Consider the following 56,096-nt stretch of genomic DNA (forward strand, 5'->3'; position numbering starts at 1 on the left):
TGATGATCAGGCCGGAGAATCGAATGAGGTCGCCCTCGCAAACGGCATAGCCGCCGATCGGCGTGCGGCAGGAGCCGTCGAGAGCAGCGAGGAAGGCGCGTTCGCAGGAGACGGTGTCGAAGGTCGCGGCATCGTTGACCGCCGCCAAGAGGTCATCGATTTTTGTGTCGCCGACGCGGCTTTCGATGCAGATCGCCCCCTGCGCCGGCGCCGGTGGGAAGCTATCGGGGTCGAGGATATCGGTGATCACCTCGACCTTGCCGAGTCGTTTGAGGCCGGCTAGCGCCAGCAAGGTTGCATCCGCTTGCCCCTCTTCGAGCTTGCGCAGGCGGGTTTCGACGAGACCGCGGAAGGTGATGACGTTGATGTCGGGCCGCATGCGGCGGATCAGCGCCTGGCGGCGCAGCGACGCAGAGCCGACGGTGGCGCCATGCGGCAGGTCGATCAGTCTGGGTGCGGTGCGGCCGACGACGGCGTCGCGGATATCCTCGCGCGGCAGATAGGCAGAGAGGTGAAGGCCGTCCGGCAGGTGCGTCGGCATGTCCTTGGCGGAGTGCACGGCGAAATCCAGCTCGCCCGACACAAGCTTCTGTTCGAGCTCTTCGGTGAAGAGGCCCTTGCCGCCGATCTCGGCCAGCGATCGGTCGGTGATGCGGTCGCCCTTGGTGGTCAGTACGACGATTTCGAACATCTCTTCAGGCAGATGATGCGCCGCCATCAGCCTGTCGCGGGCCTCATGCGCCTGGGCAAGCGCCAGCGGGCTGCCCCGCGTGCCGATCCGGAAAGGTTTTGTTTGCATCCGCTCTGTTCCGTTGTTACCGGAATTCTCGTAAACGGGTTTCCGTTCCATCGCAATCAACGAACAGGCCAATGGTTCCCTTTCTGCGCATCCTCGGCATCGAAACAAGCTGCGACGAGACCGCCGCCGCCGTCGTCGAGCGTGATGCGGAGGGGCATTGCAACGTCCTGTCGGACGTCGTGCTTTCCCAGCTCGACGAGCACAGCGCCTATGGCGGCGTGGTGCCGGAGATCGCCGCGCGCGCCCATGTCGAGGCGTTGGACGAACTGATCGAACAGGCGCTGAAACGCGCCAATGTGTCGCTTGATGATGTCGACGCCATCGCCGCCACGTCAGGCCCGGGTCTGATCGGCGGATTGCTTGTCGGATTGATGACCGGCAAGGCAATCGCCAAGGCCGCCGGCAAACCGCTCTATGCTGTCAACCATCTCGAGGGCCATGCGCTGACGGCGCGGCTGACCGACGGGCTCTCCTTTCCCTATCTGGTGCTGCTCGTCTCCGGCGGCCATACCCAGCTGATCCTGGTGCGTGGCGTCGGAGAGTATGAACGTTGGGGCACGACGATCGACGATGCACTCGGCGAAGCTTTCGACAAGACGGCAAAACTGCTCGGCCTGCCCTATCCCGGCGGTCCGGCGGTGGAGCGGATGGCGCGCGACGGCAATGCCGATCGTTTCGATTTTCCGCGCCCGCTCGTCGGCGAGGCGCGGCTCGACTTCTCGTTTTCCGGCCTGAAGACGGCGGTGCGGCAGGCGGCGCAAGAGATCGCGCCGCTCAGCGATCAGGATGTGGCTGATATCTGCGCTTCGTTCCAGAAGGCGATTTCGCGCACACTGAAGGACCGCATCGGCCGCGGCCTGCAACGGTTCAAGACGGAGTTCCCGAGCAGCGACGAGAAACCGGCGCTGGTCGTTGCCGGCGGCGTCGCTGCCAATCTCGAGCTGCGCGGCACGCTCCAGGCGCTCTGCGACAAGAACGGTTTCCGCTTCATTGCGCCGCCGCTCAGCCTTTGCACCGACAATGCGGTGATGATCGCCTGGGCGGGGCTCGAGCGCATGGCTACGGGCGTAGCGCCTGATACACTCGACGTGCAGCCGCGTTCGCGCTGGCCCCTCGATGCCAATGCCGAAACGCTGATCGGCTTTGGAAAGAGAGGAGCCAAGGCATGAGTGAAAAGATCGCCGTCATCGGATCGGGCGCATTCGGCACGGCGCTTGCCGCTGTGATCGCCCTTGCCGGCCGCAGCGCCGTGACGCTCGTCGGACGCGATCCGTCCCTGATCGAGGATCTGAAAGAAGAACGGCTGCATGATGCTGTGCTGCCCGGCATCCCGCTGCCCGAAGCTCTGGAATTTTCCGCCGAGGCGGATGCGGTCACCGGGGCTTCCATCGTGCTTTTTGCGATGCCGTCGCAGGCACAGGCCGACGCGGCGCGGCAATATGGTCCCTACCTGTCAAAGCATGCCGTTGTCGTCACCTGCGCCAAGGGCATCGAGCGGACGACAGGCAATCTTTTGACCGATATGCTCGAGCGGGAACTGCCGGACCATCCGGTGGCGGTTCTCTCCGGCCCGGGATTTGCCGCCGATATCGCCAAAGGGCTGCCGACGGCGATGGCGATCGCCGCTGGTGACATGGAGACGGCCGAGAGGCTCGCTCAGGCGATCTCCGGACGGACCTTCCGCCTCTATGCCTCCACGGATCGTATCGGCGTGCAGCTCGGCGGCGCGCTCAAAAATGTGCTGGCGATCGCCTGCGGTATCGTCGAGGGCCGCGGCATCGGCGAATCCGCCCGTGCGGCATTGATCGCCCGTGGTCTCGCGGAAATGTCGCGCTTCGTCGTGGCCAAAGGCGGGCAGGCCGATACGGTGCGCGGACTTTCCGGTCTCGGCGATCTGGTGCTGACGGCAACGAGTCATCAATCGCGAAACCTGCGTTTCGGCATTGCGCTCGGGCGCGGCGAAAAGACTGATCCCACCCACGGCGCCCTGGTGGAGGGTGCGTTTGCCGCTTCCGTCGCCTCCCGGCTTGCCGCGGGGCTTGCGATCAGCATGCCGATCACGGATGCCGTTTCCGCCATCATCGACGGCCGGCTCGACATATCAGACGCCATCGAGCAGTTGATGACGCGTCCAATCACCACCGAATAGGAGAATAGACATGCTTTTCGCCCTGCTATGCAAGGACAAGCCGGGACATCTGAACGTTCGCATGGAGACGCGGCCGACGCATCTTGCCTATCTCGACAAACTCAATGCCGAAGGCAAGCTCTCCATGGCCGGCCCTTTCCTTGACGACGAAGGCAAGGCCTGCGGCAGTCTGGTGCTTGTCAAGGCGGAGACAGCGCAAGAGGCAAAGGCGCTCGCCGATGCCGACCCTTACGCCATGGCCGGTTTGTTCGAAAGCGTCGATATCAAGCCCTTCAACTGGGTCTTCAACAAGCCGGAGGCGTGAGCATGGCGCATTGGCTCTATAAATCCGAACCTGCCTCTTGGTCCTGGGAGCAGCAGAAGGCCGCCGGTGAAAAAGGTACGGAATGGACCGGCGTGCGCAACTATCTGGCGCGCAACAACATGCGGGCGATGCAGATCGGCGACAAAGGGTTCTTCTACCATTCCAATGACGGGCTGGAGATCGTCGGCATCGTTGAAGTCGCAGCGCTGTCGCATCCCGACTCCAGCGCGAAGGGCGATCCGAAGTGGGATTGCGTCGATATCCGCGCCGTCATGGACATGCCAAAGCCGGTGACGCTGAAGGACATCAAGGCGAACGCGAAGCTCGCCAAGATGTCGCTCGTCACCTCCATGCGCCTTTCCGTGCAGCCGGTGACGGATGACGAATGGGCCGAAGTCTGCCGCATGGGCGGCCTCGACAATCCGCCGCGCTGAAGACCATTGAAGACCGACCCGGAAACCTTCATTCGCGCCAATACGAGTCTGCTGCCGCCGCCGCATGTGCCGGAGATTTCGCTCTTTCTGGCGAACGAGGCGCATGAACTCTGGCTGAAAACGGAAGAGGAGCTGGAAGCCATCGGCCTGCCGCCGCCTTTCTGGGCTTTTGCCTGGGCGGGCGGGCAGGGGCTGGCGCGCTACATCCTCGATCATCCGGACATGGTGCGGGGCAAACGCGTGCTGGATTTTGCCAGCGGCTCCGGCCTTGTCGGCATTGCGGCGGCCATGGCCGGCGCCGGGGAGGTGATGGCTGCCGATATCGACCCCTGGGCAAAGACGGCAATCCGGCTGAATTCCGAGGCCAATCATGTTGCGCTCGGATTTACCGGCGCCGATCTGGTCGGTGCGAGTGTCGAGGCGGACATCGTGCTAGCCGGCGATGTCTTTTACGATCGCACATTCGCCGATGCGCTCGTCCCCTGGTTCGCGCGGCTGGCGGCCGAGGGCAGGCCGGTACTGGTCGGCGATCCCGGGCGCAGCTACCTTCCGCGGGACCGGCTGGAATTCTGCGCTGTCTATCAGGTGGCGGTGACGCGGGCGCTAGAGGATAGCGACATCAAGAAGACGACCGTATGGCGCTTCGCGCCCGGCTGATACGGAACTCTAACGCGCGTCGCGATGCGCCATGCGGTTAAGGCCGGATGACGCAGACATTGGCTTCATAGGAGCAGGGATCGTCCTGGATGGCGACGTCGATGACCTTTGCCTTCGGCGCCAGCGTCTCAGGCCGGGCTGCAGGATAGTAGCCGTAGCCGTTGCCACCGACATAGGTCCCGCCGTCGGTCTCGTAGACATAGGAAGACCCGGCATAGGTGCCGCTGCCGTATCCGCCGGCTGCCTGGGGCAGGAGGACGACGAGACTGCCGCGGGTGACGCGATTGGCTGTCGGCGGCGAAAACCGTTCCAGCATCGGCATCCGCTTTCTGCCGTATCGATAGCCATAGGTGCTGTCGAAACGAATGCCGCGATCGCGCCGACTCAGCCTTTCGCCGAGATAAAGTCCATCGTGAAAGACACGGCGATGGGGAAAGCGACGATCGTCGCGGTGCTCGCCCGCCATGGCGGGAAGTGCGGCCAGCGCGGCAAGGGTAAGCAAGGTAGCTCTCGACAGACTGCGAAACATCGACGCCGGCCTCCGGAATTGCAATCGTTAACAAATCGTTAACGCCAGATTGCGCCAAAAGCTGCAGCTTGTCCATGCGCGCCTGAGAAGTGGCCGAAATATTGAGCGGAAAAAACCAGTTTCGTTAGTCCGCAAACTTCGCGGTAACCCGAATCGATTAAATTAGAAGCAGACAGCGATTGTGCTTGTCGTATGGCTTTCCGGTGATTAAACGTGCGCAATTGATGCAACGCACACAGAGAATTTTGTCATTCGTGTGGTTGACTGAGCATGCTCCGAAATCCGGGAGCGCAGAGAAGCCGCCGCGAGGTTCTGATGGCGAACGTGACAAATAACCGGCCCCTGTCGCCGCATTTGCAAGTCTATAAACTTATTCCCACCATGGTCATGTCGATCGTCCACCGCATCACTGGTGGCGCGCTCTACGTCGGCACGTTGCTGGTCGCCTGGTGGCTGATCGCAGCGGCAAGCGGCCAGAGCTCTTACGACTGGGCCAACTGGGTGCTCGGCAGCCTTCTCGGCAAGCTCGTGCTGCTCGGCTATACCTGGGCACTGCTGCACCACATGCTCGGCGGTTTCCGCCATCTCATGTGGGACCTCGGCTACGGCTTCGAGAAGGAAGTCTCGACCAAGCTCGCCATCGCCAACGTCATCGGCTCGCTCTGTCTGACCGTGCTGGTCTGGGCGATCGGCTTTCTCATTCGCTTCTGAAGGTCCTCTCATGGATATGCGCACCCCCCTCGGCAAGGTTCGCGGGCTCGGCTCCGCCAAGGAAGGCACAAGCCATTTCTGGCGTCAGCGGCTGACCGCGGTCTCCAATATTCCGTTGATCCTGTTCTTCGTCATCTTCATGATCACCTATGCCGGCGCGCCCTATGCGGATGTTGTTCGCGCCCTGTCGAACCCCTTTGTCGCCGTCGTCATGGGATTGATGGTGATATCGGGCGTCATCCATATGAAGCTCGGCATGCAGGTCATCATCGAGGATTATGTGCATGGCGAATTCGGAAAGATCGCTCTGCTGATGCTGAACACGTTCTTTGCGATCGTGGTCGCCAGCCTCTGTCTCTTCGCCATTTTGAAAATTGCATTCGTAGGATAAGCTCGACATGGCACCGACTTCACCAGCCCAGAATGGCAAGGCCTACAAATATGTCGACCACTCCTATGACGTGATCGTCGTTGGCGCCGGCGGCGCAGGTTTGCGCGCGACGCTCGGCATGGCCGAGCAGGGATTCCGTACCGCCTGCATCACCAAGGTTTTCCCGACCCGCTCGCACACCGTAGCGGCGCAGGGCGGCATCGCCGCCTCGCTGCGCAACATGACGCCGGATAGCTGGCAGTGGCATCTCTACGACACCGTCAAGGGTTCGGACTGGCTCGGCGACGTCGACGCCATGCAGTATCTGACCATGGAAGCGCCGAAGGCGGTCTATGAGCTCGAGCATTACGGCGTGCCGTTCTCGCGTAACGAGGAGGGCAAGATCTATCAGCGCCCCTTCGGCGGCCACATGCAGAATTACGGCGAGGGCCCGCCGGTGCAGCGCACCTGCGCCGTCGCCGACCGTACCGGCCACGCCATCCTGCATACGCTCTACGGCCAGTCGCTGCGCAACAATGCCGAATTCTTCATCGAATATTTCGCGCTCGACCTGATCATGTCCGAAGACGGCAGCCGCTGCACCGGTGTCGTCGCCTGGTGTCTCGATGACGGCACGATCCATCGCTTCGCCGCCAAGATGGTGGTGCTGGCGACCGGCGGCTACGGCCGCGCCTATTTTTCGGCAACGTCTGCCCATACCTGCACCGGCGACGGCGGCGGCATGGTGGCACGCGCCGGCCTGCCACTGCAGGACATGGAATTCGTGCAGTTCCACCCAACCGGTATCTACGGATCGGGCTGTCTGATCACCGAAGGCGCGCGCGGCGAAGGCGGTTACCTCGTCAACTCCGAGGGCGAACGCTTCATGGAGCGTTATGCGCCTTCGGCCAAGGATCTTGCCTCGCGCGACGTCGTTTCGCGCTGCATGACGCTGGAGATCCGCGAAGGCCGCGGCGTCGGCAAGAACAAGGACCACATCTTCCTGCATCTCGACCATCTTGATCCGGCCGTTCTGCATGAACGCCTGCCGGGCATTTCCGAGAGCGCCAAGATCTTCGCCGGCGTCGACGTCACACGCGAGCCGATCCCGGTTCTGCCGACCGTTCATTACAATATGGGCGGCATCCCCACCAACTATTGGGGCGAAGTGCTGAACGCCGATGGCGCCAATCCGGAGCGGATCATTCCCGGCCTGATGGCTGTGGGCGAAGCAGGCTGCGCTTCGGTGCACGGCGCCAATCGCCTCGGTTCCAACTCGCTGATCGACCTCGTGGTCTTCGGCCGCGCCGCCGCAATCCGCGCCGGCGAGGTCATCGACCGGGCGGCGCCGATCCCGCATCTCAACGTAGCCGCCTGCGACAAGATCATGGACCGCTTCGACGGCCTGCGCCACGCCAGCGGCGGCACGCCGACGGCTGTGCTGCGCGAGAAGATGCAGCGCGCCATGCAGGAAGACGCGGCGGTGTTCCGCACCCAGGAATCGCTGGAATCCGGTTGCCGGCGTATTTCGGCGATCTGGGGCGAAATGAAGGACATCAAGGTCACCGACCGGTCGATGGTCTGGAACTCCGATCTCGTGGAAACACTCGAGCTGCAGAACCTGATGGCCAACGCCATCACGACGATCTACGGCGCCGAGGCCCGCAAGGAGAGCCGCGGTTCGCACGCACGTGAGGATTACACCGAGGGCGCATTCGCCGGCCGCGACGATGCCAACTGGCGCAAGCATACGCTCGCCTGGGTGAACGATGCAGGCGAGGTGAAACTCGACTATAGGCCTGTTCACACCGAGCTGATCGCCGAAGGCATCGATCCGCACAAGATCGAGCCGAAGGCGCGCGTCTACTGATCTCAAGAGGAACCTCGTATGGTTGAACTCGCTCTCCCCAAGAACTCTCAGATGCGCGAAGGCAAGGTCTGGCCGAAGCCGGCCGGTGCGACAAACACGCGCGAATTCCGCGTCTATCGCTGGAGCCCGGACGATGGTCAGAACCCGTCGATCGACACTTTCTACATCGATGTCGACGATTGCGGCCCGATGGTTCTCGACGGCCTGCTCTACATCAAGAACAAGATCGATCCGACGCTGACGCTACGCCGTTCCTGTCGCGAGGGCATCTGCGGCTCCTGCGCGATGAACATCGACGGTACCAACACGCTTGCCTGCACCAAGGGCCTCGACGATATCAAGGGCGCGGTGAAGATCTATCCGCTGCCGCATCTGCCCGTCGTCAAGGATCTGGTGCCTGACCTTACCAACTTCTATGCCCAGCATCGCTCGATCGAGCCGTGGCTGAAAACGGTGTCGCCGGCACCGGCCAAGGAATGGAAGCAGAGCCACGAGGACCGTCAGAAGCTCGACGGCCTTTATGAATGCATCCTCTGCGCCTGCTGCTCGACCTCCTGTCCGAGCTACTGGTGGAATGGCGACCGTTATCTCGGTCCGGCCGTTCTACTGCAGGCCTATCGCTGGCTGATCGACTCCAGAGACGAGGCGACCGGCGAGCGTCTCGATAACCTCGAGGATCCGTTCCGTCTTTACCGCTGCCACACGATCATGAACTGTGCGCAGACCTGCCCGAAGGGCCTCAACCCAGCCAAGGCAATCGCCGAAATCAAGAAGATGATGGTCGAGCGCCGGGTCTGATCGGTATGCATGCCACTAGCGGATTGGACGGCTTCGATCCCGAAGCCGTCACGGAGATCAGGTGGCGGCTCGCCTCCGTGCGGGAGCAGGGCATCCGCATCGGTCTGGCGGTCGAAAGCGGCAGCCGCGCTTGGGGCTTTCCGTCTCCCGACAGCGATTATGATTGCCGCTTTATCTATATCCGTCCTGTCGAACATCATCTCGCACTTGTTTCAGCACGCGACGTCATCGAGTTTCCCATCGTCGGCGATATCGATACGGGCGGCTGGGATCTGCGCAAGGCGCTCCGGCTCGCTTTGAAGGGGAACGCAGTAGTGGTCGAATGGCTGAAATCGCCGATCGTCTATGAGGAGGAAGCGGGCTTTCGCTTGCGCCTCGGCGCGCTGCTCGATCTGATCATGGTGCCGGAGAAGGTTGCCGCACATTATGTCGGGCTCATGCGGCAACATTTTCAAGGCCACGGCGAAGAGACGATCAGACTGAAGAAGCTGCTTTACGCCGTGCGTCCGGCCATCGCGCTCGAATGGATGCGGCAGAGTTCGTTCCGCGCGCTGCCACCGATGAATATGCTGGAATGCCTCGGGGCGATCTCCATTGCGCCGGAAGTCCGGACGGCGATTCTCGATCTCGTGCATGTTAAGAAGCAGACCCATGAGATGGGGGAAGGTCTGCCGCCGGAGCCGGTGCGGTTATTCCTGCGGAGCTCATTCGAGCACCATTCCGAGACATTGCGGGAGTTTGGCAGAAATCCTGCCAGAGATGAGGGTGCGCAACACCTTGCTGACAAATTCTATGTGCAGGAAGTTTTGCAGCAGGGCAGTTGAACTGTATCGTTTTTCGGTTAGGTGTTGTCACGGGCAATTTCTGCAACCCGACTTGATTAACCAAAGCGAATTACGATAATCGGACTTGTCTCACGCCCGTTCTTTGCGGCGATAGCCGAATTCAGGAGTATGATGATGCAGTTGCGATATGCGATGACAGGTCTGGTGGTGGCTCTCGCGCTAGCCGGTTGTCAGCGTACGGCATATGATTATAGCTCCAACTCGAACGCCGGACCGGCGCCGTTGACGGCGCAGCCTGTGCCTTCTGTGCAGGGCGGCCAGCTTCCGCCGCCGACCGGCAGCTCGCAGTTTCCGGCCGCGCCGACGGCGACTGCACCGATGCCTGGGGCGCAGTCCGGCGCCATGGCAGCGAATGCGCTCGACGTCACCAAGGAATCAATGGTCGGAAGCTGGCGCGTCAACGGCAGCTGCGACATGTTCCTGACGCTCACCAATCTCGGCAGCGGGTCGCGTGGCGGCACGCGCGGCTGCGTCGGCGAGCTGACGGCGATGGGCTCCTGGGAGGTCGCCGGCAAGCAGGTGCTGCTCAAGGATCGTTCGGGCAACCAGATCGGCAGCGTCTACAAGACGGCCGACAATCGCTTCCAGGGCCAGACGAATACAGGTCAGCAGATCAGCCTCAGCCGGTAAACCAACCGCGCGGTAACGATCCGGCGGCGCGCCGCTGATGACCGACAGGCGGACGTGCCCTCATGCAGCCAATGCCAGATTATACGCTCAGCGTTTGCGAACAGCTCAAATCGCTGACGCTTGCTGGTGCGTTGCAGGTCGATTCCGCCCAGATGGAGGTGGCCAAAAGCCTGGATCGGGTGCTTGCCGGGCTGAAGCAGCTGCGGCCGGCGGCCAAAGCGAGCGCGCTCGGTTGGTTGTTTGCCAAGAAGAAGAAAGCCGCCGACGGCATCAAGGGGCTTTACATTCACGGCAGCGTCGGACGCGGCAAGACCATGCTGATGGACATGTTCTTTGCCATGGCGCCGTGCAGGAAGAAGCGCCGGGCGCATTTCCATGAATTCATGGCGGATGTGCACAACCGTATCGCGGCACACCGGCTGAAGCTCAAGAACGGCGAGACGAAGCAGGCCGATCCGATGCCGCCGGTCGCCGCAGCCCTCTACGATGAAGCGGAACTGCTCTGCTTCGATGAATTCACCGTCACCGACATTGCCGACGCGATGATCCTGTCGCGGTTGTTTTCCGAACTCTTCGCGCGGGGATGTGTGCTGGTGGCGACCTCGAATGTCGAACCGGACAATCTCTACAAGGATGGGCTCAATCGCGGCCTGTTCCTGCCCTTCCTCGCTCTGCTCAAGCAACATGTCGATGTCGTCACACTGGATTCGCCGACCGACTACCGGATGGAGAAGCTGAACAGCCAACCGGTCTATCTCGTGCCGATCAACGAACATAATGACATGGCGATGGAGGCATCCTGGACACAGGCGCTGCATGGGCGCAAGGCGCAGCCGCTCGATATTCCGATGAAGGGGCGCTCCATCCACGTGCCGCTTGCCGCCGACCGGATGGCGCGCTTCTCTTTCGCCGATCTCTGCGACAAGCCGCTCGGGGCCGCCGACTTCCTGGCCATTGCCGAACGCTTCGACACCGTGTTCCTCGATCACGTTCCCCTGCTCGGGCCGGAGAAGCGGAACCAGATCAAGCGTTTCATCATTCTGGTCGATACGCTCTACGATCATGCCGTGCGGCTTTACATTTCGGCGGCGGCGTTGCCGGAGGACTTACTCATCAACCGTCGGGGCACCGAGAGCTTTGAATTCGATCGCACGGCATCGCGCCTGTTCGAGATGCGGAGCGCGGAATATCTTGCACTGCACCATGAGAAACGCGCCGCTGAATAACAGCACTGCGACAAAATGTGTTACGTTTACGTAAGAATTTTGGCATCTAAACGATTGAAAACGCTGCATCAAAATTAATGGATTGCCATTTTTAGCCTTTGGGTCTATGCGATTGCGTCATTGAGCGGCCTTGCAGCGTCGTTCGACGGATTTGATCGCAAAGGAAACAGCGAAATGGCGCGTAACAAGATCGCACTCATTGGTTCTGGCATGATTGGTGGTACACTGGCGCATCTCGCCGGCCTGAAGGAACTGGGCGACATCGTCCTCTTCGACATCGCCGACGGCATCCCCCAGGGCAAGGGCCTCGACATCGCACAGTCCTCGCCGGTCGAAGGCTTCGACGCCAATCTGACCGGCGCCAGCGACTATTCGGCGATCGAAGGCGCCGACGTCTGCATCGTCACCGCCGGCGTCCCGCGCAAGCCGGGCATGAGCCGCGACGATCTTCTCGGTATCAACCTCAAGGTCATGGAGCAGGTCGGCGCCGGCATCAAGAAGTATGCCCCGAACGCCTTCGTGATCTGCATCACCAACCCGCTCGATGCCATGGTCTGGGCGCTGCAGAAGTTTTCCGGCCTTCCGGCCAACAAAGTCGTCGGCATGGCAGGTGTTCTCGACTCCTCGCGCTTCCGCCTCTTCCTCGCCAAGGAATTCAACGTCTCCGTTCAGGACGTCACGGCCTTCGTTCTCGGCGGCCACGGCGACACGATGGTGCCGCTCGCCCGCTACTCGACGGTCGGCGGCATTCCGCTCACCGACCTCGTCACCATGGGCTGGGTCACCAAGGAGCGCCTCGAAGAGATCATCCAGCGCACCCGTGACGGCGGCGCCGAGATCGTCGGCCTGCTGAAGACCGGATCAGCCTATTATGCGCCGGCTGCCTCGGCGATCGAAATGGCCGAATCCTATCTCAAAGACAAGAAACGCGTCCTGCCTTGCGCGGCCCATCTGACCGGCCAATACGGCGTCAAGGACATGTATGTCGGCGTTCCCACCGTCATCGGCGCCGGCGGCGTCGAGCGCGTCATCGAGATCGATCTCAACAAGACTGAGAAGGAAGCCTTCGACAAGTCGGTGGCCGCTGTCGCCGGTCTGTGCGAAGCCTGCATCAACATCGCGCCTGCCCTGAAGTAATCGGCGCTGAAGTAATCGAAACAGGGATAGACCCATGAACATTCATGAATATCAGGCCAAGGCTCTGCTGAAGGGCTATGGCGCGCCGGTTGCCGAGGGTGTGGCAATTCTCAAGGTCGAAGAAGCCGAGGCGGCCGCCAAGTCGCTTCCCGGCCCGCTTTACGTGGTCAAGAGCCAGATCCATGCGGGCGGCCGCGGCAAGGGCAAGTTCAAGGAGCTGTCGCCGGAAGCCAAGGGCGGCGTACGTCTCGCCAAGTCGATCGAAGACGTCGTTGCCAACGTCAAGGAGATGCTCGGCAACACGTTGGTGACTGCGCAGACCGGCGAAGCCGGCAAGCAGGTCAACCGTCTCTACATCGAAGACGGCGCCGACATCGAACGCGAACTCTACTGCTCGCTGCTGGTCGACCGTTCGGTCGGTAAGGTCGCCTTCGTCGTCTCCACCGAAGGCGGCATGGACATCGAGGCCGTCGCGCACGATACGCCTGAAAAGATCCAGACGATCGCCATCGATTCGGAAGTCGGCGTGACGACTGCCGACGTCGCCAAGATATCCGCCGCTCTCAAGCTCGAAGGTGCTGCCGCAGAAGACGCCAAGTCGCTCTTCCCGCTGCTCTACAAGGCCTTCAACGAGAAGGACATGTCCCTTCTCGAAATCAATCCGCTGATCGTCATGAAGAATGGCCATCTGCGGGTTCTTGACGCCAAGATGTCCTTCGACGGCAACGCGCTCTTCCGTCACGACGACGTCCGGGCGCTGCGCGACGAGACCGAAGAAGACGCCAAGGAAATCGAGGCTTCCAAGTGGGACCTCGCTTACGTCGCGCTCGACGGCAATATCGGCTGCATGGTCAACGGCGCGGGCCTCGCCATGGCAACGATGGATATCATCAAGCTGTACGGCAAGGAGCCGGCCAATTTTTGCGACGTCGGTGGCGGCGCCGGCAAGGAGAAGGTCGCTGCGGCCTTCAAGATCATCACCGCAGACCCGAAGGTCGAGGGCATTCTCGTCAACATCTTCGGCGGTATCATGAAGTGCGACGTCATCGCTGAAGGCGTCATTGCCGCGGTCAAGGAAGTCGGTCTCAAGGTTCCGCTCGTCGTGCGCCTTGAAGGCACCAATGTCGAGCTCGGCAAGAAGATCCTGAACGAGTCGGGTCTCGCGATCACGGCGGCTGACGACTTGGACGATGCGGCCAAGAAGATCGTCGCGGCGATCAACGGCTAATTTTGAGGGATCGGAAAGAATGTCTATTCTCGTCAATAAAGACACCAAGGTCCTCGTTCAGGGTCTGACCGGCAAGACCGGCACGTTCCACACCGAACAGGCGCTCGCTTATTACGGCACCCAGATGGTCGGCGGCATCCACCCGAAGAAGGGTGGTGAAACCTGGACCGGCGCAAAGGGCGAAAGCCTGCCGATCTTCGCGACCGTTGCCGAGGGCAAGGAAAAGACCGGCGCCGATGCGACCGTCATCTATGTTCCGCCGGCGGGCGCTGCCGATGCCATCATCGAAGCGATCGACGCCGAGATACCGTTCATCACCTGCATCACCGAAGGCATTCCGGTCATGGACATGGTGCGCGTGAAGGCTCGCCTCGACCGCTCCAAGTCGCGCCTGCTTGGGCCGAACTGCCCGGGCATCCTGACGCCGGAAGAATGCAAGATCGGCATCATGCCGGGCTCGATCTTCCGCAAGGGTTCGGTCGGGATCGTGTCCCGCTCGGGCACGCTGACCTATGAAGCCGTCTTCCAGACCTCCAACGAAGGTCTCGGCCAGACAACGGCCGTCGGCATCGGCGGCGACCCGGTCAAGGGCACCGAGTTCATCGATGTGCTCGAGATGTTCCTCGCCGACGAAGCCACGACTTCGATCATCATGATCGGCGAAATCGGCGGCTCCGCTGAAGAAGACGCAGCCCAGTTCCTGAAGGACGAGGCCAAGAAGGGCCGCAAGAAGCCGATGGCCGGCTTCATCGCAGGCCGTACGGCACCGAAGGGCCGCACCATGGGCCATGCCGGCGCCGTGGTATCCGGCGGCAAGGGCGACGCTGAATCGAAGATCGCAGCGATGGAATCGGCTGGCATCAAGGTGTCTCCGTCTCCGGCCCGCCTCGGCAAGACGCTGGTGGAAGTCCTGAAGGGCTGAAGCCGCCTATAGACCGGGCGGAGGAACGGCATCTGCGCCTTCGCCCGGCTTGCATACGAGAGCAGCAGATGCGCCGCGGACAGGCGGCGATCGGAATGCGGCAGCCGGCGATCGATCCGGCAAAATCATCAAAGTCAGGAGGCGGACGGAAGCGTTCGCATATCACCATGGCACGGCAAGAAGCCAACGAGCAGTTTCAGATCACCTCGTTTCTGGATGGCGCCAACGCGGCCTATATCGAGCAACTCTATGCGCGCTACGAAGAGGACCCTGCGTCAGTCGACGATCAATGGCGCGCCTTCTTCAAGGCGCTGGAAGACGATCCTGCCGATGTGAAAAAGGCGGCAAAGGGAGCTTCCTGGCGTAGAAAGAACTGGCCTCTGGCAGCCGGCGGCGATCTGGTGTCGGCTCTCGACGGCGACTGGGGCATCGTCGAGAAGGTGATCGAGACGAAGGTGAAGGCCAAGGCCGCAGCCGAGGGCAAGCCTGCCGACAGCACCGACGTGCTGCAGGCGACGCGCGATTCCGTCCGCGCCATCATGATGATCCGCGCCTACCGCATGCGCGGCCACCTGCACGCCAAGCTTGACCCGCTCGGAATCGCCGCCACCGTCGATGATTATCGCGAGCTGTCGCCGGAAAATTACGGCTTCACATCAGCCGATTACGACCGCAAGATCTTCATCGACAACGTGCTCGGCCTGGAATACGCGACCATCCGCGAGATGATCGAGATCCTCGAGCGCACCTACTGCTCGACGCTCGGCGTCGAATTCATGCATATCTCCAACCCGGAAGAGAAGGCGTGGATCCAGGAGCGCATCGAAGGCCCGGACAAGGGCGTGGCCTTCACGCCTGAGGGCAAGAAGGCGATCCTTTCGAAACTCGTCGAAGCCGAAGGCTACGAGCAGTTCCTCGACGTCAAGTTCAAGGGCACCAAGCGCTTCGGCCTGGATGGCGGCGAATCGCTGATCCCGGCTCTGGAGCAGATCCTGAAGCGCGGTGGTCATCTCGGCCTGAAGGAAGCCGTGTTTGGCATGGCCCATCGCGGCCGCCTTAACGTGCTCTCGCAGGTCATGGGCAAGCCGCACCGCGCCATCTTCCACGAATTCAAGGGCGGTTCCTACGCACCCGATGAAGTCGAAGGCTCGGGCGACGTCAAGTACCATCTCGGTGCATCCTCCGACCGCGAATTCGACGGCAACAAGGTACACGTGTCTCTGACGGCGAACCCATCGCATCTGGAAATCGTCGATCCCGTGGTGATGGGCAAGGCTCGCGCCAAGCAGGACATGAGCGCTACGGTGTGGGAGGGCGACATCATTCCGCTTTCCGAACGCGCCAAGGTTCTGCCGCTGCTGATCCATGGCGATGCGGCCTTCGCCGGCCAGGGCGTCATTGCCGAAATCCTCGGTCTTTCCGGTCTGCGCGGCCACCGTGTTGCCGGCACCATGCACGTCATCATCAACAACCAGATCGGCTTCACCACCAATCCGGCCTTCTCGCGCTCGTCGCCCTATCCGTCCGACGTCGCCAAGATGATCGAAGCACCGATCCTGCACGTCAACGGCGACGATCCGGAAGCGGTCGTCTACGCAGCCAAGATCGCGACCGAATTCCGCATGAAGTTCCACAAGCCTGTGGTACTCGACATGTTCTGCTATCGCCGCTACGGCCACAATGAAGGCGACGAGCCGTCCTTCACGCAGCCGAAGATGTACAAGGTGATCCGCGGCCACAAGACCGTGCTGCAGCTCTATGCGGCCCGCCTCGTCGCCGAGGGACTGGTTACCGAAGGCGAAGTCGAGAAGATGAAGGCCGACTGGCGCGCGCATCTCGAGCAGGAGTTCGACGCCGGCCAGCACTACAAGCCGAATAAGGCCGACTGGCTGGATGGCGAGTGGTCGGGCCTGCGCACGGCCGACAATGCCGACGAACAGCGCCGCGGCAAGACCGCGGTGCCGATGAAGACGCTGAAGGAGATCGGCCGCAAGCTCTCGGAAATCCCGGCAGGCTTCAATGCGCACCGCACGATCCAGCGTTTCATGGAAAACCGGGCCAACATGATCGCCACGGGCGAGGGCCTCGACTGGGCGATGGCCGAAGCGCTCGCCTTTGGCGCGCTCTGCCTGGAAGGCCACAAGATCCGTCTGTCCGGTCAGGATTGCGAACGCGGCACCTTCTCGCAGCGTCACTCTGTTCTCTACGATCAGGAGACCGAGGAACGCTACATTCCGCTCGCCAATCTTTCGCCGACGCAGGCCCGCTACGAAGTCATCAATTCGATGCTTTCGGAAGAGGCCGTGCTCGGCTTCGAATACGGCTACTCGCTCGCCCGCCCGAATGCGCTGACGCTCTGGGAAGCGCAGTTCGGCGATTTCGCCAACGGCGCGCAGGTGGTCTTCGACCAGTTCATCTCCTCGGGCGAACGCAAGTGGCTGCGCATGTCCGGCCTCGTGTGCCTGTTGCCGCACGGCTATGAAGGTCAGGGTCCGGAGCACTCCTCGGCTCGCCTGGAACGCTTCCTGCAGCTCTGCGCGGAAGACAACATGCAGGTCGCCAATGTCACGACGCCGGCGAACTATTTCCACATCCTGCGCCGGCAGCTGAAGCGCGACTTCCGCAAGCCGCTGATCCTGATGACGCCGAAGTCGCTGCTGCGCCACAAGCGAGCGGTCTCGACACTTGCCGAACTGGCCGGTGAATCCGCCTTCCACCGCCTGCTGTGGGATGATGCCGAGGTGATCAAGGACGGCCCGATCAAGCTGCAGAAGGACAACAAGATCCGCCGCGTCGTCATGTGCTCCGGCAAGGTCTATTACGATCTTCTCGAAGAGCGTGAAAAACGCGGCATCGACGACATCTATCTCCTGCGCGTCGAGCAGCTCTATCCGTTCCCGGCAAAGGCGCTGATCAACGAGCTGTCGCGCTTCCGCAATGCCGAGATGGTCTGGTGCCAGGAAGAGCCGAAGAACATGGGCGCATGGTCGTTCATCGACCCGTTCCTCGAATGGGTGCTCGCCCATATCGATGCGAAATACCAGCGCGTCCGCTATACCGGCCGTCCGGCCGCTGCCTCGCCGGCGACGGGCCTGATGTCGAAGCATCTGTCGCAGCTCGCCGCATTCCTCGAGGATGCATTGGGCGGCTAAATCAAGGGGGGGCGCAATGGCTTACTTCTTTCTGAGACTGCTGCCGCCGCGCCCCACTTTTCCGCACGACGGGACGGGGGAGGAAATGGCGGCGATGAAACGCCATGTCGAATATTGGCATCGGCAGGCCCTTGCGGGATCGGCAATTGTCGTCGGTCCCGTGTTCGAGGGTCAAGGCGCCTTCGGCATGGCAGTCGTCGAAGTCGAGGATCAGGCGGCGGCACAAGCGCTTGCCGACGGCGATCCCATCATCGCTTCCGGTCTCGGTTTCCGTTTCGATATCCTGCTAATGCCCTCGATCATTTTGCGGCCGCCCGCCGTCTGAAACGCATAAACGAAAACACACGAAATCAGGATTTGAACAATGGCCACAGAAATCCGCGTTCCAACTCTCGGTGAATCCGTCAGCGAGGCAACCGTCGGCACCTGGTTCAAGAAGGTCGGCGACGCCATCAAGGCCGACGAGCCGATTCTGGAGCTTGAAACCGACAAGGTGACCATCGAAGTTCCCGCGCCCGTCTCCGGCACGCTTTCGGAAATCGTCGCTGCCGCCGGCGAGACCGTCGGCCTCGGTGCGTTGCTCGGCCAGATCTCCGCAGGTGCCGGCGCCGCCGCCGCGCCGGCTGCTGCCGCACCGGCCGCTCCCGCCCAGCCAGCCCCGGCTGCCGCGGCCCAGCCAGCTGCTGGTGCCGCTGCATCGTCGTCGAGTGCTTCCGTCCCCACCATGCCGCCGGCACCGGCGGCTGCGAAGATGCTGGCCGAAAGCAATCTTTCCGCCGATCAGGTCGACGGCAGCGGCAAACGCGGCCAGGTGCTGAAGGGCGATGTCATCGCCGCCGTCGCCAAGGGCATTTCCGCTCCGGCGGCCGTACCGGCAGCGGCGCCGGTTGCAGCGCGTGGCCCGTCGACGGTCGAGGATGCCTCACGCGAAGAGCGCGTGAAGATGACGCGCCTGCGCCAGACGATCGCCAAGCGCCTCAAGGACGCGCAGAACACCGCCGCCATGCTGACCACCTATAACGAGGTGGACATGAAGGCAGTCATGGACCTGCGCAACAAGTACAAGGACATTTTCGAGAAGAAGCACGGCGTCAAGCTCGGCTTCATGGGCTTCTTCACCAAGGCGGTGACGCATGCCCTGAAGGAACTGCCGGCAGTCAATGCCGAGATCGATGGCACCGACATCATCTACAAGAACTACTGCCATGTCGGCATGGCCGTCGGCACCGACAAGGGCCTCGTCGTTCCTGTTATCCGCGACGCCGACCAGATGTCGATCGCCGAAATCGAGAAGGAACTCGGCCGCCTTGCCAAGGCGGCCCGTGATGGCTCGCTTGCTATGGCCGACATGCAGGGCGGCACCTTCACCATCACCAATGGCGGCGTCTACGGTTCTCTGATGTCTTCGCCGATCCTCAACGCGCCGCAGTCCGGCATTCTCGGCATGCACAAGATCCAGGAGCGGCCGGTTGCAATCGGCGGCCAGGTGGTCATCCGTCCGATGATGTATCTGGCGCTGTCCTACGATCACCGTATCGTCGACGGCAAGGAAGCGGTCACCTTCCTCGTGCGTGTCAAGGAGAGCCTCGAAGATCCGGAACGTCTGGTTCTCGATCTCTAAGGAGCATTTCGATGCGGAACCGGGTCATGCGAGCGGCGCGCCTTCTTCTTTGCGCTGCCGTCGCGCATGCGCCGGTCTCCGCGTCGGCTGCCGGCTGGGATGTCGGCAAGGCCAGCAGCAATTTCGAGTTGGTGGCGCTTGATGATGCCGAACTCTCCAGCCGGTCGATCGACGTGGTCCATATGGGCGATGTCGAGCTGACGTCGGGGCGCATTGTCGCTGCCGATCCGCTTGCTCAGCCGGATCGTCCGGCGCTGGCAAGAACGGTTGCGCCGGGCGACTATCCGGTGACGCTCTACCGGGCCTTCGGGCGCGTCGCGGCGGCCAGCATGCGGTTTGCCGAGGGCAAGCCCGATCATTGGGAGCTAGCTGTCCTTCCCGGGCAGGACCCGGCGATGCTGAAGGATGACGAGATCTTCGGCTATCCCGTCGATGCCGGCATCGGCTGCTACATGGATGCCGATACGCTTGATCTGATCGATGAGCGTGAAGCGCAGGTCCAGGCGCAGAAGCCGGGCGTCGACATCAACTATTATGATGACGTGCTGGCTTCGGACCTCGATGCCAACAAGAACCACTATGCGCTGCACCGGCCGATTGCCGGCAAAAAGGGCAACGTCGCTGTGTTCTGGAGCGGCTGGGGCGACGGTGTCTATCCTGTCCTCTGGGGCCTCGACAAGGACGGTCGTCCATTGGTGCTGTTGACGGATTTTGGTGTGATCGAGAATGCCGATGGACGGCGAGAGGCGATGGTGCAATGAGCGGGTCGATCGGGATCATGGCAGGGCGGAAAGGCGTGGCTGCAATTGCAGCCGCCGCGGTTTTCACCACTCCGGTTGCCGCGTTCGCCGCCGACTGCAAACAGGAGCACGCCGTTTACGTCGACCGTGACGGCGCCTATGAACTGCGTTTTATACCGCTGAATTCTCCCTCGGCTGCCGCCAGCAACCAGTTCAAGGTCAATGCGCTCGAGACATCCGTCGTCATGGAAGGCTACGTGATGCCATCGGAAGATCCGGTGCGGGCGATCGGCATCCTGATGTTCAACTGCCCGGAGGGAGACGCGACCGGCGCCGACCTCGATGCATGCACCGTCTGGCAGGGCGCCGTCTACGGTATGAATGCCCAGGGCGAGATGGACAATCTGCAGCCGGAGGGCGCGGCGGCGGCCGAAAAGCTCGTGCTTCCCGGCCTTGGTCCCGACATTCGTGAATCGAGCGCCTGGGGCGAGGGCAAGGCTTCGGTGGCGCCGTGGGACGTGCTGACTTTCAAGGAGTGTGCGACATGAGTGATGCACCTGTTGTTCTCGTGACCGGCGGCAGCCGGGGTATTGGCGCCGCGGTCTGCCGGCTCGCCGCGCGCCAGGGCTGGCGCGTCGCCGTGAATTACGCCTCCAGCCGACAGGCGGCGGAGGCTGTCGTTGCGGCGATCACCGAGGCCGGCGGCGAGGCCGTGGCGATCCAGGGCGATGTCGGCAAGGCTGCCGATATCGCCGCGATGTTTGCAGCGGTCGACCGTCATTTCGGCCGGTTCGACGGGCTGGTCAACAATGCCGGCATTGTCGATTATCCGCAGCGGGTCGATGAGATGTCGATGGAGCGGGTCGAAAGGATGCTGCGCGTCAATGTGACCGGCTCCATCCTGTGCGCGGGAGAGGCCGTTCGCCGCATGTCGAGCCGTCATAGTGGGCGGGGCGGCGCGATCGTCAATGTTTCGTCGATGGCGGCAATCCTCGGCTCGGCCACACAGTATGTCGATTATGCGGCTTCGAAGGCGGCGATCGATACCTTCACCGTCGGGCTCGCGCGTGAGGTCGCAGCCGAGGGTATTCGTGTGAATGCCGTCAGACCCGGTATCATCGAAACCGATCTGCATGCTTCGGGCGGACTGCCGGACCGGGCCCGCGAAATGGCACCGTCGGTCCCGATGCAGCGTCCAGGCACGGCCGAGGAGGTGGCAGACGCTATCCTCTATCTTCTTTCTCCTTCCGCCTCCTATGTCACCGGCGCGATCCTCAACGTGAGCGGCGGCCGCTAGAAAGACGGGTAAAAACAGCATGCAGTATACGCTCGTGCATCACGATACGCCTGTCCTTATCCAGTTTTTCCTACGGCATCGGCATGGCGACGGCGCTGGTCGCCTTGTTTGCCGGCGTCTTCTATTTCTTCACGGTCAGGCGATCCGTGACCGCTTCATCGCCAGCGGCAAATGGTTCAACCGCATCACCGGAGCGGCACTCGTAGCCTTCGGCTTCCGCCTGGCGCTGTCGCGCGAGTCGACTAATCGATAAATTCAAAGGAAAAAGTAATGTCTCATGATGTGATCATTATCGGAACCGGCCCGGGCGGCTATGTCTGCGCCGTCAAGGCAGCCCAGCTCGGCCTCAAGGTCGCCGTCGTCGAAAAGCGCGCGACTTATGGCGGCACCTGCCTGAACGTCGGCTGCATTCCGTCGAAGGCGCTGCTACATGCTTCCGAAATGTTCCATCAGGCCGGCCACGGATTAAGCGCGCTTGGCATCGACGTGCCGGCGCCGACGCTCAACCTCGGCAACATGATGGCGCACAAGGATGCGACGGTGAAGGCGAATGTCGACGGCGTCGCCTTCCTCTTCAAAAAGAACAAGATCGACGCTTTCCAGGGTACCGGCAAGATCGTTTCGGCCGGCAAGGTTTCCGTCACCGCCGAGGATGGAACGGCGCAGGAGATCGAGGGCAAGAACATCGTCATCGCCACCGGCTCCGACGTCGCCGGAATTCCCGGCGTGCAGGTCGAGATCGATGAAAAGACCATCATTTCCTCCACCGGCGGCATCGCACTGGAAAAGGTGCCGGAAACGTTGATCGTCGTCGGCGGCGGCGTCATCGGCCTCGAACTCGGCTCGGTCTGGTCGCGTCTCGGCGCGAAGGTCACGGTCGTCGAATATCTCGACACCATCCTCGGCGGCATGGACGGCGAGGTCTCCAAGCAGTTCCAGCGCATGCTTGCCAAGCAGGGCATCGATTTCAACCTCAGTGCCAAGGTCACCGGCGTCGAGAAGGGCGGCAAGGGCGCCAAGGTCACATTCGAGCCGGTCAAGGGCGGTGACGCGGTGACCCTCGACGCCGAAGTCGTGCTGATCGCCACCGGCCGTAAGCCCTATACCGCAGGCCTCGGCCTGGAAGAGGCAGGAGTCGTGCTCGACAATCGCGGCCGCGTCGAGATCGACGGCCACTTCAGGACCAATGTCGCCGGCATCTATGCGATCGGCGACGTGGTGAAGGGTCCGATGCTGGCGCACAAGGCGGAAGACGAGGGTGTGGCGCTCGCCGAAATTCTCGCCGGTCAGCATGGCCACGTCAATTATGAGGTCATTCCGAGCGTCGTCTATACCCAGCCGGAGGTCGCCTCGGTCGGTAAGACCGAGGAGGAACTGAAGGCGGCGGGCATCGCTTACAAGGTCGGCAAATTTCCCTTCACCGCAAACGGCCGCGCCCGCGCAATGCTGGCGACCGACGGCTTCGTCAAGATCCTCGCGGACAAGGAGACCGATCGCGTGCTCGGCGGCCATATCGTCGGCTTCGGTGCCGGCGAGATGATCCACGAGATCACCGTGCTGATGGAATTCGGCGGCTCATCGGAAGATCTCGGTCGGACCTGCCATGCACATCCGACGATGTCCGAAGCGGTCAAGGAGGCTGCACTCGCGACCTTCTTCAAGCCGATCCATATGTAATCTTACATCTTCGTAATGAAGCGCGCAGCCGCTTGCCGAGAGGCAAGCGGCTGTTTTAGTTGTCTCATATCGCAAAGTTCGAGCATCGGGGGAGATCAGGAATGCAGCAGCCGTCCATCCTGAGTTACAGTCTCAGCCAACGTTTCCTCCACTGGGCCGTGGCGCTGCTGATCTTCTTCAATCTGCTGTTTCCCGACGGGATGAATATTTGGCACCGCCTCGTTCGCAGGGGCGAGGTTCCGACGCCCGAGCAGATTGCCTCGGCGAATATTCACGCCTACGTCGGCATCGCCATTCTGCTGCTTGCCGTCCTCAGGCTCTGTCTGCGTTTTATGCAGGGTGTGCCGCCTGAGGTTTCGCAGGAGCCGGCGATCTTTCGTCTAGGGGCAAAGCTCGCCCATGCGGCGCTTTATATCCTGCTCTTCGCGCTGCCGCTTTCCGGCATCGCCGCTTACTATTTCGGCATCAATCCCGCCGGCTTCGTGCACGCGGATGTCTTGAAGATCGTTCTTTGGGGGCTGATCGCCGCCCACGTCGCCGGCGCGCTCGTCCATCAGTTCTATTGGAAGAGCAATGTGCTGCGCCGCATGACGCTCGGCTGACCGAAAACGAGTTCAGTTCACGGCGGTAACGGTGAAGCCCTGCTTGCGCAGCAACTCGATGACGCCGCCCTCGCCGGGCAGATGCAGGGCGCCGACGGCCATGAAGACGTTGCCACCGTCGAGAATGGGTGCGGCGCGCTCTGCCATGACCTTGTTTCGATCGAGGATGACTCGCTGTTCGAAGGCAGCATAGTCGCTGCTTTCTCCTTCGTTCTCCGGCGTCACTGTCTTCAGGATCGGCATGGTCATGCCGATATCGCCGGAGAGGTAGAGATCGGTCATCGTTTCGACGATATCATTCATTTTGGCTCCGAGTTCCAGCGTCTCGATCAGCGACTTCATATGGAATTCGACCGGCAGATCGGCCATGGCCTGGATCTGCTCGGCAAGGGTTTCCAGCCCCTTGACCTGCTTGCCTTCAGCAACGGCGTCGCTGGCAATTTTCTGGTCGAGAAACTGCACGCCTCTGGCCTTGCGTGCGAGTTCGCAGGCCGGAAGGGCGACGGCGCTGGCGATCATCCATGGCCGCATGCGGGAGACGGCGGTGAGGGGGATGCCGCGCTGCTTGAGGCCGGCTTCCAGGCGCTTGTAATCCTCGGCAGAGAGCAGCTTGTCGATCGTCGTGCCGTCGGTGAACATCGTCAGTTCCGGCCGCGCGAGCAGGGCGGCGGTTGCCTTGCGTTCATCGAGGATCTCGTCGGATTCGATGATGATCGTATTGGCTGCGTCGTGGGCGGCCTGGGCGCGCGGTGGCAGGGCAAGCACACGGGGATCGGTCACATGCATGCTGCCGAGCAGCCATGAGGGGGCAAGTCCAGGCTTTTCGATCTTCCAGAAGATGCCCTTGCCGTTCGGCGTTGCCTCGGCTTCCTTGACCGCCTCGGCATATCGGGCGGGGTCGCTCTGCTGCAAGTCGACCATCAGATTGCGGCCGGTGCACGCAGCGTCTTCGGCCGCCGCCGGCCTTGCGGCCAGGAGGGCGACAAACAGGGCTGCTACAAGCAGCATGTGGAAGGCCGCAATCAGCCAGAGCAGCAGATTGCCGGGTGCTGCGAGGAAAAAAGCCCGGCGGCTGATCGAAGTCGTCATCATGGTATTCCCCACATGCCCAATCGCTTCTGCTCTACGCTCGGCTTACGCATAATCCTTTAAGAGAATGCGTTAACGAAAACTTAGCGCATCGCATCCAGCCGAATTCATGGGCGCTGAGCGTGTCGAATGTGGGGTGCCGTCGTCACAAGCGCTGCAGAAATGCATCAAGCGCGCGGATGCGCTCGATCATACACCTCAAGCAGCCGCGACGCATCGACGCCGGTATAGACCTGTGTTGTCGAAAGGCTGGCGTGGCCGAGCAGTTCCTGGATGGTGCGCAGATCGCCGCCGCCGGCAAGCAGATGGGTGGCGAAGGAGTGGCGGAGCGCATGCGGCGTCGCCGTCTCCGGCAGGCCGAAGGCGCCCCGCAGCTTCTGCATGGTCCGCTGGATGATCGCCGCCTGCAGCTTGCCGCCGCGGGCGCCGCGAAACAGCGGCCCACCGCTGTCGAGATCATACGGGCAGAGTGCGCGATATTTTTCGACCGCGTCAAAAACCACGGCCAGAAGCGGCACCAGCCGTGTCTTGTTGCCTTTGCCGGTGATGCGCAGCGTCGTCGCGCCCTTTTGCAGGTCGGCGGGAACGAGATTCAGTGCCTCGGAGATGCGTAGGCCGCAGCCGTAGAGCAGCGTCATGACAGCCGCATCGCGCGCGGCAACCCAGGGTTCGTCATGCAATTGGGCTTCATCGCTGACGATGGTGATCGCCTGCGTGTCCGACAGCGGTTTGGGCAGCGACTTCGGCTGCTTCGGCGAACGGATCGCGCCGGCGCCGGCGGCATTGACCAGGCCTTTCTTTTCCAGGTGACGCAACAGCGAGCGAAGGCCGGCAAGATTGCGGCCGAGCGAACGGGCGCCGGAGCCTTGTCTGCGCCGAGCGGCAAGGAAGGCGCGGAAATCGGCGGGGCGCAATTCCCTGATATCCGCGAGGGTCGCCGGGCCGGCGAGATGGCCGGTCAGGAAGGTCAGAAACTGGCGGGTGTCGCGCTCATAGGCATCGAGCGTATGCTCGGAAAGACGGCGTTCACGAGCGAGGTTTTCGAGCCACGCAGCGCGTTCCGCCATCAGGCGCGGGTCGGCGATTACAAGCAGTTCATTCACGTTGCTGGCCTTGAATTTGCCTTCAAGTCCGCCAATTTGAAGCAGGAACGGTTATCGAATTGCTAATGCCGGCCAAGCCATTGTCATCCTTCGATCATATTGTACTGCGATAGCTTACAGCCCATAGACAGGATCTTTCATGGCACGGCGCGACTCCATGACGGCTTTCGGACAACTCGCGGAAGCGATCGCTCTCGTTTCACAGGGAAAGCCCGGTCACATCGTCGATACGCTGATTGCCGAACGCGGCCAGAGGATCGTGAAACATCCGCTCTGGCCGGTCATGCGACCATTCCTCTACACGCTTCTGCGCTATAACAAGGCGATCGAATTCGCCAATGCGGTTGCCAAGATGCCGGGGTTCCAGTCGTTCGAGTATTTGAGCGACGTGCTGAAGCTCGACATCGGCGTCGCCAACGGCGAACGCATTCCCGACAGCGGCGGCTTCATCCTCGTCAGCAATCACCCCACTGGCATTGCCGACGGGGTCGCCGTATTCGATCTGCTGAAAACGCGCCGGCCTGATATGATGTTCTTTGCCAATCGCGACGCGATCCGCGTCAACCCGCGTTTTGCCGAGATGGTCATCCCCGTCGAATGGCGGGAGGAGCACAAGAGCAAGCTTAAGGCGCGCGAGACGCTACAATTGACGAACCACGCTGTGCGGGAAGGCAAGGCCACCGTGCTCTTTCCATCGGGCCGCATCGCCTATTGGGCGAACGGCCGGCTCAACGAACGCCCATGGAAAACGTCGGCCGTCGGGCTGGCGCGCAAATACAATCTGCCGATCCTCCCCGTCCACATGACGGCGCGCAATTCCGGCCTGTTCTACTGGCTGGCGAAGTGGTCGACGGAGCTTCGCGACATGACGGTTTTCCACGAACTCTTGAACAAGCGCGGCGACCGTTTCGATTTCGTCATCGGCAATCTCATTCCCGCCGAACATCTCGATGGCGATGTCAACGAGGTGACGAAGGCGCTGGAGAAACATACGGTCCACGACATGGCCCGCGATGGGGACGCGACCTTCGTGCCGGTCGCCGGGCCGGCTGCGGCGATGCCGCGCGAGATGTCGGTTCTGGCCGTCTAGAACCGTGACGATCGATATTCGCATCTTCCGTGATCGTTTGCCGGAGGCGATGGCGGGGCTTGCGCACGACGCCCGGCAGGAAGGCCATCTCCATATCGGCCGGCTTATCGATGAGTGGGCAGCTGGCGACATCCGCTTCGCGCGTGACGGCGAAAGGCTGCTCGGCGCCTTTGCCGGCGAAACACTCGTTGGTGTTGGTGTCATCGAACCCACCCTGCCGGAAGCGCTGCGGATGCGGCGCTTCTACGTCCGCCCTGGGATGCGCAGTCGCGGCGTCGGGCGGATGCTTGCGCTCGCCCTTCTGGATCACGCGCGGCGCTTCTGCCGTTGTGTCACCGTGCATGCGGGAAACGACGGTGCGGCGAAATTTTGGGAGTCGCTTGAGTTTCGTCCCAGTGAGCAGGATGGCTACACCCATGTTCTCGACCTGCGCGGTTGAGGCGAGACCGCACACCATCATGCGCCGATCTCCTTGAGGCGGACGCCCTGGCGGGCCAAAAGCCGCTCGACATCGGCAATGTCGAGCGCTGAAAGTCTAAGCCCCGGCTTGCGCAAGGCGGGGGACTTGATGACGCCGCGCTTGGCAAGCACGTATTTGCGGCAGGCAAGACCGATGCCCTGCTGCTGTTCATAGCGGGCGAGCGGCAGGTAGGCATCGAAGATTTCGTAGGCGCGATCAGCATTGCCGGCGCTATAGGCATCGACGACACCGACCATCATTTCGGGATAGCAGAAGCCGGTCATGGCGCCGTCGGCGCCCCGGCCCATTTCTTCGGGCAGGAAAAGCCCTCCATTGCCGCAGAGAATGGAGATGCGCCGCATGCCGCGCGTGTCGCTGGCTGCGCGGAGTGCGGTGATTTTCGACAGGCCAGGCCAATCCTCGTGTTTGAGCATGACGCAATTCGGCACCTCCCTGACGATGCGCTCGATGACCGCGGATGCGATCGTCACATTGGTCGTGAGCGGATAGTCCTGCAGTACGAAAGGCGTATCACCCAGGGTTTCACCAACCGACTGGTAGAAGGCGAAGGCCTGATCGTCGGTCCTGATGGTCCACGGCGGCGCAACCATGACGCCGGCGGCACCTTCGCCCATGACGGCCTTGGCGAGTTCCCTCATCGGGGCAAGTCCGGGCGCCGACACGCCGACGACCACCGGCAGGCGCCCGTCGAGGCGCTTCAGTACACGCTCGACCACGATCCGCGATTCGTCCGCAGTCAGCTTCGGGGCCTCGCCGAGCTGGCCGAGCACTGTCAGGCCGGTGACGCCGGCGCCTTCGTAGAAATCGACCATGCAGTCGACGCTTTCGAGATCGAGCGCGCCGTCGTCGGCAAAGGGAGTTACGGCGATAACGTAGACGCCTTTGGCATTCTCGGTCAGTCTGGCCATTCATGCTCTCCGATTCAGCTGTCGAACAAATCTACCGGAAATCTAGGCGGCCGATTGCTTGCCCCGCAACCTTTTCGTCAAGACGCGGTCCGTCTTGGCGCGTCTTCGTTATCCACATTCTCCCCCGACGAGGCATCGCGTCTTTGCGGTTCCAATTCCAGCGATTTGCGGGCATGGTCTCGCGCGATGAGCATAGATTCGTCCGATCTCTTTGGCGCGCTTTTCGAAGCACCGCCCGTGAACCGAACGGTTCCGGTGCTGGTGCCGATGCCGGCGCCGAAACCCTATTCCTACTCGGTGCCTGAGGGCATGACGGTCGAGCCCGGCTCGGTCGTGCAGGTGCCGCTCGGGCCGCGGCAGGTGATCGGTGTCGTCTGGGACGGCGGCGAAGATGGCGTCGATCCGAAGAAGCTTCGGCCGATCAGCCATGTCTTCGATTGCCCGCCGCTTTCCAAGGAAATGCGGGATTTCATCGATTGGGTGGCGAGCTATACGCTCTCCCCGCCCGGTCTCGTCGCGCGCATGGCGCTCAGGGCGCCGAACGCCTTCGAGCCGGAGCCCATGGTGGAGGGGCTGAAATTCGTCGGCGGCGAACCTGAGCGGATGACACCGGCGCGTGCGCGCGTGCTCGCGGCCGCCTCCGACGGTCTGTCCTGGACGCGCAGCGGTCTGGCGCATGCGGCCGGTGTTTCGACGAGCGTGGTCGATGGACTGGTCACGCTCGGCATTTTCGAAACGGTGTTCCTGCCGCCGCCGCCAGTCGTGGCGATGCCGGATCCCGACTTTGCCGCCGCGCGCCTCGAAGGGCCGCAGAAAGAGGCGGCGGCGGAAATCGTCTCCGACGTCCGCAGGGGCGAATTTTCGGTGTCGCTGATCGATGGCATCACGGGTTCCGGCAAGACGGAAGTCTATTTCGAGGCGATCGCCGAGACCCTGAAACGTGGCAAGCAGGTGCTGATCCTGCTGCCGGAGATCGCGCTGACGGCCAGTTTCCTCGAGCGTTTTCAGGGACGCTTCGGAGCAAAGCCGGCCGAATGGCATTCCGATCTCGCCCCGCGCATGCGCGAAAAAGTCTGGCGCCAGGCGGTGACCGGCGAAGTGCGCGTCGTGGCCGGCGCCCGCTCGGCGCTCTTCCTGCCTTTCGAGAATCTCGGCCTCATCATCGTCGACGAGGAGCATGATCCCGCTTACAAGCAGGAAGATAGGGTTTTCTACAATGCCCGTGACATGGCCGTCGTGCGCGGCCGCATCGGCGATTTTCCCGTCATCCTGGTCTCTGCGACACCATCCGTCGAAAGCCAGGTCAACGGACAGAACGGCCGCTACAGCACTGTCCACCTGCCCACCCGATTCGGCGACGCGGCGCTGCCGGACCTGCATCTCATCGATATGCGCAGACACGCGCCGGAGCGGGGTGGCTTCCTCTCGCCGGTGCTGATCCGGGCGATCGGCAAGACGGTGGAGAGGCGGGAGCAGGCGCTGCTTTTTCTCAATCGGCGCGGCTATGCGCCGCTGACGCTCTGCCGGGTCTGCGGTCACCGCTTCCAATGCCCGCAATGTTCGAGCTGGCTAGTCGAGCATCGCTTCCGCAAGCAGCTGCAGTGCCATCAATGTGGTCATGCCGAGCGCACGCCCGAGGCATGCCCGGAATGCGGGACGCTCGACCATCTGGTCGCCTGCGGGCCAGGCGTCGAGCGCATCGCCGAAGAGGTGGAACGACATTTCCCCGAAGCGCGGACGATCGTCCTCTCCTCGGACATGATGGGCGGCGTGAAGCGGCTGCGGCTGGAGCTTGATGCGATCGCGAAGGGTGAGGCCGATATCGTCATCGGCACCCAGCTCGTTGCCAAGGGGCATAATTTTCCGCTGATGACGCTGGTCGGCATCGTCGATGCCGATCTCGGCCTTGCCAATGGCGATCCGCGCGCGGCCGAGCGCACTTTTCAGCTTCTGTCGCAGGTGACGGGCCGCGCCGGCCGCACCGGTCTCAAAAGCCACGGGCTGCTGCAGACCTACCAGCCGCAGCATCCGGTCATGCAGGCCATTGTTTCCGGCGATTCCGATGCCTTTTACGAGCGCGAAATCACCGAGCGCGAACGCGCGGCATTGCCACCCTTCGGCCGGCTCGCCTCGATCATCGTTTCGGCCGAAACGCGCCATGACGCGGAGAACCATGCGCGTGGCATGCGCAACGCTGCACCCCAGGTCTCCGGCATCTCAGTGCTCGGCCCGGCGGAAGCGCCGCTTGCCCTGGTGCGCGGCCGCCACCGCTTCCGCCTTTTGGTCCACGGACGCCGCAACTCCGACATGCAGGGTTTTCTGCGGGCGATGCTGTCGCAATCTCCGAAGGAGCGCGGGTCGGTACAGGTGCAGCTCGACGTCGATCCGCAGAGTTTTCTCTAATGGCGCCATTTCCTCCTTTTCCGGCTCATGTCATAAAACACCGATTCTTCGGGTGATTTGAGGCTGATGCATGGAATTCTATTTTCCGACCGAGCTCGGCGAGCAGCTGGCGTTCTGCGCCGCCGCTTTTACGGCGCTGGCCGGCTTCATCATGATGTTTGCGCCGGGCCATGCTTTCCGTCTTCTCGGCTTGCAGGTGCAGGAGGGGCGGTCGGAAGGATATGGCGAGGGACGCTCGATGGGCGGCTTCTATCTCGGCTTCGGGCTTTCGGCGATCCTGCTTGCGCAGGACTGGATCTACATGGCGCTCGGCGCCTCCTTCAGCATGGCTGCCTTTGCGCGGATCATATCGATCCTGTCCGATAAGGGGAGCAATCTGGTCAACTATTTACTTCTGGTTGTGCAAGTCGTGCTTGCTGCGTTACCGCTGCTTTATGTTTTCGGCTTCATTCAAACGTGAATTTCACCGCTGGCGGGCCGCCTTCGCGGCCTGTCCGGAAGCCTTTGCTCAATTTTGCGAACAGAAATTCATGCGAAAGGCGTATTCGGACGTTACGCGTGTTGCGAGTCCGAACATCCTATGTTAGACGGACCCCGAATTTCGGAAGAAGCAAGAGGCTTCTCTTGTGATTTCTGGGGGAAATCAAAACGAATTCAAGATCATAGGTTCGGCGCCCGCCGAGAGCCGGATTTTGGATTGAAATCAGGGAAATTTGTGCCAGTGGCAGACACGTCCCAGCTTACTTCTGGTGTTGCAGAGCGCTATGCCTCGTCGCTTTTCGAGCTGGCGCTCGAAGAGGGTGCCGTCGCTACCGTAACTGCAGACCTTGACCGTTTCCAGGCGATGCTGGATGAGAGCGATGATTTGAAGCGCTTCATACTGAGCCCGGTTTTCTCTGCCGAGGACCAGCTGAAGGCCATCGTCGCCATCAGTGAAAAGGCCGGCATCTCGGGCTTCTTTGCCAACTTCCTGAAGGTCGTGGCGCGCAACCGACGCCTCTTCGCTCTGCCCGGCATGATCAAGGCCTTCCGGCTGATCGCCGCCAATCATCGCGGCGAAATTTCTGCCGAGGTCACCTCGGCCCATGCTCTCTCAGCAGAGCAGGAAAATGAATTGAAGGCGGCGCTGAAGGGCGTCACCGGCAAAGACGTGGCAATTGCTGTCACGGTTGATCCGTCAATTCTTGGTGGTCTGATCGTCAAGGTCGGGTCCCGTCAGATTGATACGTCTCTTCGTACCAAACTCTCTACCCTTAAGCTTGCATTGAAAGAGGTCGGCTGATGGATATCCGCGCCGCGGAAATTTCCGCAATTCTCAAAGACCAGATCAAAAATTTCGGCAAAGAGGCAGAAGTCTCGGAAGTCGGCCAGGTTCTCTCCGTCGGTGACGGTATCGCTCGCGTTTACGGTCTGGACAATGTTCAGGCTGGTGAAATGGTCGAGTTTCCCGGCGGCATCCGCGGCATGGCCCTGAACCTTGAATCCGACAACGTTGGTGTCGTTATTTTCGGCTCCGACCGCGACATCAAGGAAGGGGACACCGTCAAGCGCACCGGCGCCATCGTCGACGTGCCGGTCGGTCCGGAGCTGCTCGGCCGCGTCGTCGACGCTCTCGGCAACCCGATCGACGGCAAGGGCCCGATCAACGCGACCCGCCGTGCGCGCGTTGACGTCAAGGCTCCAGGCATCATTCCGCGCAAGTCGGTTCACGAGCCAATGTCGACCGGCCTCAAGGCCATCGACGCTCTGATCCCCGTCGGCCGCGGCCAGCGCGAGCTCGTCATCGGCGACCGCCAGACCGGCAAGACTGCCATCCTGCTCGACACCTTCCTGAACCAGAAGCCAATCCACGACAACGGCCCCGACAACGACAAGCTCTACTGCGTCTACGTCGCCGTCGGCCAGAAGCGCTCCACGGTTGCCCAGTTCGTCAAGGTTCTCGAAGAGCGCGGCGCCCTGAAGTACTCGATCATCGTCGCTGCGACTGCTTCCGATCCAGCTCCGATGCAGTTCCTCGCTCCGTTCGCAGGTTGCGCAATGGGCGAATACTTCCGCGACAACGCTCAGCACGCCCTGATCGGCTATGACGACCTGTCCAAGCAGGCTGTCGCTTACCGTCAGATGTCGCTGCTGCTGCGCCGCCCGCCGGGCCGCGAAGCTTATCCGGGCGACGTTTTCTACCTGCACTCGCGCCTGCTCGAACGCGCCGCAAAGATGAACGACGACAAGGGCGCCGGTTCGCTGACCGCTCTGCCTGTCATCGAAACGCAGGGCAACGACGTTTCGGCCTTCATTCCGACCAACGTGATCTCGATCACCGACGGCCAGATCTTCCTTGAAACCGACCTATTCTATCAGGGTATCCGCCCGGCCGTTAACGTCGGCCTGTCGGTTTCGCGCGTCGGTTCCTCGGCCCAGATCAAGGCGATGAAGCAGGTTGCCGGTTCGATCAAGGGTGAACTCGCCCAGTATCGTGAAATGGCCGCCTTCGCCCAGTTCGGTTCGGACCTCGACGCTGCGACGCAGCGCCTCTTGAACCGCGGCGCACGCCTGACCGAACTCCTGAAGCAGCCGCAGTTCTCGCCGCTGAAGACGGAAGAGCAGGTCGCCGTGATCTTCGCTGGCGTCAATGGCTATCTCGACAAGCTGCCGGTCGCTCAGGTCGGCAAGTTCGAACAGGGCCTGTTGTCCTATCTGCGCTCGGAAGGCTCTGCCATCCTCGACGCGATCCGCACGGAAAAGGCTATCAGCGACGATACTCGGGGCAAGCTCACCGCTGCTCTCGATAGCTTCGCCAAGTCTTTCCAGTAATCGGGCCCAGTTAGGACGGATAACGGATGCCTTCACTTAAGGATCTGAAAAACCGGATCGCCTCCGTCAAGGCGACGCAGAAGATCACCAAGGCGATGAAAATGGTCGCCGCGGCGAAGCTTCGGCGTGCGCAGGAGGCGGCCGAGGCCGCCCGGCCCTATTCGCAGCGCATGGGTGCGGTTCTGGCGAACATTGCCAAGGCCGTCACCGAGGCGGATGGCGCGCCGGCGCTGATGACCGGCACCGGCAAGGACCAGGTCCATCTGCTGGTGGTCTGCACGGCCGAACGCGGTCTTTGCGGCGGTTTCAACTCGCAGATTGCCCGCTTTGCGCGCGACCATGTCCGCAGGCTGCTTGCCGAGGGCAAGACGGTGAAGATCTTCACCGTCGGCAAGAAGGGCTACGATATCCTGCGGCGTGAATATGCATCGCTGATCATCGAGCGCAAGGAACTGCGCGAAGTCAAGAAGATCGGTTTCGAGAATGCCGACCAGATCGGAAAGCGCGTCATCGAGATGTACGAGGCCGGCGAGTTCGACATCTGCACGCTGTTCTACTCCGAGTTCAAGTCGGTCATCTCACAGGTTCCGACCGCCCAGCAGCTCATCCCGGCCAAGGCTCCCGAAGCCGTCGCCCAGGATGCAGAACATGCAAGCGCCGTCTATGAATACGAGCCGGATCCGGCGTCGATCCTCGACGACCTGATCCCGCGCAATATCTCCGTCCAGATCTTCCGTGCTCTCCTTGAGAACGTCGCGGGCGAGATGGGCGCCAAGATGAGCGCGATGGACAATGCGACGCGCAATGCCGGTGAGATGATCAACAAGCTGACGCTGAGCTACAACCGTCAGCGTCAGGCTCAGATCACCAAGGAATTGATTGAAATCATTTCGGGCGCGGAAGCGCTCTGAGTTAGGGAAAGAGGGTAAGAATATGGCTGAGGCAGCTACCCGCTCTGTCGGCAAAGTCACCCAGGTTATCGGCGCCGTCGTCGACGTTGCTTTCGAAGGCGAACTGCCGGCGATTTTGAACGCGCTTGAAACCGACAACAACGGCGTCCGCCTGGTTCTCGAAGTCGCTCAGCATCTGGGCGAAAACGAAGTCCGCACCATCGCCATGGACTCGAGCGAAGGTCTCGTTCGCGGCCAGCAGGTCGTCGATACCGGCGCTCCGATCTCGGTTCCCGTCGGCGACGAAACGCTCGGCCGTATCATGAACGTCATCGGCGAGCCGGTCGATGAAGCAGGCCCGCTGACCACCGCTCACAGGCGCGCCATCCACCAGGACGCTCCGGCTTACGTCGAGCAGTCCACGGAAGCGCAGATCCTCGTCACCGGCATCAAGGTCGTCGACCTTCTCGCTCCTTACGCAAAGGGCGGCAAGATCGGCCTGTTCGGCGGCGCCGGCGTCGGCAAGACCGTTCTCATCATGGAGCTGATCAACAACGTCGCCAAGGCGCACGGTGGTTACTCGGTCTTCGCAGGCGTGGGTGAGCGTACCCGCGAAGGCAACGACCTCTACCATGAAATGATCGAATCGGGCGTCAACAAGCATGGTGGTGGCGAAGGCTCCAAGGCTGCGCTCGTTTACGGTCAGATGAACGAACCGCCGGGCGCCCGCGCTCGCGTCGCTCTGACGGGTCTGACGGTTGCAGAACACTTCCGCGACCAGGGCCAGGACGTTCTGTTCTTCGTCGACAACATCTTCCGCTTCACGCAGGCAGGCTCGGAAGTGTCGGCTCTGCTCGGCCGTATTCCTTCGGCCGTGGGTTATCAGCCGACGCTCGCGACCGACATGGGCTCGATGCAGGAACGCATCACCACGACGACGACCGGCTCGATCACCTCGGTTCAGGCCATTTATGTTCCGGCCGACGACTTGACCGACCCGGCACCGGCAACCTCGTTCGCCCACTTGGACGCAACGACCGTTCTGTCGCGCTCGATCGCTGAAAAGGGTATCTACCCGGCCGTCGACCCGCTCGACTCCACCTCGCGCATGCTCGACCCGATGGTCGTCGGCGAAGAGCACTACGAGGTCGCTCGTAAGGTTCAGTCGACGCTGCAGCGCTACAAGGCCCTGCAGGACATCATCGCCATCCTCGGCATGGACGAGCTGTCGGAAGAAGACAAGCTTGCCGTCGCCCGCGCCCGCAAGATCGAACGCTTCCTGTCGCAGCCGTTCTTCGTCGCAGAAGTCTTCACCGGTTCGCCGGGCAAGCTGGTTGCTCTGGAAGACACGATCAAGGGCTTCAAGGGCCTCGTCAACGGCGAATACGACAATCTGCCGGAAGCTGCCTTCTACATGGTCGGTTCAATCGACGAAGCCATCGAAAAGGCCAAGAAGCTCGCTGCTGCTTGATGAGCGACGCTAAGGACGAGATATTCTGCTGCGACTCGCTAAAAGGGGTCGTAGCGGAACTCCCAGAGCCAGCCGCGCCGACCATCTACCGTGCCGATAACGGCGTGATCATGATGGTCGTGGGACTGGTCCAGACCGAAGAAGGTCTCGGATATCTCGACCAGGCGATACTGCACTGCCCGTTCTGCGGGACCAAATTGCAAGATGCAAAAGCCATAGCCGAGAAGGTAAGTCACTGATGGCTGACAATTTCAACTTTGAGCTCGTTTCGCCGGAGCGTCTGCTGCTGTCGGAGATGGTGACCGAGGTCGTCATTCCCGCGACTGAGGGCGAGATGACCGTGATGGCGCACCATGCGCCGACGATGACGACGGTCAAGCCGGGTGTCGTGAGCGTGCGTTCAGCTTCTGGGAAGAAGCAGGACTATGTCGTGTTCGGCGGCTTTGCCGACATTCTGCCGACCGGCTGCACGTTGCTGGCAGAGTCCGCCGTTCCAGTCGAGGAACTCCATAAGGACGAACTGACCCGTCGCATCGAGGCAGCCCGCAAGGAACTCGAACATGCCGAGTTGCACGAGCACAAGTCGAAGCTCGAGCATTTCATCATGGAACTGACGCATCTTAGCGGCATCGTCCAGCAGGATTGACCAATCGACAGCTTCGATGAAAGGCGGCCCGCGAGGCCGCTTTTTTATTTCTGCGAGCGAGTTCGAAGCGCCTCATCAAAGATTTGAAAAAGAGCGGGCGTTCAAAACCGCTTTTGTCGGGCTCATGACCGAGAGGCCACATTTGCAGCGCCGCGCGTCTTCAGGGCGCGCAAAGGCGCTACGGCCCTTGATACTCGCGTTGCTGACTTGCTTCTCACGCTTTAGCGCTTCGTTTGGCTGATGTCGTTTTTGCAGTGTCGCACTTTTGCGCGTGCGACGCTATGGACCAACCAGGAGGGTTCGAGAGCGGTTCAGGTTTTCACCGAAGCGCAGAATCGCCCTAAGATTTTATTTTACGCAATTCCGAACGGAAAAACGTCCCATACTTTTCCTGGAATTGCTCTAGAAGCCGGTGCCGCCGCGCAGCTCGATGACCAGCGTCTTGAACAAGATTTTCAGGTCGAGCAGCAGACTGAAATGCCTGACATAATAGATATCGCAGGCGATCCGGGCCCGGGCTTGCAGCGGCCGTGCGGTCGGCCCGCGCCAACCGCGTGTCTGCGCGAGGCCGGTGATGCCGGGGCGCATGACGTGGCGGTGGTGGTAGTTCGGGACCAATTCTTCGTAGAGCCGGCCGGCTGCGCGCATGTTGATGGCATGGCAGCGCGGACCGACCAGGGACATGTCGCCCCTGAGGACGTTCAGAAGCTGCGGCAGCTCGTCAATGTTGGTCCTGCGGAGCATAGCGCCGAAGCCTGTCACCCGGCTGTCGCCCTTGACGGTCTGCTGAATGCCGCTGGGATCGCAAGCTTCGATGTGCATCGAGCGGAACTTGAAGACGGTGATCTTCCGCCCGTTCAGGCCCCAACGGATCTGGCGGAAGAATACGGGGCCTCCATCGTCGAGTTTGATGAAAAGAGCGATTGCCAGGAAAAGCGGCGCCAGTACGAGCAGAGCGCTGGCCGAGATGACGATATCAATCAGCCGCTTTACGGCCAATCGCAGAGCCGCCCTCCCTTCGACACCGGAAAAGCTGTCCGGCTGGCGAATGTTGGAGTTCGCTACAACCAGGGTCCGGATTTTGTTCTGACGCTGAGACGAATCGAAGCGTGAACTTATCTTCGAAGTAAAAGCATACATTACTCAATGCCCAGAAGTTTAGATGCGATACTGAACAGCGGGGAGACAGATACATGCTTACGTATGGTTTGTCATCGTTATAAATAAGAAATCGGTAAGCATAAAGACGCCAAAAATGGGAGTATTTCGCGTTAACCTTAATGCCTCTAGTTGAGCGGCGTTCGAAATTATACTTCTAAAGGAGTAGCCCGATGAGGCGGCGCGATGTCAGACGATTGCCAAAATCGATTACCGGTCGTTCCAACAGATAATAACTGAGGCTTGCCACCAGAAAAACGAGCGCCGCTGTCAGTGTGCAGGATTGCATCCAACCGGTGACCACATTCTCGGAGGAGGCGCCGAACGAGCCGGGGTCCAGTCTCTGGATCAATGTCAGGATGATCTCCTGCCAGATGTAAATGCCGAAGGAGATCTTGGCGATGTAGCGGACGGGAGCGTTATCAAGCAGTCTGCCCAGACGCTGCGAATGGCTGAGTGAAACGAGCGCTGTTGCAACGGCCAGTGGGAAGACCGGAAATCCATAGGGGATGTGAAGCCAACCGTAACCTTCGGCCGAGCCGCCTGGGGATATGAGGAGGCGGTAAGCGGCAACCGCGACGGCGAGGAGTGCCGCGGCGTCGAACCAGGGAGATCGTCTTGCGGGCAACATCACTTCGATGCCGGCGGCAAGCGCGCCGAGTGCGAAGACAGCAAAGAAGCCGATCGGATTATAGTTGGGCATCCATTCCTTCGCTCCACCCTGAAGGCCATATGCCCAGCCGCGCCCGATATCATCGAGCGCAAAGAGCCTCAGGATCATCAGATGGGCAAGAAGGACCACGGCAATGACGCAGAGCCAGGCGGCGCGGGCGAAGAACGGACGTTGCCGCAGCAGCGGCAAGCGAAACAGCACGAAAAAGCCGACCGGGAGGAGCACATAGCTGGTGACCTCGAAGGGAATGGACCAGAGCGGCCCATCGGCTTCGACGGGAAAAAACGTGCGCCAATGCCACTGGCTCATGAACAACAGTCCCGAAATATAGCGGACGACGAGTTCCGGCGTCAGCGGCAGGGCAAGCAGCGTCAGGCTAAGGACGAAGCTGACGCTGGTGGCGACCCAGAAGCCCGGAGCGATGCGCGCCAACCTGCGGATGGCGTAGTGCCCAAGGGTGGGCATGGCGCCGCCGGCGTCGAGAGCGTGCCAGAAGGGGCGGGCAAGCAGAAAGCCGCTGAGCACAAAGAAGATGGCGACGCCGAAATTGCCGAAGCGGAGGACGTTTGCCGTTGCCGCAAATTCTTCCGGAATTCTGCGCATATCCAGCCGGAGCGCGAGATGGTGCGCGAGCACCAACAAGCAGGCCATTGCGCGCAGAAAGTCGGCTCCGGCCAGTCTGTCCTGTGCTCGCATGTCGTTCCCCGCCCTGCCCGATTCGGCTCAAACCGCCCGGGCGCAAAGCATTGCCTGGGAAGACCGCCTCGGCAAGGCCCCGGGCGGGCTCAGCCGAGGAGTTCGTTGGTGTAATAGGTGGAAAAGTCCGGCTTCTCCTTGAGCACGACGCCATTCGCATCGACGAGAATGCCGTTCTCGACCAGGAAAGCGCCGATGGCATCGGCCTTTGCCGGATCAAGCGTGCCGATCACGCCGGCTTCGGATCTCAGGAAATGACCTTCGATCAACGCCTTCTGAGATGCTCTTACCAGTTCCGTGTTCATCAGCGCACCGTTACTTCCTGATATCAGCAGGTCGCAGGCTTCGTCGGGATGATCGATGGAGTGGACATAGCCTTGACGTGTGGCCTGGATGAAGGCGCGCGCGTGTTCTCGGCTGGCAGAGAGATAGGCGTCACTGGAAACGATGACTGTCGTCTGCTCGTCGGGAATGCCGTAATCGGAATAGTGGAAGCGGCTGATCTTCCGATTCTCCAACTCAGCGGCGATGCCCTCCCAGGTGTAGATCTCCAGCGTGAAGTCAATCGAGCCATTGTCCAGCGCCTCATAGGCGGAGGTGCCGAGGGTGACGGTCTTGACGTCGCCCTTGCCGCCGTCATTGCGGATCATCGCCGAGACCAGCGCGCTTTCCCAAGTGCCGCCGAAGCCTCCATAGGTCTTTCCATCGAGATCTCTAGGGCTCTTGATGTCGTCCCGCCCGCCCTTGAAGATCAGGCGTGCGGTTTCCGTCTGGACGACGCCGTAGACCATCTTCACGTCACCGCCGCCAGCACGCTGCGTCAGGGCCTCGATCTCGCTACTGATGCCGAAATCGGCGACCCCGTTTGATACCAGCGTGCCGGCACTCGTGTCGGTAAAGGGTAGAATTTCGACATCGAGGCCGGCGGCCGTGTAGAAGCCCTTCGCCTTGGCGACGTAGATGCCGATGTGGTTGGTGTTGGGCGTCCAGTCGAGCGCGATACGAACCTTTGCGGGCGCCGATTGAGCGAAGGCGACGCGGCCGGCGAGGCTTGTCGCGATGGCGGCGAGCATCGTCTGGCGGCGGGTGAGAAGCGGCATGGTGACCTCCTCAGGTCTTTAGAGCATGACGCCGAAAAGTCCGGTTTTCGAACGACATCAGACTCTAACTCTTTAAATTGGAACAGGATTCAGATTTTGGGCCGACCGGCCTAAAACCATCCTGTTCTAGCGGATGAAGCAGGGTTTGCAGGATTTCGGTCTCGATCGCCTGGGCCGCCGGCGAACCGAGATCGGCAATGCTTCTCGGGCGGGGCAGGGGAACGCGGAATTCGCGGATGACACGCGCCGGACGGGCAGACAGCACGTAGATCCGGTCGGAGAGGAAAACGGCCTCGCGAACATCGTGGGTGATCAGCAGCGCCGTCCAGCGATGTTCGGTCCACATGCCTTGCAGCCACTCCTGGATCTGCGTGCGGGTTAGCGCATCGAGCGCGCCGAAGGGCTCGTCGAGCAGCAGCATGTCCTGCTCCTGGATGACGGTGCGCAGCAGCGCAGCACGTTGGCGCATGCCGCCGGAAAGAGCGGCGGGGTAGTGATGTTCGAAGCCGGCAAGGCCGAACCGCTCGAAGAGGGGCGCGACAGCGGCGCGGGCAGCCCGGCGAGCCATGCCCTTCACTTCCAGGCCGAGCGCGGCATTATCGATGATCCGGCGCCAGGGCATCAGCGCATCGCGTTGCGGCATGAAGGCAAAGGAATGCGGCGTCTGTTCCAGCGCTGCACCGTTGAAAAGCATGGCGCCGGAATCGGGTCGCAGCGCCTGTGTCAGCAGTCTCAGCACGGTCGATTTTCCGGAGCCGGATGGGCCGACGATCGAGACGAACTCGCCGTCTGCGACGGCGAGCGAAATGTCGTCTAGAACCTTCATGCCGTCGAAGGACTTCGAGATGTTGCGCAGCTCAAGCATCTGACCGGTCATCGGCGCCGCTCCTGGGATGGCTGCCAGGGCATGACGAAACGCTGGATAACCAGCGTCAGCGCGAAGAGGCAGAGCGTCAACAGAGCGCTGACGATCACGGCGGCGAGCACGAGATCGGGACGGAAATTGTTCTTGGCGTTGAGGATATAGATGCCGAGGCCGCTTGCAGCGCCGGCATATTCGGCAAAGATCGCGCCGACGACGGCATAGGTGATCGAGATTCGGAGGCCGGCGAAGAAATAGGGCAGGGACGAGGGAAACCGCGCCAGGCGAAAAATGCGCCAGCGGCTCGCTTTCATCGAATTCAAGAGCTCGGCAATGTCGCGATCGGTCGCCTCATAGCCCTGAAGCAGGGCAACAAGCAGCGGAAAGAAGGTGACGAGCGCCACCAGCAATATCTTCGGCAAAAGGCCGAAACCGAACCAGAGGACGACGAGAGGCGCGATCGCCACCAGCGGCAAAGTCTGGCTGGCGATGAAGATCGGCAGCATTGCCCGGCGCATGAAGGGCATGAAATCCATCAGGATCGAGGAGACGAAGGCGAAGGCGAGCGACAGGGCGAAACCACCGAGTGTCGCTCCGAGCGTCGGCCAGGTGTTTGCTATCAGCGCCTCTCGGTTCAGCCAGCCCTGGACAAGGATACGCGAAGGCGCCGGCAGAATGGACGGTTTGATACCGGAAAGATCGACATAGAGTTCCCATGCCACCAGAAAAGCAAAGCCTGCGAGCAAGGCGGGCATTGCCCGGTACACGGCGAGATAGAGCGTCGCAAGGCGCGAATCCGATGGTCGTGGCGATGTCATCGGCGTTCGGTTTCAGGCTTTCGCCGGGCTGTTCGCGCAAACCTGTCGAGGGCATCGGTGTCGATGCGCAGCCTGCCGCGATTTGGGGCGGTTGCCTTGAGGGCATCGATAGGGATGCCGACGGAATTGCCGGACGTCCGGTAGAGTGACACTTGCGCGCCGGAATACATTTGGACCTCGCTCCGCTGGCATTACCCAGATCAGCTTAGAAGGGTCCGGAGGCTTGCGCCTCACATCTCAGCCCCGGCGACACGGAGCTCCCCTGTTATTTCGGCGAAAACTATCATCGGGGTTTTCTTGCCGCAACCGCAAAATTGCAAACCCGTCCGCCCGGTCGGATGGGGCGCAGATAAAAAACACCCGGACGGAGGTCCTGTCCGGGTGTTTTCCGAGGTTCCGTACCTGCCGGGAACGGACCCCGAGCGCTTGTCTTTCAGGCGGCAATATCGGCAGGGCGATCGGCGCGGGCCGGGCAAGCGCCGACGCCATCATTTCAGCTTGTATCGACCGGATGATCTCACTGACGCTCCTTCCTGCGCCTCGTGCTTTACGGCCGGGGAAGCAGCGGTTATAAAACCTCAACTAATATTGAGGTCAATAGGCGATGAATAGGATTTCTGCAACGCCGCTCGGCAGGCTTCTGACGGTCGGCGAAGTGGCGCAACGCAGTGGTCTTGCCGTCTCGGCGCTACATTTCTATGAGGCCAAGGGGCTGATCTCGAGTATCCGCACGCGCGGCAACCAGCGGCGCTACGGACGCGATGTCCTTCGCCGGCTCGGCATCATCAAGGTGGCGCAACGTGCCGGCATTCCGCTTTCGGAAATCCAGACGGCATTTGCCTCCCTGCCGCAGGGGCGTACGCCGACGATTGCCGACTGGCAGACGCTGTCGGCGCGCTGGAAGGATGAACTCGACACGCGAATCAGACGGCTGAGCCTGCTGCGAGACCGTCTGACCGGCTGCATCGGCTGCGGTTGCCTGTCGATCGAAAGCTGTCCGTTGCGCAATCCCTTCGATCAGCTCGGCGAGGAAGGGCCAGGCGCACGGCTGCTGGAGATCGAAATCGAACTATGAACTTTCAGGGAAGAGCGCCAGCCTCTGGCGGAAAGATGATGCCTGCCTTTCTTTCGGCCCGCGCGCTCATATGTTAAGGGCGAATGGCGCAACAGGCGGCATTGTCCGCGAGGAGGACAGCTTCGTGTTCCACCCGAGACTATTCGAAAATCGCAATGTCATCGTAACCGGCGCCGGGCGGGGCATCGGTCTCGAAGTGGCCCGGCAGTTCCTGGACTGCGGCGCGAAGGTGATCGTCCATACTGGACGCAAACCGGGGCGCGATCTGCCGGATTTTCTGCTGACGGCTGAATCCGAAAGACGGGCGCTGTTGCTGCACGCCGATTTCACTGCCGCTGGCGGCGCTGCGCAATTTGCCGAAAATGCGCTTACCTTTTTCGACAAGGTGCATGTGCTCGTCAACAACGCCGGCACTATGCTCGGCCGTTTTCCAGCTGCCACACTGACTGACGCAGATTATGAGGCGATCGTGCGTTTGAACCAGACGTCGGTGGTGGCGCTGACGCGTGCGTTGCTGCCGGCATTGAAGGCGGCGGAAGGCGCTGCCATCGTCAACACCGTTTCAATTTCCGCGCTGACCGGCGGCAGTCCCGGTTCTTCGATTTATTCTGCCTCGAAAGCCTTCGTTTCGACCTATTCCAAGGCGCTTGCCCGCGAGCTCGCGCCGGATGGCATCCGCGTCAATTGTGTCTCCCCCGGAACGATCGAGACGGATTTCCACGAGCGCTATTCCTCCCGCGAAAAACTGGAGCAGACGAGAAAGTCTATTCCCCTGCAGCGGCTGGGCACAGCGGAGGATTGCGCTCCCGCCTATCTGTTTCTGGCGGCGCCCTCGCTCTCCGGATACATTACCGGCCAGGTCCTCGAGATCAATGGCGGCCAGCTTATCTGCTGATTTAGTTAGACCTTTTTTGACATTTCATCACTTTTGGCAAATTCGTGTGTGCGAATATGCTATTGTGCTGATCTGCCTTTTTGCTTCCCTTCCGAGATGTCGAATGCCATTGCCCAAGCCCGAGCCGGGAATGTCCGGTCAGGAACTGCACAAACTCGCTGGAAACGCTCGTGAGGCGAGCGATCTGCTGAAGGCGCTGGCGCACCAGACTCGACTTCTGATTCTTTGCATACTCGCGACCGAGGAGCGGACGGTGAGTGAAATCGAAAACATCCTCGGCATTCAGCAGGCAATGGTCTCGCAGCAGCTCGCGCGTTTGAGGCTCGAAGGTCTCGTCAATACGCGCCGTCAGGGCAGGCTGGTCTATTACCGTATCGGCAATACAAACGTGCTTGCCTTCCTTGAATCGCTGTTCGATCTTTTTCCGGCTGCTGAAAACAATTAGTACCCGCCCTTGCGGAGCACGGTTGCTGCGTCGAAGATAGCTGATCCGGATGATTTCGCGCCGGATCGGGAGACCGGATGATCGACAAGCTGGAATTTTTCATCGCCCTTGCCAACGAAAAGCATTTCGGCCGCGCCGCGGAGGAGTGCGGGGTTTCCCAGCCGACGCTTTCAGCCGCGATCCGGCAGCTCGAGGATCAGCTTGGTGTCATGCTGGTGCAGCGCGGCTCGCGCTTTCAGGGGCTGACGCCGGAGGGCCAGCGCGTCCTGGAATGGGCCCGGCGCATCGTCGGCGATGCCCGCACCATGCGCGAGGAGATGCGCGCGGCCCGCCGCGGACTTTCCGGCCATATTCGCCTTGCCGCCATTCCGACGGCGCTCGCCATGCTTTCGCGCATCACCACGCCCTTTCAGGAACGACATCCGGGAGTGACCTTCTCGATCGTCTCGCGGAACTCGCTGCAGGTGCTGAGCATGCTCGAAAATCTCGAAATCGACGCCGGCATCACCTATCTCGAAAACGAGCCGCTCGGCCGGGTCACCAGTGTTCCGCTCTATGCCGAGCGCTATCATCTGATCACGGCTGCAGGCAGCCCGCTGTCCGATCGCGACAATGTGACCTGGAAGGAGGTCGGCGATCTTCGGCTTTGTCTATTGACCGCCGACATGCAGAACCGTCGCATCATCAACCGGCATCTGACGGAAGCCGGCGCCACTGTGCATCCGACGCTCGAATCCAATTCGATGATCGTGCTGTTCTCGCATGTCAGGACCGGACGCTGGGCGAGCATCATGCCGCGCAATGTGGCCAAATCCTTTGGTTTTCCGGTGGAGATCCGGATGATTCCGATTGTAGAACCGGAAGCCCACCATCTGGTTGGCCTCGTCGCACCCTATCGGGAGCCCTTCACCCCGCTCGTTTCGGCCCTGCTCCACGAAGCGAGAGTGCTCGTGCGGGACGAGGAACTCTGATAGAAAAAACCTATCAATCCACGAGATAGCTTTATTGATCGTCGTCGGCTTCCCTGAGATGTTGTCTGCACGATGGCGCTCGGCTGGGGAGGCCTGCCATCCCGAAACGAGCGAGCCGCCGGGAGGGCTGCCTGATGACCATTCATATCGCCCAAGGCGATATCGCAGCGCGTACGCGGACCATCGCCGCCGACCTTCGCTTCCTTGAAGGACCGCTGCTTCCCATTCTGCACGAGGTTCAGCGAGAATTCGGTTATGTGCCGCAGGAAGCCCTGCCTGTGATTGCGGAGGAACTGAACCTCTCGCGCGCCGAAGTGCACGGGGTGATGACATTCTACCACGATTATCGCGACCATCCCGCCGGCCGCCATGTGCTGAAGCTCTGTCGCGCCGAGGCCTGCCAGTCGACGGGCGGCGACGCGTTGGCTGATCGCGTCAAGGCGCTGCTCGGGATCGATTTTCATCAGACGACGCTCGACGGCGCCGTGACGCTGGAGCCGGTCTACTGTCTCGGCCTTTGTGCCTGCGCCCCGTCGGCGATGCTCGACGGCGAGGTTTATGGCCGCGTAGACGATCAGATGGCGGCGGAACTCGTTGCGGAGGCACGTCGATGACAGTCAAGATTTATGTTCCGCGCGATGCCGCTGCGCTGGCGCTCGGGGCCGAAAAGGTGGCAAAGGCGATTGCCCAGGAGATCGCCGCCCGCGGCTTCGATGCAGAGATCGTGCGCAACGGCTCGCGCGGAATGTTCTGGCTGGAACCGCTGGTCGAAGTCGAGGCCGCCGGCAAGCGCATCGGCTACGGGCCGGTGAAGGCAAAGGATGTGCCTGCTCTGTTCGACGCCGGAATGCTGAACGGGAGCGGCCATCCGCTCTGTCTCGGGGAGGTTGAAGACCTCCCGTTCCTGAAGGAACAGACCCGCCTGACCTTCGCCCGCTGTGGCATCACCGACCCGCTTTCGCTCGGCGATTATGAGGCGCATGGCGGCCTTGCCGGCCTTCGCCGCGCCGTTTCGATGACGCCTGCCGAAATCGTCAAGGAAGTCACGGATTCCGGCCTGCGCGGACGCGGCGGCGCCGGTTTTCCCACCGGCATCAAGTGGAAGACCGTTCTCGATGCCAGCGGCGAACGCAAATATATCGTCTGCAACGCCGACGAGGGCGATAGCGGCACCTTTGCCGACAGGATGATCATGGAAGGCGATCCCTTCGTCTTGATCGAGGGCATGGCGATTGCGGGGCTTGCGACCGGCGCCACGAAGGGGTTCGTCTACACCCGTTCGGAATATCCGCATGCGATCGCCATGATGAGCGAGGCCATCGGCATTGCCAGACAGGGCGGCATTCTCGGCCCATCGGTGCTTGGCTCGGGCCGCGCCTTCGATATCGAGGTGCGCACCGGCGCCGGCGCCTATGTCTGCGGTGAAGAAACGGCTCTCTTGAACAGTCTCGAAGGCAAGCGCGGCATCGTGCGCGCCAAGCCGCCGCTGCCGGCGCATAAGGGCCTGTTCGACTGTCCGACCGTCATCAACAATGTGATTTCACTGGCCTCAGTGCCTGTGATCATGGAGAAGGGTGCCGCCTTCTACCGCGATTTCGGCATGGGCCGCTCGCGCGGCACCATTCCGCTGCAGATCGCCGGCAATGTCAGATATGGCGGGCTTTATGAGACCGCTTTCGGTCTTTCGCTCGGCGATATCGTCGACAGGATCGGCGGCGGCACGAGGACCGGCCGGCCGGTCAAGGCGGTTCAGGTAGGCGGGCCGCTCGGCGCCTATTTCCCGCGGGCGCTGTTCGATACGCCTTTCGACTACGAGGCCTTCGCCGCCAAGGATGGGCTGATCGGCCACGCCGGCATCGTCGTCTTCGACGACACGGCCGACATGCTGAAGCAGGCGCGTTTCGCCATGGAATTCTGTGCCGTCGAAAGCTGCGGCAAATGCACGCCCTGCCGCATCGGTTCGACGCGCGGCGTCGAGACGGTCGACAAGATCGCGGGCGGCATCGAGCCGGAGAAGAACCGGGTACTGCTTGGCGATCTCTGCAATACCATGAAATTCGGGTCGCTCTGTGCGCTTGGCGGCTTCACGCCCTATCCCGTGATGAGCGCCATGACGCATTTCCCGGAAGATTTTTCGCCGGCACCGGTCGTGGAGGCGGCTGAGTAATGGTTTTTTATTCGAAGTTGCCCCTCACCCTAACCCTCTCCCCGCCTGCGGGGAGAGGGGACGTGCCACGAGGGCGCGTATCGAGTGAAGGTGGTGCGGCATACCCCTTCGCCCCGCTTGCGGGGAGAAGGAACCGGCAGGCGGATGAGCGGCATGCCTCAAGGCGCCCGATACTGAAATCTAGCGGAGGTGCAATCCATGTCTCTCATCCATGAAATCGACTACGGCACTCCCGCTTCGAAATCCGAAACCATGGTGACGCTCACCATTGACGGGCAGCAGATCAGCGTGCCGGAGGGCACCTCCATCATGCGCGCCTCAATGGAAGCCGGCATCGAGGTGCCGAAGCTCTGCGCCACCGACATGGTTGATGCCTTCGGCTCCTGCCGGCTCTGTCTTGTCGAGATCGAGGGCCGCGCCGGCACGCCGGCCTCCTGTACGACGCCGGTGGCGGCAAACATGGTGGTGCACACGCAGACCGGACGATTGAAGGATATCCGCCGCGGTGTGATGGAGCTTTATATTTCCGATCATCCGCTCGACTGTCTCACCTGCGCTGCCAATGGCGATTGCCAATTGCAGGATATGGCCGGTGCTGTCGGCCTCCGTGACGTACGCTACGGCTATGAGGGCGACAATCACGTCAAGGCGCGCAGCAACGGCGACATCAATCTGAAATGGATGCCGAAGGACGAGTCCAATCCATATTTCACCTATGATCCCTCCAAATGCATTGTCTGTTCGCTTTGCGTGCGCGCCTGCGAGGAAGTGCAGGGCACCTTCGCGCTGACGATCGAAGGGCGTGGTTTTGGCTCCCGCGTGTCACCCGGCATGCATGAGAATTTCATGGATTCCGAATGTGTTTCCTGCGGCGCCTGCGTCCAGGCCTGTCCGACGGCGACGTTGACGGAGAAATCGGTGATCGAGATCGGCCAGCCGGAGCATTCGGCCGTCACCACCTGCGCCTATTGCGGTGTCGGCTGCTCCTTCAAGGCGGAGATGCGCGGGGAGGAGCTGGTGCGCATGGTGCCGTGGAGGGACGGACAAGCCAATCGCGGCCATTCCTGCGTCAAAGGCCGCTTCGCCTACGGTTATTCCACACACAAGGACCGCATTCTCAACCCGATGATCCGCGAAAAGGTCAGCGATCCCTGGCGGGAGGTGAGCTGGGACGAGGCCTTCGCGCATGTGGCGTCGGAGTTCCGCCGGATTCAGTATCAATATGGGCGCGACGCGATCGGCGGCATTACCTCCTCGCGCTGCACCAATGAGGAAACCTATCTGGTGCAGAAGCTGGTCCGCGCCGGTTTCGGCAACAACAATGTCGATACCTGCGCCCGCGTCTGCCATTCCCCGACTGGCTACGGTCTCGGCCAGACATTCGGAACCTCGGCCGGCACACAGAATTTCGACAGCATCGAACATTCGGATGTCGTCGTCATCATCGGCGCCAACCCGACGGATGGCCATCCGGTGTTCGGCTCGCGGCTGAAGAAGCGGCTGCGCCAGGGGGCGAAGCTCATCGTCATCGATCCGCGCCGTACCGATATCGTCCGGTCGCCGCATGTCGAGGCTTCCTACCACCTGCCGCTGAAGCCGGGCACCAATGTCGCGGTCATGACGGCGTTGGCGCATGTGATCGTCACCGAAGGGCTCTACGACGAGGCATTCATCCGCGAGCGCTGCGACTGGTCGGAATTCGAGGACTGGGCGGCCTTCGTCGCCGAACCGCAGCATAGTCCCGAAGCGACGGAGGTTTTCACCGGCGTGCCGGCGGCGGATCTGCGCGGTGCGGCAAGGCTCTATGCCAAGGGCGGCAATGGTGCGATCTATTACGGCCTCGGTGTCACCGAACACAGCCAGGGTTCGACGACGGTCATCGCGATTGCCAATCTGGCGATGGCGACCGGTAATATTGGCCGTCCCGGCGTCGGCGTGAACCCGCTGCGCGGCCAGAACAATGTGCAGGGCTCCTGCGATATGGGTTCCTTCCCGCACGAGCTGCCCGGCTACCGGCATATTTCCGACGATGCCACGCGCGACATCTTCGAAAAGCTCTGGGGTGTGAAGCTCAGCGACGAGCCGGGCCTGCGCATTCCGAATATGCTCGATGCGGCGGTCGACGGCTCCTTCAAAGGCCTTTACGTCCAGGGCGAGGACATTCTCCAATCCGATCCCGACACGAAACATGTCGCGGCAGGCCTTGCGGCAATGGAATGCGTCGTCGTGCAGGACCTGTTCCTCAACGAAACCGCCAACTACGCACATGTCTTCCTGCCCGGTTCGACCTTCCTCGAGAAGGACGGCACATTCACCAATGCCGAGCGACGCATCAACCGCGTGCGCAAGGTAATGACGCCGCGCAACGGTTATGGCGATTGGGAGGTGACGCAGAAGCTTGCCCAGACCATGGGGCTCGACTGGAATTATGCCCATCCGTCCGAGATCATGGACGAGATTGCCGCGACGACGCCGAGTTTCGCGCTTGTGTCCTACGATTACCTCGACAAGATGGGCTCGGTGCAGTGGCCCTGCAACGAGAAGAACCCGCTCGGTTCGCCGATCATGCATGTCAACGGTTTCGTGCGCGGTAAGGGCAAGTTCATCCGCACTGAATATGTGGCGACGGACGAGCGCACCGGCCCGCGCTTCCCGCTGCTGCTCACCACGGGCCGCATCCTCAGCCAGTATAATGTCGGAGCGCAGACACGCCGGACGGAGAACGTCGTCTGGCACGCGGAAGACCGGCTGGAGATCCACCCGCACGATGCCGAACAGCGCGGCGTCCGCGATGGCGATTGGATCAAGCTCGCCAGCCGCTCCGGCGACACCACGCTCCGGGCGTTGATCACCGATCGTGTCGCGCCCGGTGTCGTCTATACGACCTTCCATCATCCCAATACGCAAGCCAACGTCATCACCACCGACTTTTCCGATTGGGCGACCAACTGCCCGGAATATAAGGTGACAGCGGTGCAGGTCTCGCCGTCGAACGGACCGAGCGAGTGGCAGCTCGAATATGACGAGCAGGCACGGCAATCGCGCCGCATCGCCGGCAAGCTCGAAGCGGCGGAGTGACGATGCCGGGGCGATTTGGCGTTATCGGCGAGATCCTCCCTTCTTTCCTCGGGGAGAAGAGGAGGCGTCTGTGATGACTTTCGCCACCACGGCGCGTGCTCCCGAAACCGCCCGCCGCAACGGCGTCATGCACAGCGGTTCGCGCATCGTGCCCGAGGAAGTGCCGATCGCCTTTTCCTATGGCGGCAGTTCGCATGCGGTGATGATGGCGACACCGGCGGATCTTGAGGATTTCGCCGTCGGCTTTAGCCTGACGGAAGGGATTATCGCCAAGCCGGCGGAGATATCCGCCGTCGAGATCATCGAGGGGGGGCAGGGCATCGACGTGCAGGTCAGCCTTACCGACGACGTCGCCGATCGGCTGCGGGCGCGCCGCCGCAGCATGGCCGGACCAGTCGGCTGTGGGCTCTGCGGCATCGAATCGATCGAACAGGCGGTGCGGCCGGTGCCCGATGTCTCGACATCGCTGTTGACGCTGTCTCATGCTGATATCGTTCGCGCCGTATCATTTCTGAACGAGGCGCAGCCGCTGCATCGTGAAACGCGGGCCGTACATGGCGCTGGATTCTACCTTCCCGGCCGCGGGCTGATCGCGGTTCGCGAAGATGTCGGCCGCCACAACGCGCTGGACAAACTCTGCGGGGCCGTCATTCGCGCCGGCGAAAGCGGCGGAAACGGCGCGGTCGTCGTCACCAGCCGGCTGTCGGTCGAAATGGTGCAGAAGGCGGCGATCCTCGGCAGCCCAGCGCTCATTGCCATTTCAGCGCCGACGGCCCTTGCCATCCGCACGGCCGAAGCGGCCGGCATGACGCTCGTCGCGCTGGTGCGCGGCGAAGATTTCGAGATTTTCACACACCCGCACCGCATCTCGCCCGGAAGCATCGCCGATGTCGCATGATACCAAAACCAAGCTTGTCTATATGGCAAACCAGATCGCCACCTTTTTCAAAAGCCAGCCGCAAGACGAGGCCGCGCAAGGCGTCGCCACGCACATCAACAAATTCTGGGAGCCGCGCATGCGGCGGCAGTTGTTTGAAATTCTCGAGAAAGAGGAGAATGGCCTGGATGCTCTCGTGCTTCAGGCCGCTCCACTGATCCGCAAGCCGGAGGCGGAGGCAAACCGGGTCCGGTAATTCAAAGTGGTGTCTGCCGGAGGGGAGACAGCAGCAAACTGCCTGCGCACGCGCCACTGCCCTCTATACCGGCACCATGTATATCCTTGCCGTCATGCCGGCGCCCGGTCTCATCGCCAACGCGCTGGTCAGGCCGCTTCCGGACAAGTGGTTCTGAGGGATGGCGAGGTCGCGGCGCTCCAAGAAAGTCGGCGGCAATAAAAAACCGCCGAAAGCGGCGGTTTTCCGATATCCAATTGTTCCGGCAGATCAGGCAGCCAGTTCATCCGTCTCATTTTCCTTGAACATCTTGGCGAGGTTCAGGAAGCAGATCATGCCGTTTTCGGAGGCGATGATGCCTTCGCAGAACGCGCGGTCGAAGGAGGCCGTCACCTCTGGCACCGGCTGAACCTGGCTGGATGAGATGGTGAGAATATCCGAGACGCGGTCCACGAGCATGCCGATGACCATGCTATGAACTTCGGCGACCACAATGGCGCTGCGTTCGTTGGCGACTGTGCTCTTCATGCCGAGCTTATAGGCGAGATCGATGATCGGGATGACCGAACCGCGCAGGTTCATGACGCCGATGACGTCGGCCGGCGAATGCGGGATCGGCGTCGAAGGCGCCCAGCCGCGGATTTCGCGAATGGTCGTGGTCTTGACGCAAAATTCCTGATCATGCAGGCGGAAGGCAATGATCTCGAGCGTATCGCCGCTGAAGCTAGTGGAATTGATCGTGGCCATTAGAATTCTTCCCAACTGTCGTAAGCCAAAGCAGAAGCGGGTGCGCCACCATTGGCGCGGACGAGCTTTGCCTTCACACCACGCGATGACTTTGCACTCAAAGCATCGTTACGGTTAGCGACGACATTAACGCAAGAGTGTTGCCCAAATCTAAATCGGGAACGGGAGTGTGAAGCTTTCCGCCTCGCTCTACTTCAGCCGATCGTCATTTCGATCTGCGAGACGGCCCAATCGACCTGCTCCCTCGTTATAACAAGTGGCGGAGCGAGGCGGATCGTGTGGTCATGGGTGTCCTTGGCGAGAAGGCCGCGCTCCTTCAGCGCATGGCAATATTGCCGCGCGCCGCCGGCTTCGGGCTCCAGCTCGATCGCCATCATCAGGCCACGGCCACGTACATCTCTGACAATGTTGGAGCGGATCGACCTCAAGCCTTCGAGGAAATAATCGCCCATCGCGGCGGCGTTCTCGATCATGCCTTCCTCCACGAGCACCTTGAGGGCCGTGCGCGCCACCGCGCAGGCGAGCGGATTGCCGCCGAAGGTCGAGCCGTGCTGGCCAGGCTTCAGCACGCCCAGCACCTCGGAATTGGAAAGGACGGCGGATACGGGATAGAAGCCCCCGGAAAGCGCCTTGCCGATCAGCGTCACATCGGCCTCTATGCCTTCGTGCTCCTCCGCCAGCAGCTTGCCGGTACGGCCGAGGCCGGTCTGGATCTCATCGAGGATCAGAGTGACGTTGTTATCAGTGCAGAGCTCGCGGATGCGGGTGAAATAACCGGCCGGCGGGATGATGACGCCGGCTTCGCCCTGGATCGGCTCGATCAGGGCTGCCACGGTATTGCCGTTGATCGCGGCCTCGAATGCCTCGGCGTCGCCGAAGGGAATGATGCGGAAGCCCGGCGTGTAGGGGCCGAAGCTGGTGCGGGCGTCGGGGTCTGTGGAGAAACTGATGATGCTCAGCGTGCGGCCATGGAAATTGTCGGCGCAGACGATGATTTCCGCCTTGCCTTCAGGAACGCCCTTGACCTCGTAACCCCATTTGCGCACCGCCTTGATGGCGGTCTCCACCGCTTCAGCGCCGGAATTCATCGGCAGGATCTTGTGCGAGCCCGTCAGCGCCGCAAGCTCCTCGTAGAGATGGGCGAGCTGATCGTTGCGGAAGGCGCGGGATGTGAGCGTCAGCCTGCCCGCCTGTTCGACCATGGCGGCGAGGATCATCGGGTGGCAATGGCCCTGATTGACGGCAGAATAGGCCGAGAGGCAATCGAGATAACGATTGCCGTCGGTATCCCAGACATACACGCCTTCGCCACGCGTCAGCACCACGTCGAGCGGCTTATAGTTGTGGGCGCCGAGCCGCTGTTCCGTTGCGATCAGTTTTTCCGAAGTGTTCATGGCGCTTCTCCCTCAGCTTGTCTATGCGGCGCGTGTCGGACGATCGAAGATGCGGCGGCCGAAGAGGCTTGCCGTCAGTTCCACCAGTATACGGGCGCTCTTGCCGCGATCATCGAGGAACGGATTGAGCTCGACGAGATCAAGCGACGAGACGAGGCCGCTGTCGGAAAGCATTTCCATGACAAGATGCGCTTCGCGGAAGGTCGCACCGCCAGGCACCGTCGTGCCGACTCCGGGCGCGATGTCGGGATCGAGGAAGTCGAGATCGAGGCTGACATGCAGCAGGCCGTTGGCCTTTGCGACAACAGCGAGAATCTCGCGCATGATGGCGCCGATGCCCTGCTCGTCGATCGCCCGCATGTCGAAGACGTTGACGCCGTGTTCATGGATTTCCTCGCGCTCGCGCGCATCGACCGAACGGATACCGACCTGGAAGACATTCTTCGGGTCGACGAAGGGCCGGTCCTTCGGGAGGATTTCGGCGAACTCCGCCTCGCCGCAGAAGAAGGCAACAGGCATGCCGTGAATATTGCCGGAGGGTGACGTTGCCGGAGAGTTGAAATCGGCATGGGCATCGAGCCAGAGCACGAAGAGCGGGCGCTCCTTGCTGGCGGCATAACGCGCCATGCCGGAGACGCTGCCCATCGACAGGCTGTGATCGCCGCCGAGAATCAGCGGAAAGCGGCCGGCGGCGGCGACGTCATAGACGCTGCTTTCCAATGCGCGGGTGAAGGCACCGACGATCCTCAGATTATGGGCTTTCGGATGATTCGGCAGATCCATCGCCGGCAGGATAGAGAGATCGCCGATATCGGCGACGTCGTGGCCGAGATCAATTAGGGTCTGGTCGACGCCGGCGATCCGCAGGGCCGCAGGGCCCATGGCGGCGCCTCTCCGACCCGAACCTTCTTCCAAGGGTGCGCCGATGAGGGTGACAGATCGCGATTGCGCATTCATTCGAGGGCTCCGTTTGAGGCCTGTTTTCGGCCGATAGTGGGATAAAGGGCTGGCGGCAAAAAGATGGAAAAGTGCCAGAAATGGATTATGATTGCGCAGATTGATAAAGCTATTTTGACAAAGTGTTCGACGTGGACGATCTCGATACCGAACTTCTGAGTGCGCTTCGCCACAATGCTCGCATGTCCGTCTCCTCGCTCGCGGCAATGACCGGTGCATCGCGGGCGACGGTCGCCGCCCGTATCGATCGGCTGGTCGCCGGCGGCACCATCGTCGGCTTCACCATCCGCACCAGTCACGAGACGCGATCCGCCGGCGTGCGCGCGATCGTCATGATCGAGGTGCTCGGCAAGCTCGCCGACAGGGTGGCCGATCAGCTCAGGGGCTTGCCGCAGGTGCGGGCGCTTCACAGCACCAACGGCAAATGGGATTTCGTCGCCGAACTGGAGGACCGCGATCTTGCCGCCTTTGACGAGACGCTGCGTCGAATCAGGTTGATCAACGGCATCAATTCGACCGAGACCAACATTCTTCTTAAAACGAGCAAGACGGGTTTCTAAGCTGCTTTAATATTCCCGTTCATAGACGATGCCCGCTTCGCCGGCGCCATTCCCGCCGGCGGCTCCCCGCAATTTGACGCCTCGGCCGACATCGAGATTGATGATTGCCTTGGCGCCGGCCGAGCCGCCCTGCTGCAATTCGAAATAGGTACGGTCGTTGAGATAGCGGCCGACGCTGACGCTCGTCTGGCCCTTCGCGTCGGTGCTGATGTCGAAATCGTCGACGCCGAGCTGGTTGCGCAGACCCTCGAAAAGCGAGGTGGAGCGGTTGCCGGCCAGCTGGCTGACGGCGTCGGCGAGCTGGGCGATCTGCACCGGCGAGAGCTTCGACATCGACTGGCCGAAGATCAGCTGCGCCAACACCTCGTCCTGCGGCAGCTGCGGCGAGGAGGAGAAGGTGATTGACGGATCGGTGGCAAGTCCTGAGACATCGACCGTCAGGGTCGTCGTGCCGGAGGTGGAGGTCGCTTCCATGTCAAGCGCCGGCGTCAGGTCGCCGGCAAAGGTGATTTTGCTCTTGTCGGAGAAATTGAGGCGACGATTGAGAATGGTGAGCCGGCCGCGGCGCATTGTAAAGCCACCGGTGACGATCGGTGCTGCCGCCGTTCCGCGAATCGTCACGAGACCTCCAAGCTCGGCATCGATGCCGCGGCCGCGCACGAAGATCTGCGAGGGCGCATCGATTTCGAGGTCGAGTGTGATAGTCGAGGACTTCTCGCCCGGCTTCCGTTCACCGTCATCGCGCAGCTGCGCCAGCACCGCTCGCGGTGCGTTTTTATGCCGGATGTCGATTTCACG

The 56,096-nt window shown here is 61.6% G+C and carries 56 protein-coding genes, 2 pseudogenes and 1 riboswitch (2 of these 59 only partly in view); of the genes and pseudogenes, 44 read left to right on the plus strand and 14 right to left on the minus strand.

All coding sequences use genetic code 11. From position 1 onward, the window contains the following. Positions 1-799, minus strand: the 5' portion of a protein-coding gene (gene hemC / locus AC13QO_RS08060; protein ID WP_085779715.1) for a hydroxymethylbilane synthase. Its footprint begins 131 nt before the window's first position; 799 of the gene's 930 nt are visible here — the first part of the coding sequence; it begins with the start codon at positions 797-799; its stop codon lies beyond the left edge, outside the window. Positions 800-870: 71 nt separating this feature from the next. Between hemC and tsaD the strand changes: the two genes are divergently transcribed. The 5 genes from tsaD to AC13QO_RS08085 are packed head-to-tail and all read left to right on the plus strand — an operon-like array spanning position 871 to position 4,343. Then, positions 871-1,968: a tRNA (adenosine(37)-N6)-threonylcarbamoyltransferase complex transferase subunit TsaD gene (gene tsaD, locus AC13QO_RS08065; RefSeq protein ID WP_488540395.1), complete on the plus strand. Its 1,098-nt coding sequence runs from the start codon at positions 871-873 to the stop codon at positions 1,966-1,968. Further along, complete coding sequence (locus AC13QO_RS08070; RefSeq protein WP_488540396.1) at positions 1,965-2,948, plus strand: NAD(P)H-dependent glycerol-3-phosphate dehydrogenase; 984 nt, start codon at positions 1,965-1,967, stop codon at positions 2,946-2,948. The genes tsaD and AC13QO_RS08070 overlap by 4 nt, the downstream gene beginning before the upstream one ends. A gap of 10 nt (positions 2,949-2,958) precedes the next feature. Beyond that, positions 2,959-3,252 (plus strand): YciI-like protein, encoded by a 294-nt coding sequence (locus AC13QO_RS08075; protein WP_085779712.1) that lies wholly within the window; start codon positions 2,959-2,961, stop codon positions 3,250-3,252. A 2-nt stretch (positions 3,253-3,254) separates the two neighbouring features. Further along, positions 3,255-3,686: an EVE domain-containing protein gene (locus tag AC13QO_RS08080; RefSeq protein WP_285195355.1), complete on the plus strand. Its 432-nt coding sequence runs from the start codon at positions 3,255-3,257 to the stop codon at positions 3,684-3,686. A 6-nt stretch (positions 3,687-3,692) separates the two neighbouring features. Continuing rightward, a complete protein-coding gene (locus AC13QO_RS08085) occupies positions 3,693-4,343 on the plus strand; it encodes a class I SAM-dependent methyltransferase (protein ID WP_085779710.1) in 651 nt (216 codons plus the stop codon). 37 nt (positions 4,344-4,380) lie between these two features. On the opposite strand, the gene AC13QO_RS08090 is transcribed toward AC13QO_RS08085, so the two are convergent. Then, on the minus strand, positions 4,381-4,872 hold the full coding sequence (locus AC13QO_RS08090; RefSeq protein ID WP_488540397.1) for a hypothetical protein: 492 nt from the start codon (positions 4,870-4,872) through the stop codon (positions 4,381-4,383). A 315-nt stretch (positions 4,873-5,187) separates the two neighbouring features. Between AC13QO_RS08090 and sdhC the strand changes: the two genes are divergently transcribed. The 19 genes and pseudogenes from sdhC to AC13QO_RS08185 all read left to right on the plus strand — a co-directional run bounded on the left by sdhC (position 5,188) and on the right by AC13QO_RS08185 (position 23,698). After that, positions 5,188-5,583 (plus strand): succinate dehydrogenase, cytochrome b556 subunit, encoded by a 396-nt coding sequence (sdhC, locus tag AC13QO_RS08095; RefSeq protein WP_064811779.1) that lies wholly within the window; start codon positions 5,188-5,190, stop codon positions 5,581-5,583. 10 nt (positions 5,584-5,593) lie between these two features. Continuing rightward, the gene (sdhD, locus tag AC13QO_RS08100) at positions 5,594-5,974 is read left to right on the plus strand and encodes a succinate dehydrogenase, hydrophobic membrane anchor protein (protein WP_085779708.1); all 381 of its coding nucleotides are present in this window, start codon (positions 5,594-5,596) and stop codon (positions 5,972-5,974) included. Positions 5,975-5,981: 7 nt separating this feature from the next. Beyond that, entirely contained in the window at positions 5,982-7,823 is a 1,842-nt protein-coding gene (sdhA, locus tag AC13QO_RS08105) for a succinate dehydrogenase flavoprotein subunit (RefSeq protein WP_488540398.1), read from the plus strand. An 18-nt stretch (positions 7,824-7,841) separates the two neighbouring features. Next, entirely contained in the window at positions 7,842-8,621 is a 780-nt protein-coding gene (locus AC13QO_RS08110; protein WP_088677571.1) for a succinate dehydrogenase iron-sulfur subunit, read from the plus strand. A gap of 5 nt (positions 8,622-8,626) precedes the next feature. Next, complete coding sequence (locus AC13QO_RS08115) at positions 8,627-9,445, plus strand: nucleotidyltransferase domain-containing protein (RefSeq protein WP_488540399.1); 819 nt, start codon at positions 8,627-8,629, stop codon at positions 9,443-9,445. Positions 9,446-9,580: 135 nt separating this feature from the next. Then, the gene (locus AC13QO_RS08120) at positions 9,581-10,096 is read left to right on the plus strand and encodes a protease inhibitor Inh/omp19 family protein (protein ID WP_088391343.1); all 516 of its coding nucleotides are present in this window, start codon (positions 9,581-9,583) and stop codon (positions 10,094-10,096) included. A 62-nt stretch (positions 10,097-10,158) separates the two neighbouring features. Then, entirely contained in the window at positions 10,159-11,322 is a 1,164-nt protein-coding gene (gene zapE, locus AC13QO_RS08125) for a cell division protein ZapE (protein ID WP_285195348.1), read from the plus strand. Between the two features lie 174 nt (positions 11,323-11,496). Then, entirely contained in the window at positions 11,497-12,459 is a 963-nt protein-coding gene (mdh, locus tag AC13QO_RS08130) for a malate dehydrogenase (protein WP_004679265.1), read from the plus strand. 34 nt (positions 12,460-12,493) lie between these two features. Next, a complete protein-coding gene (sucC, locus tag AC13QO_RS08135; RefSeq protein WP_488540400.1) occupies positions 12,494-13,687 on the plus strand; it encodes an ADP-forming succinate--CoA ligase subunit beta in 1,194 nt (397 codons plus the stop codon). Between the two features lie 19 nt (positions 13,688-13,706). Continuing rightward, positions 13,707-14,609, plus strand: coding sequence for a succinate--CoA ligase subunit alpha (sucD, locus tag AC13QO_RS08140; RefSeq protein ID WP_008528022.1), 903 nt, complete (start codon positions 13,707-13,709; stop codon positions 14,607-14,609). Between the two features lie 167 nt (positions 14,610-14,776). After that, positions 14,777-17,761 carry a 2-oxoglutarate dehydrogenase E1 component gene (locus tag AC13QO_RS08145; protein WP_085780223.1) on the plus strand — a complete coding sequence of 995 codons (2,985 nt, stop codon included), beginning with the start codon at positions 14,777-14,779 and terminating at the stop codon, positions 17,759-17,761. Between the two features lie 16 nt (positions 17,762-17,777). Then, on the plus strand, positions 17,778-18,086 hold the full coding sequence (locus tag AC13QO_RS08150; RefSeq protein ID WP_488540401.1) for a YciI family protein: 309 nt from the start codon (positions 17,778-17,780) through the stop codon (positions 18,084-18,086). Positions 18,087-18,125: 39 nt separating this feature from the next. Continuing rightward, positions 18,126-19,382 carry a 2-oxoglutarate dehydrogenase complex dihydrolipoyllysine-residue succinyltransferase gene (gene odhB, locus AC13QO_RS08155; protein WP_488540402.1) on the plus strand — a complete coding sequence of 419 codons (1,257 nt, stop codon included), beginning with the start codon at positions 18,126-18,128 and terminating at the stop codon, positions 19,380-19,382. Between the two features lie 11 nt (positions 19,383-19,393). Then, complete coding sequence (locus tag AC13QO_RS08160; RefSeq protein WP_488540403.1) at positions 19,394-20,143, plus strand: DUF4241 domain-containing protein; 750 nt, start codon at positions 19,394-19,396, stop codon at positions 20,141-20,143. After that, the gene (locus tag AC13QO_RS08165) at positions 20,140-20,670 is read left to right on the plus strand and encodes a hypothetical protein (protein WP_488540404.1); all 531 of its coding nucleotides are present in this window, start codon (positions 20,140-20,142) and stop codon (positions 20,668-20,670) included. The genes AC13QO_RS08160 and AC13QO_RS08165 overlap by 4 nt, the downstream gene beginning before the upstream one ends. Beyond that, a complete protein-coding gene (locus AC13QO_RS08170; RefSeq protein ID WP_488540405.1) occupies positions 20,667-21,419 on the plus strand; it encodes an SDR family oxidoreductase in 753 nt (250 codons plus the stop codon). Before AC13QO_RS08165 ends, AC13QO_RS08170 begins: the two co-directional genes overlap by 4 nt. A gap of 16 nt (positions 21,420-21,435) precedes the next feature. Next, positions 21,436-21,672: pseudogene (locus tag AC13QO_RS08175) on the plus strand (LysE family translocator); the annotation flags it as partial. Positions 21,673-21,689: 17 nt separating this feature from the next. After that, complete coding sequence (lpdA, locus tag AC13QO_RS08180) at positions 21,690-23,096, plus strand: dihydrolipoyl dehydrogenase (RefSeq protein WP_488540406.1); 1,407 nt, start codon at positions 21,690-21,692, stop codon at positions 23,094-23,096. Between the two features lie 101 nt (positions 23,097-23,197). Then, positions 23,198-23,698 (plus strand): cytochrome b, encoded by a 501-nt coding sequence (locus tag AC13QO_RS08185; RefSeq protein ID WP_085779697.1) that lies wholly within the window; start codon positions 23,198-23,200, stop codon positions 23,696-23,698. Positions 23,699-23,710: 12 nt separating this feature from the next. Here AC13QO_RS08185 and AC13QO_RS08190 read toward each other — a convergent pair whose 3' ends face one another. Together AC13QO_RS08190 and AC13QO_RS08195 are read right to left on the minus strand one after the other, a co-directional pair. Beyond that, positions 23,711-24,787 (minus strand): TraB/GumN family protein, encoded by a 1,077-nt coding sequence (locus tag AC13QO_RS08190; RefSeq protein ID WP_488540469.1) that lies wholly within the window; start codon positions 24,785-24,787, stop codon positions 23,711-23,713. 167 nt (positions 24,788-24,954) lie between these two features. Beyond that, entirely contained in the window at positions 24,955-25,890 is a 936-nt protein-coding gene (locus tag AC13QO_RS08195; RefSeq protein ID WP_488540407.1) for a tyrosine recombinase XerC, read from the minus strand. 139 nt (positions 25,891-26,029) lie between these two features. Here AC13QO_RS08195 and AC13QO_RS08200 point away from each other — a divergent pair, with 139 nt between their 5' ends. Together AC13QO_RS08200 and AC13QO_RS08205 are read left to right on the plus strand one after the other, a co-directional pair. Next, entirely contained in the window at positions 26,030-26,980 is a 951-nt protein-coding gene (locus tag AC13QO_RS08200; RefSeq protein ID WP_285195341.1) for a GNAT family N-acetyltransferase, read from the plus strand. Positions 26,981-26,984: 4 nt separating this feature from the next. Then, a complete protein-coding gene (locus AC13QO_RS08205) occupies positions 26,985-27,419 on the plus strand; it encodes a GNAT family N-acetyltransferase (protein ID WP_285195340.1) in 435 nt (144 codons plus the stop codon). A gap of 17 nt (positions 27,420-27,436) precedes the next feature. Here the strand turns inward: AC13QO_RS08205 and AC13QO_RS08210 are convergent, their stop codons facing one another. After that, entirely contained in the window at positions 27,437-28,369 is a 933-nt protein-coding gene (locus AC13QO_RS08210; RefSeq protein ID WP_285195339.1) for a dihydrodipicolinate synthase family protein, read from the minus strand. Positions 28,370-28,555: 186 nt separating this feature from the next. On the opposite strand from AC13QO_RS08210, the gene AC13QO_RS08215 reads away from it, so the two are divergent. The 8 genes from AC13QO_RS08215 (at position 28,556) to AC13QO_RS08250 (ending at position 36,590) form a co-directional block, all read left to right on the plus strand. After that, a complete protein-coding gene (locus AC13QO_RS08215; protein WP_488540408.1) occupies positions 28,556-30,772 on the plus strand; it encodes a primosomal protein N' in 2,217 nt (738 codons plus the stop codon). A 70-nt stretch (positions 30,773-30,842) separates the two neighbouring features. Next, a complete protein-coding gene (locus AC13QO_RS08220) occupies positions 30,843-31,232 on the plus strand; it encodes an AGROH133_08824 family phage infection protein (RefSeq protein ID WP_085779691.1) in 390 nt (129 codons plus the stop codon). Between the two features lie 255 nt (positions 31,233-31,487). Continuing rightward, a complete protein-coding gene (locus tag AC13QO_RS08225; RefSeq protein WP_085779690.1) occupies positions 31,488-32,054 on the plus strand; it encodes a F0F1 ATP synthase subunit delta in 567 nt (188 codons plus the stop codon). Then, positions 32,054-33,583: a F0F1 ATP synthase subunit alpha gene (gene atpA / locus AC13QO_RS08230; RefSeq protein WP_008527976.1), complete on the plus strand. Its 1,530-nt coding sequence runs from the start codon at positions 32,054-32,056 to the stop codon at positions 33,581-33,583. Before AC13QO_RS08225 ends, atpA begins: the two co-directional genes overlap by 1 nt. Before the next feature lie 26 nt (positions 33,584-33,609). Then, positions 33,610-34,494: a F0F1 ATP synthase subunit gamma gene (locus AC13QO_RS08235; protein ID WP_085779689.1), complete on the plus strand. Its 885-nt coding sequence runs from the start codon at positions 33,610-33,612 to the stop codon at positions 34,492-34,494. A 22-nt stretch (positions 34,495-34,516) separates the two neighbouring features. Next, a complete protein-coding gene (gene atpD, locus AC13QO_RS08240; RefSeq protein ID WP_097598150.1) occupies positions 34,517-35,944 on the plus strand; it encodes a F0F1 ATP synthase subunit beta in 1,428 nt (475 codons plus the stop codon). Beyond that, complete coding sequence (locus AC13QO_RS08245; RefSeq protein ID WP_097598149.1) at positions 35,944-36,183, plus strand: hypothetical protein; 240 nt, start codon at positions 35,944-35,946, stop codon at positions 36,181-36,183. Before atpD ends, AC13QO_RS08245 begins: the two co-directional genes overlap by 1 nt. After that, the gene (locus AC13QO_RS08250) at positions 36,183-36,590 is read left to right on the plus strand and encodes a F0F1 ATP synthase subunit epsilon (protein WP_085779686.1); all 408 of its coding nucleotides are present in this window, start codon (positions 36,183-36,185) and stop codon (positions 36,588-36,590) included. Before AC13QO_RS08245 ends, AC13QO_RS08250 begins: the two co-directional genes overlap by 1 nt. A gap of 402 nt (positions 36,591-36,992) precedes the next feature. Here the strand turns inward: AC13QO_RS08250 and AC13QO_RS08255 are convergent, their stop codons facing one another. From AC13QO_RS08255 to AC13QO_RS08275, 5 genes and pseudogenes are all read right to left on the minus strand, one after another. Further along, positions 36,993-37,730, minus strand: coding sequence for a sugar transferase (locus tag AC13QO_RS08255; protein ID WP_085779685.1), 738 nt, complete (start codon positions 37,728-37,730; stop codon positions 36,993-36,995). Between the two features lie 167 nt (positions 37,731-37,897). After that, positions 37,898-39,117 (minus strand): annotated as a pseudogene (locus AC13QO_RS08260) (acyltransferase family protein). Positions 39,118-39,206: 89 nt separating this feature from the next. Continuing rightward, positions 39,207-40,217 carry an ABC transporter substrate-binding protein gene (locus AC13QO_RS08265; RefSeq protein ID WP_488540409.1) on the minus strand — a complete coding sequence of 337 codons (1,011 nt, stop codon included), beginning with the start codon at positions 40,215-40,217 and terminating at the stop codon, positions 39,207-39,209. Positions 40,218-40,281: 64 nt separating this feature from the next. Next, positions 40,282-41,094 (minus strand): ABC transporter ATP-binding protein, encoded by an 813-nt coding sequence (locus tag AC13QO_RS08270; protein WP_285195336.1) that lies wholly within the window; start codon positions 41,092-41,094, stop codon positions 40,282-40,284. Further along, positions 41,091-41,897, minus strand: coding sequence for an ABC transporter permease (locus tag AC13QO_RS08275; RefSeq protein WP_285195335.1), 807 nt, complete (start codon positions 41,895-41,897; stop codon positions 41,091-41,093). Before AC13QO_RS08275 ends, AC13QO_RS08270 begins: the two co-directional genes overlap by 4 nt. A gap of 160 nt (positions 41,898-42,057) precedes the next feature. Beyond that, a riboswitch (TPP riboswitch) is annotated at positions 42,058-42,171 on the minus strand. Between the two features lie 330 nt (positions 42,172-42,501). Between AC13QO_RS08275 and soxR the strand changes: the two genes are divergently transcribed. The 9 genes from soxR to AC13QO_RS08320 all read left to right on the plus strand — a co-directional run bounded on the left by soxR (position 42,502) and on the right by AC13QO_RS08320 (position 51,661). Next, positions 42,502-42,972 carry a redox-sensitive transcriptional activator SoxR gene (soxR, locus tag AC13QO_RS08280; RefSeq protein WP_488540410.1) on the plus strand — a complete coding sequence of 157 codons (471 nt, stop codon included), beginning with the start codon at positions 42,502-42,504 and terminating at the stop codon, positions 42,970-42,972. A gap of 124 nt (positions 42,973-43,096) precedes the next feature. Next, on the plus strand, positions 43,097-43,867 hold the full coding sequence (locus AC13QO_RS08285; RefSeq protein WP_097598320.1) for an SDR family NAD(P)-dependent oxidoreductase: 771 nt from the start codon (positions 43,097-43,099) through the stop codon (positions 43,865-43,867). A 103-nt stretch (positions 43,868-43,970) separates the two neighbouring features. Next, entirely contained in the window at positions 43,971-44,312 is a 342-nt protein-coding gene (locus AC13QO_RS08290; RefSeq protein ID WP_085779680.1) for an ArsR/SmtB family transcription factor, read from the plus strand. Positions 44,313-44,389: 77 nt separating this feature from the next. Next, entirely contained in the window at positions 44,390-45,283 is an 894-nt protein-coding gene (locus tag AC13QO_RS08295) for a LysR family transcriptional regulator (protein WP_085779679.1), read from the plus strand. A 134-nt stretch (positions 45,284-45,417) separates the two neighbouring features. Further along, complete coding sequence (locus tag AC13QO_RS08300) at positions 45,418-45,897, plus strand: formate dehydrogenase subunit gamma (RefSeq protein WP_488540411.1); 480 nt, start codon at positions 45,418-45,420, stop codon at positions 45,895-45,897. Beyond that, positions 45,894-47,450, plus strand: a complete 1,557-nt coding sequence (locus AC13QO_RS08305; RefSeq protein WP_285195332.1) for a formate dehydrogenase beta subunit — start codon at positions 45,894-45,896, stop codon at positions 47,448-47,450. The genes AC13QO_RS08300 and AC13QO_RS08305 overlap by 4 nt, the downstream gene beginning before the upstream one ends. A 198-nt stretch (positions 47,451-47,648) precedes the next feature. Further along, positions 47,649-50,528, plus strand: a complete 2,880-nt coding sequence (gene fdhF / locus AC13QO_RS08310) for a formate dehydrogenase subunit alpha (RefSeq protein ID WP_488540412.1) — start codon at positions 47,649-47,651, stop codon at positions 50,526-50,528. A gap of 73 nt (positions 50,529-50,601) precedes the next feature. Beyond that, positions 50,602-51,426, plus strand: a complete 825-nt coding sequence (gene fdhD, locus AC13QO_RS08315) for a formate dehydrogenase accessory sulfurtransferase FdhD (protein ID WP_488540413.1) — start codon at positions 50,602-50,604, stop codon at positions 51,424-51,426. Continuing rightward, the gene (locus tag AC13QO_RS08320; RefSeq protein WP_285195329.1) at positions 51,416-51,661 is read left to right on the plus strand and encodes a formate dehydrogenase subunit delta; all 246 of its coding nucleotides are present in this window, start codon (positions 51,416-51,418) and stop codon (positions 51,659-51,661) included. The genes fdhD and AC13QO_RS08320 overlap by 11 nt, the downstream gene beginning before the upstream one ends. 249 nt (positions 51,662-51,910) lie before the next feature. On the opposite strand, the gene AC13QO_RS08325 is transcribed toward AC13QO_RS08320, so the two are convergent. From AC13QO_RS08325 to rocF, 3 genes are all read right to left on the minus strand, one after another. Next, positions 51,911-52,387, minus strand: coding sequence for a chemotaxis protein CheW (locus AC13QO_RS08325; RefSeq protein WP_064707940.1), 477 nt, complete (start codon positions 52,385-52,387; stop codon positions 51,911-51,913). Between the two features lie 194 nt (positions 52,388-52,581). After that, the gene (gene rocD / locus AC13QO_RS08330; RefSeq protein WP_488540414.1) at positions 52,582-53,781 is read right to left on the minus strand and encodes an ornithine--oxo-acid transaminase; all 1,200 of its coding nucleotides are present in this window, start codon (positions 53,779-53,781) and stop codon (positions 52,582-52,584) included. A gap of 21 nt (positions 53,782-53,802) precedes the next feature. Then, the gene (rocF, locus tag AC13QO_RS08335) at positions 53,803-54,738 is read right to left on the minus strand and encodes an arginase (protein WP_285195327.1); all 936 of its coding nucleotides are present in this window, start codon (positions 54,736-54,738) and stop codon (positions 53,803-53,805) included. Between the two features lie 122 nt (positions 54,739-54,860). On the opposite strand from rocF, the gene AC13QO_RS08340 reads away from it, so the two are divergent. Next, positions 54,861-55,298 (plus strand): Lrp/AsnC family transcriptional regulator, encoded by a 438-nt coding sequence (locus tag AC13QO_RS08340; protein ID WP_184454824.1) that lies wholly within the window; start codon positions 54,861-54,863, stop codon positions 55,296-55,298. A gap of 6 nt (positions 55,299-55,304) precedes the next feature. Here the strand turns inward: AC13QO_RS08340 and AC13QO_RS08345 are convergent, their stop codons facing one another. Next, positions 55,305-56,096: the 3' portion of a translocation/assembly module TamB domain-containing protein gene (locus tag AC13QO_RS08345; protein WP_488540415.1), read on the minus strand. It continues 5,952 nt past the right edge of the window; 792 of the gene's 6,744 nt are visible here — the last part of the coding sequence; the start codon falls outside the window, past its right edge; it ends in the stop codon at positions 55,305-55,307.

It is taken from the genome of Rhizobium sp. CNPSo 3670 (assembly GCF_057784555.1).

What these genes read in the sequence shown, in the direction of transcription:
- tsaD (WP_488540395.1), top strand. Translation starts at nt 871, where the DNA reads ATGGTTCCCTTTCTGCGCATCCTCGGCATCGAAACAAGCTGCGACGAG.
- AC13QO_RS08070 (WP_488540396.1), top strand. Translation starts at nt 1,965, where the DNA reads ATGAGTGAAAAGATCGCCGTCATCGGATCGGGCGCATTCGGCACGGCG.
- AC13QO_RS08075 (WP_085779712.1), top strand. Translation starts at nt 2,959, where the DNA reads ATGCTTTTCGCCCTGCTATGCAAGGACAAGCCGGGACATCTGAACGTT.
- AC13QO_RS08080 (WP_285195355.1), top strand. Translation starts at nt 3,255, where the DNA reads ATGGCGCATTGGCTCTATAAATCCGAACCTGCCTCTTGGTCCTGGGAG.
- AC13QO_RS08090 (WP_488540397.1), bottom strand. Translation starts at nt 4,872, where the DNA reads ATGTTTCGCAGTCTGTCGAGAGCTACCTTGCTTACCCTTGCCGCGCTG.
- sdhC (WP_064811779.1), top strand. Translation starts at nt 5,188, where the DNA reads ATGGCGAACGTGACAAATAACCGGCCCCTGTCGCCGCATTTGCAAGTC.
- sdhD (WP_085779708.1), top strand. Translation starts at nt 5,594, where the DNA reads ATGGATATGCGCACCCCCCTCGGCAAGGTTCGCGGGCTCGGCTCCGCC.
- sdhA (WP_488540398.1), top strand. Translation starts at nt 5,982, where the DNA reads ATGGCACCGACTTCACCAGCCCAGAATGGCAAGGCCTACAAATATGTC.
- AC13QO_RS08110 (WP_088677571.1), top strand. Translation starts at nt 7,842, where the DNA reads ATGGTTGAACTCGCTCTCCCCAAGAACTCTCAGATGCGCGAAGGCAAG.
- AC13QO_RS08115 (WP_488540399.1), top strand. Translation starts at nt 8,627, where the DNA reads ATGCATGCCACTAGCGGATTGGACGGCTTCGATCCCGAAGCCGTCACG.
- AC13QO_RS08120 (WP_088391343.1), top strand. Translation starts at nt 9,581, where the DNA reads ATGCAGTTGCGATATGCGATGACAGGTCTGGTGGTGGCTCTCGCGCTA.
- zapE (WP_285195348.1), top strand. Translation starts at nt 10,159, where the DNA reads ATGCAGCCAATGCCAGATTATACGCTCAGCGTTTGCGAACAGCTCAAA.
- mdh (WP_004679265.1), top strand. Translation starts at nt 11,497, where the DNA reads ATGGCGCGTAACAAGATCGCACTCATTGGTTCTGGCATGATTGGTGGT.
- sucC (WP_488540400.1), top strand. Translation starts at nt 12,494, where the DNA reads ATGAACATTCATGAATATCAGGCCAAGGCTCTGCTGAAGGGCTATGGC.
- sucD (WP_008528022.1), top strand. Translation starts at nt 13,707, where the DNA reads ATGTCTATTCTCGTCAATAAAGACACCAAGGTCCTCGTTCAGGGTCTG.
- AC13QO_RS08145 (WP_085780223.1), top strand. Translation starts at nt 14,777, where the DNA reads ATGGCACGGCAAGAAGCCAACGAGCAGTTTCAGATCACCTCGTTTCTG.
- AC13QO_RS08150 (WP_488540401.1), top strand. Translation starts at nt 17,778, where the DNA reads ATGGCTTACTTCTTTCTGAGACTGCTGCCGCCGCGCCCCACTTTTCCG.
- odhB (WP_488540402.1), top strand. Translation starts at nt 18,126, where the DNA reads ATGGCCACAGAAATCCGCGTTCCAACTCTCGGTGAATCCGTCAGCGAG.
- AC13QO_RS08160 (WP_488540403.1), top strand. Translation starts at nt 19,394, where the DNA reads ATGCGGAACCGGGTCATGCGAGCGGCGCGCCTTCTTCTTTGCGCTGCC.
- AC13QO_RS08165 (WP_488540404.1), top strand. Translation starts at nt 20,140, where the DNA reads ATGAGCGGGTCGATCGGGATCATGGCAGGGCGGAAAGGCGTGGCTGCA.
- AC13QO_RS08170 (WP_488540405.1), top strand. Translation starts at nt 20,667, where the DNA reads ATGAGTGATGCACCTGTTGTTCTCGTGACCGGCGGCAGCCGGGGTATT.
- lpdA (WP_488540406.1), top strand. Translation starts at nt 21,690, where the DNA reads ATGTCTCATGATGTGATCATTATCGGAACCGGCCCGGGCGGCTATGTC.
- AC13QO_RS08185 (WP_085779697.1), top strand. Translation starts at nt 23,198, where the DNA reads ATGCAGCAGCCGTCCATCCTGAGTTACAGTCTCAGCCAACGTTTCCTC.
- AC13QO_RS08190 (WP_488540469.1), bottom strand. Translation starts at nt 24,787, where the DNA reads ATGACGACTTCGATCAGCCGCCGGGCTTTTTTCCTCGCAGCACCCGGC.
- AC13QO_RS08200 (WP_285195341.1), top strand. Translation starts at nt 26,030, where the DNA reads ATGGCACGGCGCGACTCCATGACGGCTTTCGGACAACTCGCGGAAGCG.
- AC13QO_RS08210 (WP_285195339.1), bottom strand. Translation starts at nt 28,369, where the DNA reads ATGGCCAGACTGACCGAGAATGCCAAAGGCGTCTACGTTATCGCCGTA.
- AC13QO_RS08215 (WP_488540408.1), top strand. Translation starts at nt 28,556, where the DNA reads ATGAGCATAGATTCGTCCGATCTCTTTGGCGCGCTTTTCGAAGCACCG.
- AC13QO_RS08220 (WP_085779691.1), top strand. Translation starts at nt 30,843, where the DNA reads ATGGAATTCTATTTTCCGACCGAGCTCGGCGAGCAGCTGGCGTTCTGC.
- atpA (WP_008527976.1), top strand. Translation starts at nt 32,054, where the DNA reads ATGGATATCCGCGCCGCGGAAATTTCCGCAATTCTCAAAGACCAGATC.
- AC13QO_RS08235 (WP_085779689.1), top strand. Translation starts at nt 33,610, where the DNA reads ATGCCTTCACTTAAGGATCTGAAAAACCGGATCGCCTCCGTCAAGGCG.
- atpD (WP_097598150.1), top strand. Translation starts at nt 34,517, where the DNA reads ATGGCTGAGGCAGCTACCCGCTCTGTCGGCAAAGTCACCCAGGTTATC.
- AC13QO_RS08245 (WP_097598149.1), top strand. Translation starts at nt 35,944, where the DNA reads ATGAGCGACGCTAAGGACGAGATATTCTGCTGCGACTCGCTAAAAGGG.
- AC13QO_RS08250 (WP_085779686.1), top strand. Translation starts at nt 36,183, where the DNA reads ATGGCTGACAATTTCAACTTTGAGCTCGTTTCGCCGGAGCGTCTGCTG.
- AC13QO_RS08255 (WP_085779685.1), bottom strand. Translation starts at nt 37,730, where the DNA reads ATGTATGCTTTTACTTCGAAGATAAGTTCACGCTTCGATTCGTCTCAG.
- AC13QO_RS08265 (WP_488540409.1), bottom strand. Translation starts at nt 40,217, where the DNA reads ATGCCGCTTCTCACCCGCCGCCAGACGATGCTCGCCGCCATCGCGACA.
- AC13QO_RS08270 (WP_285195336.1), bottom strand. Translation starts at nt 41,094, where the DNA reads ATGACCGGTCAGATGCTTGAGCTGCGCAACATCTCGAAGTCCTTCGAC.
- AC13QO_RS08275 (WP_285195335.1), bottom strand. Translation starts at nt 41,897, where the DNA reads ATGACATCGCCACGACCATCGGATTCGCGCCTTGCGACGCTCTATCTC.
- soxR (WP_488540410.1), top strand. Translation starts at nt 42,502, where the DNA reads ATGAATAGGATTTCTGCAACGCCGCTCGGCAGGCTTCTGACGGTCGGC.
- AC13QO_RS08290 (WP_085779680.1), top strand. Translation starts at nt 43,971, where the DNA reads ATGCCATTGCCCAAGCCCGAGCCGGGAATGTCCGGTCAGGAACTGCAC.
- AC13QO_RS08295 (WP_085779679.1), top strand. Translation starts at nt 44,390, where the DNA reads ATGATCGACAAGCTGGAATTTTTCATCGCCCTTGCCAACGAAAAGCAT.
- AC13QO_RS08300 (WP_488540411.1), top strand. Translation starts at nt 45,418, where the DNA reads ATGACCATTCATATCGCCCAAGGCGATATCGCAGCGCGTACGCGGACC.
- AC13QO_RS08305 (WP_285195332.1), top strand. Translation starts at nt 45,894, where the DNA reads ATGACAGTCAAGATTTATGTTCCGCGCGATGCCGCTGCGCTGGCGCTC.
- fdhF (WP_488540412.1), top strand. Translation starts at nt 47,649, where the DNA reads ATGTCTCTCATCCATGAAATCGACTACGGCACTCCCGCTTCGAAATCC.
- fdhD (WP_488540413.1), top strand. Translation starts at nt 50,602, where the DNA reads ATGACTTTCGCCACCACGGCGCGTGCTCCCGAAACCGCCCGCCGCAAC.
- AC13QO_RS08320 (WP_285195329.1), top strand. Translation starts at nt 51,416, where the DNA reads ATGTCGCATGATACCAAAACCAAGCTTGTCTATATGGCAAACCAGATC.
- AC13QO_RS08325 (WP_064707940.1), bottom strand. Translation starts at nt 52,387, where the DNA reads ATGGCCACGATCAATTCCACTAGCTTCAGCGGCGATACGCTCGAGATC.
- rocD (WP_488540414.1), bottom strand. Translation starts at nt 53,781, where the DNA reads ATGAACACTTCGGAAAAACTGATCGCAACGGAACAGCGGCTCGGCGCC.
- rocF (WP_285195327.1), bottom strand. Translation starts at nt 54,738, where the DNA reads ATGAATGCGCAATCGCGATCTGTCACCCTCATCGGCGCACCCTTGGAA.